The sequence below is a fragment of the Pseudomonas sp. ME-P-057 genome (genome assembly GCF_030208975.1).
In the GTDB taxonomy this organism is placed as follows: domain Bacteria; phylum Pseudomonadota; class Gammaproteobacteria; order Pseudomonadales; family Pseudomonadaceae; genus Aquipseudomonas; species Aquipseudomonas lutea.
Window position 1 is genome coordinate 56,995 of the sequence record NZ_JARVSX010000014.1, and the last position, 55,844, is coordinate 112,838.

Below are 55,844 nucleotides of genomic sequence, written 5' to 3' on the forward strand. Positions count from 1 at the left end.
AATCGAAGAAGCTCAACTGGATCCCGTCGATGCCCGCTTGTTTGAGTCGCAGGATGTCGCGCACCACGGTTTCCGGGCTGCCGACCAGCTGGATATTGCCTCCTACGTAGCGATGGTCGGCCTGGTGACCGCGCCAGGCGTGGGCGTCACTGGCTTCGCGGGCATGCCCGGCCAGGGTTCCAGGGTCGCCAGCTGCACTGATCGCGGCGTGGTGCTCCCAGGCCTCGGCATCGCTGTCTCGGCAAATCACCAGCGGGTTGATCAGTGTGCGTATCTGCCGTCCCTGGCCCAGCGCAGCCTGTTTGATACGCGCCAGATGGTCGGGCAGCTTGCTCAGCGCGTCTTCGATCTCGGCGCTGCCGGGGCTCGTGGTAAAGACGATGTCCGAGTGCCGGGCGGCGAATTCGATGCCTGCGCTGGAGCCCGTCGCGTTCACCAGAACCGGCCGGCCAAAGCGCGGCTTGACGCTGCTGTAGGCCTCTTCAAGCCGGTAATAGTCACCGGTGAAGTCGACGTTGTCATGGTTCGCCCAGAGTTGCTGAACCACGCGGATGAATTCGTCCGCCTGCTGATAACGCTGATCGTGCTCGATAGGCTCATGACCGAAGCGCCGGTGCTCGCGATGACGATGGCCGGTCACCAGATTCAGGCCCCAGCGCCCTTGGCTGATGTGATCCAGCGTGGCGCCGAATTTAGCCAGATGCAGCGGGTGCCAAGGCCCATAAAGCACATGTAGCGTTGAGATCAGCATGATGCGCTCGGTGACCGACGCCAGCGCCGCCTGCGTAATAAAGGCATCAAGGGATTCGTCGTGATAGCGAATGTCACCGCCATAACCGCCTTTGCCCAGCCATTCGGCAAGGGCGAATACCAGATCAAAGCCCAATGCTTCGGCGCGCAATGTTAGTTGCTTGTTGTATTCGAAAGTCCAGTCGGTACCTCGAGGCAAGGCCGAGGCGCTCCAGCCGCCGGATTGAACGGGAAGAAACAAGCCAAGCATGAGCGGCTGGGAAAAAGCGCGGGATAAAGGGCTGTCAGGAAAGTCGAGCGGTGACGAGAAAGAAGGCAATGGAAACACTCCGGCGTTGAATGTTGTGAACAGGCGGTTGCAAGCAATATGCCGCCGGTACAACTTTCTTATTTATCGCCTGAATATAAAGGGGGATAAGTCTATGGGGCGTGGGCCCTCTATCACGCGGGTTGCGCCTGCAGGATGCCTTATGTTCTTTGACTGTTGCTGGACAAACACTTGCGAGTTGAGTGTGTCTTTAGAGGAATAACATTAGCTTAAAACGTTATAGCGACGTCCCTGGTTATTATTGACCGTTAATCCCTACCTCCATATTGTCACTTCGTTTGTTTGTTGCGAATGGCTGCGCACCGCCGGTTCTAACTTATATCGGCGGGTCACGCGCCGTCTTTCTTTTTATCTTCGTTGGAGATTTCATGAGCGTTATCGATTATCGGTCACTGGGCCGTCACGGTATTAAAGTTTCACCCTTGACCCTGGGCACCATGATGTTCGGTGGACAGACCGACGAAGCGGTCTCTCGGCGCATTACCGACAAAGCATTCGAGCAGGGCGTTAATTTCATCGACACCGCCAACGGCTACAACGCCGGCGCCTCCGAGGATGTGGTCGGCCGTCTGATTGCCGCGCGCCGTCAGCAATGGGTGCTGGCGACCAAATTCGTCAATCCTGATCCGGGGGGTGCGGGACCGAACAGTCGCGGTGCCTCGCGCAACAACGTCATACAGTCAGTGGAGGCCAGCCTTAAACGCCTGAACACCGATTACATTGACCTGTTCTATCTGCACCGCGAAGACCCGGATACTCCTGTCGAGGAAACCGTGCGAGCGCTGGCGGACCTCATTCGTGTGGGCAAGATTCGCGCTTATGGCCTGTCCAACCATCGCGGCTGGAAGCTGGCCGAGTTCTGTCGTGCCGCCGATATGCTGGGTGTCGAACGTCCAACCGCCAGTCAGCCGCTGTACAACCTGGCCAACCGGCAGATCGAGGTCGAGCATCTGCCGGCCGCTGACTACTATGGGATTGGGGTTGTGTCTTATAGTCCGCTGGCTCGCGGCGTGCTGACCGGCAAATACCTGCCGGACCAACCCGCACCGGAGAACACCCGTGCCGGGCGCAACGATGCGCGTCTGAAGCAGACCGAATGGCGGCCGGAATCCCTCAGTCTCGCTCAGCGCATCAAGGACCACGCTCAGGCGCGCGGCATCAGCAGCGGCCAGTTCGCGCTGGCCTGGGTGCTCAACAACCGGCTGATCACCTCGGCCATCGCCGGGCCGCGCACCGAAGAGCAGTGGGATGACTACCTGCCAGCACTGGAATACCGCTTCAGCGTTGAGGACGAGGCATTCGTCGACGACCTGGTGGTCAGCGGTCACTCATCGACGCCGGGCTACAACGATCCCAGCCATCCGTTCCTTGGGCGCGTTTCTCAAGTCGGGTGACTGCTGATGCGGTACTTCCTCAGTCACTTCATTCTTGACACGTGCTGACGCTCGATTCGTCTGACGATCATGAATAACGGCTCAAAGGGCCAAGAGCAGCCGCTCCAGCTGGGTGCGCTCCCACGTGCTCAGCAGTTCGACGGGATGGGTGCCGTATCGCTGGAAGGAGTCGAAGCGATACGCCTGGCCGTCGGGGCTGACGCAACTGTGGCAGTAATCAAGCGTGTTGTCCTGGATGTAAAACGTGATCACCCAGCCATCGCTCTCGACCGTGATCGGCCCGCAATAGCGATCAGCCCGGGTCTGATCGCCCAAGCGGCGCATGGGGCGGACACCCAAGGCGATGTCTTTCAAGACTTGCGAGGTGTCGCGAGCGGTAAGTGGCGCAGACATCACATCGGCTTGACCGACACCACTTCAACGTACTTGAACTTCTTTCTCGCCAGTTTGGTGGCTTCCTGTTCTGCAAGCAGGGTGCTCAACGTGTCGGCTTCGTGCAGAAACTCCTGGGTTTCGCCTTCGAAAACATTGCCAACCCTCAGGGTGACTCGCAGCCTGGGCGTGAAGGCTTTAGCGACCTTCTTTTTAGCGACAGGCTTGGCCAGCGGCTCGATGATCACTTCCGGATCAGGTTCTTTCGTGACTGCGGGTGCAGGGGCGGGTTCGGGTGCGGCGGGAGGAGAGACCTCAGCGTCGCCGAAGAGCGCGCGTCGCATCTCTTCTTCTGTGAGTTGTGTGTTCATGGACTTTCTCTTGATCAAGGTGGCAGTGTTCCGAATTCTACCAGCATCGATGGCGGTGACTGTAACGTGGCCAGGCCAATGGAGCGGGGGGCGCGAAGACGCGCGGCAGGCGTTTACGCGCTGGAGTCATTAAGGCTTCAGGATTCAGATTCAACAAGTGGCCATTCCGCGATCATCCGGTATTGGCCTTTATGGGACTCGTAAAGAGCAAACCGATCAGCCCTAAGAAAAAACTCGGGTGGGCTGCCTGCCTCCGGAACCTGAGACAGGTAATCCCGGGACAGGGTCAGGTGAGGGCGGAATTCCTTCTGTTCCGGGTTATGCACGAAGGGCAGCATCGCCTGTTCCAGGGCGTAAGCGAACCGCATGAGCTCTGCAGGCGCATCGTCTGGCATGAGCACTAGCACCTTCGATTTGCGCCAGACCTCTAGGCGGTCAAGGGCCAGGGTAATTCGTTTTCCAGGGGTTTTGACGTTGGACGCAACGGTGCAGATGTCTGCGATTCGCGCTGTGTTCACGGCCCCCAGAAACAGCAGCGTCAGGTGAAAATTGGCCGTTGGAACGGGTCGACCAGTCCGCAGCCCGAGTGATGAGCGCCACTGGGAAATGGTCTTCCTCAGCGCAGAGGGGCAGCCAAGGGCGAAAAACAGTCGCGATTGAGGTTCATTGTTCATGGGCATATCGGCGTCTTCCTGTTCACCCGATGTGGGCTTGCGCATGGGCCGGGTAAACGCAGTCGGCCCGCGCCTGGCCTTGGTGTCCAACAGCGCTCCAGATATCCATCGAGAGGGCTCAACAGGCGACGGATGGACTTTAACCTGCCGAGCGCAACCTGGCGCTGACCCCGGGCGGTATTCAATGAGTGCTCGATTTGGACACCGTTCTCAAGCGCAGTACAGCGTGTATTCCACGAAACCGCGACGATCCGTCCTGTTTTTGCTGCTACAAGGCACGGCATCGAATACCCTTGCAGCCAGGCAATTTACCTACAGGCAGTGAATACAACGATGGGTTTTGAACAGTTAGCTGAACTACGCGACCGCTTGCGGGCCGAAAAGGCGCCCGCACAGGCCGAGAGCGCACCACGTCCCAAGCGAAAACCGCAGGCCGATCCGAAGCCTCGCGAGAAGGATCCGGCGGTGGATGCGATCTGGTCGTTGCAGAAGCACTTTCCGTTGGCCTTCCCGGTCAATCCGGCTCCCAAGGTCCCATTGAAAGAAGGCATCCTTAAGGATGCCGAGCAACATCTGTCGTTGCTCGGACTCACTCTCGAACAGCTCAAGCTGGGCATCTCGACCTGGTGTCGGGGCACACGATATTGGGCAAGCATGGTAGAAAACGCCCCACGCCTGGACCTGAACGGTCAACCGGCCGGCGTCGTCACTGCGGCTCAGGCACGGTATGCAAAGCAACAGGCCTCACTGCGACGGACCCAGGACCGCAAAAATCGCGCGAGTCAGAAACAACGTGTTGAACCAAACGTTGCGGATGACACCGTTCAGCAGCCTGACGCCTGAGCTCAGCCGGGGGTTGGGTCGGCACCGGCATTCAGCGCGCGGGCGCTGGATGGTTGAACCAAGGGCGGCCAGGCCGCCCGTTTGACTGCGAACTAAACGTGGTCAGGTGCGGCCGAGGGTGAGAGTGACAGCGCGGGCTGCTCAATGACGATGCGCTCAAAACGGCCCGCCAACACGACGTAGGCAAATATCCCCAGCAGACCGTGTGCAGCCACAAACCACAGAGCGGCGTTGAAAGACCCGGTTGATGCAACGAAATAACCAATGCTCAAGAATGTTCCGACCCAGCGCGCCAGTAAGCTTCTATAGAGAGTACGGCCTCAGTGGATGCCTGACTGATCAGTGCAAGGTGTGTACGCTGCCGCTTACTCTTTTAGCGATCAGTCGAGACACCCTATGAAACTCAACCCGGCAATGGGTGACGCATTACGCGTAGTGTTGGTGACAGGATCGACATCCGGTATCGGCGCAGCCATTGCTCGCAAATTCAGCCAAGAAGGCTACGCCGTGGTGCTTCATTCCAGAAACTCTGCGGATACGGGACGCGCCATGGTTGCGGAACTGAAGCGGGCCACTTACGTGCAAGCTGATCTTTCCATCGAGGCGGACAGGGTCAGGCTTATCAACGAGGCTATTGCGGCGTGGGGTCAGCTTGATGTTCTGGTCAATAACGCTGGTATTAGCAGGGTCATCCCGCACAGCGACCTTGCCTCTGCAAGCTCCACCGTGTGGCACGAACTTAATGAGATTAATGTCGTTGCGCCGTTTCATTTGGTCACTTTGGCCGAGTCGGCGTTGCGCGATGCCGCCCGTTCCGGTCGACCAGGTTGCGTAGTAAACATCAGCTCCCACGCCGGTGTCCGTCCCAAGGGCGCATCGATTCCCTATGCGGTAAGCAAAGCTGCGCTGAATCACATGACCCGCTTACTTGCGGTGTCGCTTGGGCCAGAAATTCGCGTAAACGCTGTGGCGCCTGGGTTGGTCGACACGCCTCTGACTGCAGAGTGGACCGAGGCTCAAGCGCTGTGGCGAACTCGCGCACCCATGCGCAGGGCCGCGAGCCCGGACGACATCGCAAAAGCGGTTGCCATGCTGGTCGAGTCAGACTATTTGACCGGAGAAATACTCCTTATTGATGGGGGATTAAATCTGACCTAGGATCAGCGCGCTCGGGTGTAGCAAGCGAAACGACAAGTCCGCTATTCCCATGCCGATCCAGCGTCGGACGGACACCATAGCGTTTAGAGTAAGCGGGAGAACTTCCCCAGACAGATCATGCTCGCTCAAGACCTGGCGGCGTCAACGAGCAAGCCCGACATTTAGCCGGGCCTATTGAGTACATTCTGTTATTTACCAGTTCATGATTGTGATCTCGCATGCCAAAGTTGATAGAGAAAGGCGAATTATTGGAATGGTTCACCGAATCATTTGGCCGCTTTGATAATCAGATCCGCGACTGTTTTCGGATAAGCAAGCATTGCAACGTGGCTTGAAGGCACTTCGACAGAAGTGGCGTGCATGCGCTTGGCCTGATCGCGTTGCTGCTGCGGCGAGATGATTAAGTCATTAGCGGCTACCACTGCAAATGAAGGCACCTTGTGCCAGGCGGCATGGGGCACTGGCTGGCTCAGTGCTTTGCTGTTCAAGGCGCCTTGAGTGGCGGCAATCAGTTTCTGTTCGGAAGGGGAAAGGTCAGGTGCGAAAAACCTGGCGACGCCTGCGTCGCTGACCTTCAGGTAGCCATCGGCATCTTTCACGAAAGACGCCAACCCTGGCATCTGCGGATAGGGTTTAGCTGAGTCGTGCACAGATTGGCCATCATCAGGTGCGTAAGCCGCGACATACACCAAGGATTTGACCTTGTCGTTGACGCCGGCGTCGCTGATGACAGCGCCTGCCCATGAGTGTCCTACAAGAACCACAGGCCCTTGCGCATCGTTGATCGCGCGGTTGGCAGCTAAGACGTCGCCGTCCAATGAGTCCAGAGAATTCTGCACCGCGACCACCTTCAGTCCAGCTTTCTCAAGTAACGGAATCACTTTGCTCCACGATGAACCGTCAGCGAACGCGCCGTGTACGAGTACGACCGTTTTGGCGGGCTCTACAGCGGCGGGTTTTTCCTGTGCAGCAACTGCAGTTGTAAGCGCTGCCAGCGTGAGAGATGAGATGAGAGCGGCAATTGTGGTTTTGGATTTCATCTTTATATTCCTTATGGCAAGTTTGATTGGGGTCAGCATTGAGTCGGCAAACTAAACGTCGTCAGTTTCTTGAGCACTGTCGCCAGCGCCAGAGGCGCCGGGAGCGAGTGTGAAGTCGATAACCAGACCGCGTTCGATGCTCGTGGGTCGATCATCAAGCGCTTGGTGCGCTGCGATGGATGCCACTCTAGGCAGGCCCCAATATCCCAACAAGGAGTGTTGTTATCCTATGAGTAGGGGTCATAGGCTCGACGGAAGCCAAGCTCATCCTGGGAGGTTCCAGAGTCACATTTCGTCGCGGTTCTACCACAAGCAATCGGGCAATGGTCATGGCACCAGCGTTATGACTGCATCAAAAGCGAGATCACTGGCCAAGCTGTTGCGCTTTTAGCTACGCCAGAGCGAGTCAGCCAGGAGATTGATTTGATGATGGGAATGATGGTCTTTCAGGTTTTCGGACGAATGATGGGTGTCAAGAAGATCGATGGAGATTGGCAGGTCTTTCGATTGGACGAAAGCCAAGGCAAGCACTCGCGGCTTTGGGAGATAGTGATTCCTGATTTTGTAGACGAGCAAGGGATCGCCACCTGGCTTGATGACATGTATCACGAATCGGCGACCGCTGAGTATCCGACCGTCGTTCGAATCAAGTGAGCACGACTTGCACTAACAACCCAGCCACGAATCGGCCTTTGTTAAGATCAAAGAAAACGACCACTGAGGATTTGTTGATTTTGGGTGAAGATCGAATCCGAGATGGCAAAAGATTTCTACCCAACGGTCGATATCTATTTGGTGTGCATATTAGCGCCGCGTATTCGATTATTTTGCAGAAGGAAGTTTAGGTGAAACGGAGTCTCTCATTCGGCATCGTCGCCCTCACAGCAGTGCTTGGCGGCTGCGCAGCTAACAAACCTGTGAACGATCCAGCCTTGGTGGGCTCGTGGAAGGGTTTGCGAGAAGCAAACGGTAAGTGTCAGTTCTTGTCGTGGAATACCAGCTTCCAGCAAGACGGGAAATTCACGGTCACATTCTACCGGGACGCTCAGCAGTCCCAGCGCATCCAAGTGGAGCACGGGACATGGACAGCAGCTAACGGGAAGAATGCGATGAAGACAGTTGGCGTGTCCTCGCCAGACGTCTACAGCTACAAGTTCCTCGATGCCGACACCGTCCATTACACCAGTGTCGAATCAGATCCTGCAGGGGACTGCCAAGAAGACTACTCCTTCACGGAACATCGGATTCGCGGCTAACAGTTGTCGTTCAGGGCCGTCGTAAGCTGAGCAGAGGCATCTCAGCTGCGCGTGAATCAGGTTTACTTGGTTTGCGCTCGACGAACCGCATGCAATCTGTAATCGATCATTTTGCCTGGTCGGTAAATCGTCGTCGAAACTCGCAGCGCCTGATAGCAATGATCCGTCTATTGGGCACTGCGAGGTGGCTGCTTCGCCCCAAAGTCAAAACCAGCGCGACGATAACGGACGTCGGACTGTAGCAATCCGCAAGCCGAGCGCGCATTAGCTACAAGGAGGAGGGGCCGCAGAGGAGGGCGGATCATACCGCAGCGCCAATCGACCGAACCTGTACCATCTTGCCAAAACTGCGATCGAAGCCATCTGCACAGCCGAACACACTCTCTTACGTCCAGCACATCGGACGTGATTTTAAGCACGTCTGTCATTTGGTTATTTCCCCAGCATCTGGAGAGCGCTCGGGCAGCGCTGCATTGCAGTGGTTTATGAGAATCTTGGTCCACTCCATCATCATGTAACCAGTGGCGCGAAAGTGGTCCGCCATGAAGACTTGGCGTTTTAAATACATCCCCCGTGAGAGCACAACCTGTCTGAAGGGTTGCCAAGGTGCATGGGTTTCACGCGTTGTCATGCCGGGAGCATGCCTGCCCGCAGGAACCATTAGAGAAAGCATTGCGCCTATCTATCGAACTCGACCGCGCGGCCTATTGTCTCTACGTCGACTAGCGACAACCTGCCTCATCCCATCCACACTTCATACACTCAATCCAGGAGGGAAAAATGTATCTAGTGGAAATTTTTCTTCCTCAGCGTGACAACGAAGGTAGGGAGTTTCGATCTGCACTATTTTCCCAGGTTCGCGAAGAGTTATTGGAACGCTTTGGCGGAATGACGGCATTCACGCGGGTGCCTGTCGAAGGGCTATGGAATACGCCACAGGCGGGCAGGAGTCACGACGCCATTATCATCTACGAAGTAATGGTGCAGCAGTTGGTTCGACCATGGTGGGAAAGTTATAAAGCCGAGCTTGAACGACGCTTTGCACAAGACGAAATGGTGATCAGGGTTTCCAGGATTGATGTGATCTAGTTGCGACCGTCGTCCCGCGCCAATGCACCATCATTTGATCGACAGGGAGACTTGGAATGGGCTGGAAGGGGACTGTGCGTAATTTGCATGCCCCAGCAAAGCGGGCAGAGCGCAATGCGCACCGCCGGCAGCGCGAGCTTGGAAGACAGCACAAAGAGTACGCCAAGATGGAGGCGTTGGAGCAGGCAGCATATGAAGTCGAGGTTTATGAAAATCACCTCGAAATCCTGATGACGATGCATAAAGAATGTGAGGAACCGGTGAACTGGAAGCGATTGCTTTCAAAACCCGAACCGATGCATCCGAAAAATACAGGGGCGCTTGAGCAGGCAGCAACTCGCGCATCGATTTCATATCGCCATGCGACAACCACCGCACCCGGCTCTCTGAAGGAAGCGCTTGCTCACTTAACGATGTTCTGCTGAGAAATTCACGTCGCTGTCCGGCCCCCGTCGGGCGGTGACATTTCGTTTAAGCCTTGGCTGCTTTCTTCTTGGCTGTGTTCTTCGGCGCAGGCTCATCCAGATCAATAGCCAACGCGTCGCCCCCCAGGCTGCGTGTCAGCTCAAGTGCGGCATTCTGGAAAAATGGATAAAAGGTCTGGGCCTGCTCAGCCGTCAATCGACTCGCCGGGCCGGACAGCACCAACGCTCCGATCAGGCTTTCACCTGCGCCGAAGATAGGCAACGCCATTGATGACGCGTGAGGATCCGTCGCACCTACCGAGTACATCGGTTTCATCATCTTCGCCGCCATCGCATAGGGTGTGCGCAAAGCCTCAGCGCCTGCTGCAGCGTCCATTGGGCGGGTGTCGCCTGGCTGCATGTGCAGTCGCAGGTGATGCGGTGAGTTGACCCGGTACAGACACATTCTGTAAGCGCCATGCCTCACGTAGAACGATGCGGTCTCTCCTGTCTCCTGCGTCAGCCTGTGCAGCAGCGGCGTGATATGCCGCTCCAGATCCAGTCCGTCTTGATAGACCGTGTTGAGCCTCATGATTTCGGTCGCCAGCTGGTAGCGACCATCGGCCATGCGTGTGATCAGTCCGTGATTTTCCAGCGAAACCATCAAGCGCATGATCGTGCTTTTGATCAATCCAGTACGCTCGGCGAGCTCGGCAAGCTCCACGGCGGTGTCTCCCGTCCTGAATGCCGTGAGCACAGTCAACACCCGATCAGCCGAGGCCACCCCAGTGACAGCAGGACGTGGGCGGATTTTGACCATTTCTTTCTCCTTGTAGTGGTGGGCATTGGAAGATGCATGACGCCCTGCAAAATACTGCCGTTGGCTGCATCCGGCAACTTTCAAGCGTTTGAGTATGAAGCAGTTTTACTGCGCTTAAGCTTTTATAAATACATTGATATCGGCAAAAAAAACCGTCGCGCGGCATGGGCCGGGCGACGGCAAAGATTCAGACTTGATCAGTGTGCGTTAGCACCCTGCTTAAGCTTTGAGTCCACGGTTACATCCCCAAGTTGCTTGCGACCCATGAGCAGCACCATCAACGCACCCGCTGCGCAGAGTGCGGCCAGTGGCAGGAGGGCGAGGGCGTAGCTACCGGTAGCGTCATGGATCATCCCGTAAACGTTCACCATCACGCCGCCGCCGATGAGGTTGGCCATGGCGCCAACCGCTGCCAGGCCCGCCGCTGCAGTGGATGAAGAGAGCCAGGTAGACACCAGCGCCCAGAACGGCCCTTTCATCGAGTAAGCGCCGATCAGTACCATCGAAAGCATAACTACGGTCGCGGTGAGAGAGGAGGTAACAAGCGCTAGCAAGAGCCCTGCAGCGATCAACAACAAGGTAGTCGCCGTGTGCCAGCGGCGTTCACCGGTTTTGTCAGAGCTGCGACCCCACAGAATCATCAACACGGAAGCAAGCCCGTAGGGAATGGCGTTGACCATACCGATTTCCAGATTGCTCAGACCGAAGGTCTTTAACAATTGGGGAGCCCATACGCTCATGGTGCTGCCAGCGGCGGAAGCCCCTGAGTAGATCAACGCCAACACCCAGATGTGTTTATGGCGTAACAGCTTCCACAGCGAAATGTGCCCGATGGCGGTCTTGCGGCTACGTTCCTCATCGAGCCGACTGGTGAGCCAAGTACGTTGCTCGGTGCTCAGCCAGTGCGCCTGCTCTGGACGATCGGTCAGAACAAACAGGCAGGCAATCCCAAGCAACACGGCAGGTATCCCTTCCAGAATGAACAGCCAGTGCCAGCCGCGCATCCCGAACCAACCGTCCATGCTGAGCAGAAGCCCTGATAATGGCGAACCTATGAAATTTGCGCCGGGTATCGCCACCATGAAAATTGCCACCATGCGACCGCGATAAGCGGCCGGCAGCCAGTAGGTTAGATAGAGCAACACACCAGGAAAAAACCCGGCTTCGGCTGCGCCCAGAAGAAACCGCATGACGTACAAAGAGTTCGCGCCTTGAACGAACGCTGTACCCGCCGAAATGAAACCCCAGGTAATCATGATCTTGGCAATCCAGATCCGCGCGCCGAAACGTTGCAAGGCCAGGTTGCTCGGCACTTCAACCAGAAAGTACGAGACAAAGAAAAGGCTGCTGGCGAGTCCGAAGATGGCGGGGGTCAAACCAAGGTCATGGTTCATCTGCAGTGACGCCATCCCGATGTTGCCGCGATCGATGATCGCCAGGAGGTAGCAGAGAATCAGGAAGGGTAATAAACGCCAAGCGACTTTTCGCATGGTCGAGCGCTCGATGGCGCTGATATCAGTGGAGCTGACAGACATGACTCTCTCCCGTTTTGTTCTTTTTGGAGAAGACTTTTTTGTATGCCCGAACCGGATTTTCAGGTTCGGGTAATTCGCTTGATCAGCTCTGAAAGAGGTGACGATTGACCACTGCGCGAGGGTCAGGCGCCGTGCCTTTCCAGTAATTAATAATTTGCTCGACGGCGAGCATGCCGACCCGGTCTCGCGCGTCAGAGGTATTGGCGCCTACGTGAGGCGTCGCAACGAGCGTTGGCAGACCCCAGAGCGGGGAGTCGGCCGGCGGTGGTTCGGGATTGAACGTGTCTAGGCCTGCGCCCGCAATCTGCCGGGTGCTGAGCGCATGAAACAGCGCGTCGGTGTCAACCAGTTCGCCCCGCGCGGTGTTGATCAGAATGCTGTTGGAACGCATGCGATCAAATTGGGCAGCCCCAAACAGGTTGCGGTTAGCTTCAGTCAGCGGGCAATGCAGGCTGATGATATCGCAGGCGTCCAGCAGCGCATCGAAGTCGCCGACCAGCTCGGCATTCGAAGCCGCAGGCAGCTCCTTTAAGTAAGGGTCGTAGACCTTCACCTGCATCTTCAGCGGAACGACCAATTCCATAAGGATCCGCCCGATCGAGCCCAATCCTACAAGGCCTAACGTCTTGCCGGACAGCTCCATACCGACAGAGGTGGCCTTGTCCCAATGCCCGTCGCGCATCCGCGCATCCAGCAGCGCGGTCTGACGCGCCACTGTGAACATCAAAGCGAACGCATGCTCCGCGACGGACTGAGCGTTCGCACCTAAAGCGATGGTCACCGGAATACCGCGTTCGCCTGCGGCCACGACATCAATGGTGTCGTAGCCGACACCATGCTTGGCGATGATTTTGAGCTTCATTGAAGCGTCGATCATTTCGCGCGTGAGCTTTCCCTGCCTCACGATGATCGCATCGGGCTGCTCAGCCGCAATGGTGGCGATGAGTTCCTCGGCGGGAGCATACGGAACGGTGGGAACGATGCGGACGCCGTGGGAGGCCGCATGGGCCATGGCTTCAGCGGTTAATTCAGGGCCAGTCAAAAGAATGGTTCGGGTCATGTGCACACCTTGGCTTTTTTATCTGAGTGCAGCTGCTGCGATCTGGCGCAGCGGCGTTGTCTAGAAAGTATCATAATGAAACGACGTTGCGATACGTAAGAGTATTATGATTTTGCCGAGGTGCTTTGTTCCGCATTTTCAAGTGGTCAATACACGCGAAAAATCAGCAGCTTGAGCACGAAAGCGCCGACTGTCGCCGCTTTTGGGTGCGCATTGAATGGCGGTTGGCTGAAAACGCCGTTGCGTACAAAAAAATCTGGTGATACTTTCGAAACGTCATTTCATTAATCGTGACGCCTCACGTTCTATACCCCTACAAATATAAGAGGAATACGAAATGTCGATTGGATTCAGAGTGCTGGCGCAAGAGCGCAAGGTGGATGCCGAGTGGGTTGAGCGATACCGCGCCGTTCCGGTGGCCAATATCAGCGATTCCATGAACCGCATGACGGCAGGTGGCGCGCAGCTGCGCGCAATGCACCGCTCCGGTGTCTTGGTCGGCCCGGCGATTACCGTCAAGGCCCGTCCTGGTGACAATTTGATGCTGCACTACGCGCTGGACATCGCCCAGCCTGGTGACGTTATCGTTGTCGACGCGGGCGGCGACCTGAGCAATGCTCTGATCGGCGAAATGATGGTGGCTTATGCAATCAAAAAAGGCGTCGCGGGCATCGTGATCAACGGCGCGATTCGTGATGCCGCCAGCATCGGTGCTGGGGATTTTCCACTGTTTGCCGCAGGCGTGACTCATCGCGGCCCTTATAAAGATGGCCCAGGCGAAATCAACGTACCCATTGCCATAGGCGGTATGGTCATTGAGCCGGGCGATCTGGTGATTGGCGATGACGATGGCTTGCTCTGCGTTCCCTTTGATCAGGTCGCCGAAGTCTATGACCGAGCGTACGCCAAACACGCAGCAGAACAGAAACAGCTCGAACAGATCGCTCAAGGCGAAAACGACAGAACCTGGGTTCTTAAATCCCTCACGCAAAAGGGCTGCGAATTTCCTTCCTGACTCCGCGCATACCCAGTACAGCATCTGAAGCCTTGGCCGACTGTGCTGGGCTTGCCGGGAGAAGGCGCAGGCGGGCCCGTTCAATAAAGGCTTCATGTGATTTCTTCTGCTAAGCGTCAATGGCCAGCACCGGTGCGCGCGTTAAGTCACCGCAACTTCCAGGTCTACTTTGTGGGACAGGGGCTCTCGACGTTAGGCAAATGGATCCAGCAGGTCGCTCTGTCCTGGCTGGCCTATCACCTGACCGGCTCTGCGGTGTTACTGGGCGCAATCGCATTTCTGACGCTGCTTCCTCAGCTGCTTATCGGCCCTCTGGCTGGGGCTTGGTCAGATAGGCATGACAAACGGCGGCTGTTGATAGGTGTACAGACTCTCCTTGCGCTGGAGTCCCTGGCGTTGGCTGTCCTTACCTGGCAGCACTGGATGGGGCAGGAGGTCATCATCGTGATGTCGCTCTTGCTAGGGTTGCTCAATGCCCTTGAAACGCCCTTGCGCCAGGCATTGATTGGCGGTTTCGTTGATGATCCCAAAGATTTGCCCAATGCCCTTGTCCTGAACGCGATGCTGATCAACGCTGCACGTTTTGTCGGGCCCCCTCTGGCGGGCTTTCTGATCAATTGGTGTGGTGAGGCAGGTTGTTTCCTTGCGACGTCGGTGGCGTTCGGGATGTTGCTGGTCGGTCTGATGAAGATTAAAAGCGCACCCCAGCCGAAAGCAAAAGGTTCTACCGGGCAAATCTTCCGTGAGGGCCTGCGCTATTTGTGGACGACGGTGCATGTGCGGCGACTGCTCATCAGCGTGATCATGGTTAACCTTCTGGCTTCCTGCTATTCAGTATTACTGCCCATACTCGCCAAGAATGTGTTCGCTGGCGACGCACAGACACTGGGCTGGTTGTGGGGAGCGGCAGGTGCGGGAGCCTTCGTCGCGACCCTTTACCTCGCCTTTGCCGGTAGCTCATCCAGCCTGCATCGCATCATTTTCTGGGGCACTGTCGTCTGCGCGCTTTCGCTGTGTGCGGTCGCTGCTAACCCGCCGCTGATTCTGACCCTGCTGGCGCTGTCCGGCCTCGGTTTTGGTATCACGATCAGTAATGTCAGCAGCAACATGACATTACAGAGCAACGCGCCGGAGGTTTTGCGGGGGAGGGTAATCGCTTTCTATATCGCAATGCGATTTGGCTTCGAAGCCGTGGGAGGTTTGTTGGCAGGGATGATCGCTGCAGCACTTGGCGTTCAAATGACGCTGCTGATCGCTGGATCCTTGCTGGCTGTGTATCTCCTCGTCAGTTGGCAATTTGCTCGCGGGTCTGTTCAGCACGAAGAGGCCTAGAGACGACGTTGCGTGATAGATCACTAGCTGCCAATTTGAGCGACGGACTGTTGGTTGATGTCGTAAGCAAGCCGGCGCTACGCCCGACGATGCAACAGCCGGAGCGTAAGTGTCAGCCGTTCGAGCATGCGGTCACAGGCTGCAAGCTGTTCGACGCTGACGAACTCGTCGGGTTTGTGGCCCTGGTCCATGCTGCCCGGTCCGCAGACCACCGTCGGAATACCGATGGCGTCGAACAGTCCGCCCTCGGTGCCGAACGCTACCGTGGTGAATTCGCTCGAACCGCAGCACTCGGCGATCAATTTCGCGGCGTCGCTGTGCTCGTCCGTGGCAAGGCCCGGATAAGACGACAAGGCTGAGAAACGAACGCCGCTGCGGGCGTTCACCGCTTGCATTTTTGGCACCACCTGTTCCTGCGCGTATTGCTGTAGCTGTTGCGCGATGCCTTGCGCATCCTGATCGGGCAGGGTGCGGATTTCGAAATCGAAACGACAATCGGCCGGCACGATGTTCAGAGCCTTGCCGCCACTGATCACGCCGGTCTGCACGGTCGAGAACGGCGGGTCAAAACGCGCGTCCTGCAGGTGCCCGGCACGCAGCCGCGTACCGATGCGCCCAAGTTCGCCGATCAGTTCAGCGGCGTATTCGATGGCGTTCACGCCTTGGGGCGCGTAGGCAGAGTGGCAGGCCGCGCCCTGCACGTCGCAGCGCATGGCGAGTTTGCCCTTGTGGCCCAGCACCGGTTTCAGCTCGGTGGGTTCGCCGATAATGCAAAGCGCCGGTTTATTCGCACGCCGTTCGAGTTCGGCCAGCAGGCTGCGCACGCCCAGGCAGCCCACTTCTTCGTCGTAGGACAAGGCAATGTGCACCGGCATGCGCAATGGCAGGGCCAGCAAACCCGGTACCGCCGCGAGCACACAGGCGATGTAGCCTTTCATGTCGGCGGTGCCACGGCCATAGAGCTTGCCGTCCTTTTCGGTCAATTCAAACGGCGGTACGGTCCACGGCTGACCATCGACCGGCACCACATCGGTATGGCCGGACAGCACCACACCCGGGCGATCATCGGTGCCGATGGTTGCGAAGAGGTTGGCCTTGCTGCGGTCGTCATTGAAGATAAGCTCGCAGGGCACTTGATGCTCGGCAAGGAAGTCGCGCACAAACTCGATCAGTTGCAGATTGGACTCGCGGCTGGTGGTGTCGAATCCGATCAGTGCCGCGAGAATCGCCTGGCTACTCATTCACTCGTCTCCCGGCACGCCATAGCTGGGTGCCTGGGTCGGGTCGAGGGCGCGCGTCAGGTAGTCCTGCATCTGCGGCCGATAGTCGGCCCACAACTGCGCGAGCGTATTGATCGGGTCCTCTTCGGCCCAGTCGACGCGCAGGTCCACGATTGGCCAGCTCACGTCGCCCACTACCTTAAGTACGGCTGAATGCACCGGGCCCGCTTCGCCACCTGCGGCCAGTGCTGCCTGCATGGCGACGATCAGGCGATCGGCCAACTGCCCGCTTGTGGTTTCGAAGGCCTCTACCAGCGCATCGATGACCCGAGTGTCGGCCAGCATGTTCCCGGCGCCTACGCATTGCTCACCGGCCAACGAGTGCACGCAGCCCAAGGTTTCGGTGCCATTGAAGATGGCGGTGTTGCCCAGGTGATCAATCACCGTGACTTGGCGAAAGCGGCTGAACGCGTCCTGCGTCGGCACCGTGGCAATCGCCTGTTCGGGTGACAGGCCAAGCGCCAGTTGATCGAGGACGTGGCTGCCCAGCGCCGGCAAGGTGATGTTCTGCGTCGAGACCGCGCCCACGCCTGGGCGCAACCAAGGGCAGCGCGCGCCGACGGCAATGCTCGATGAACTGATCGCAACGCCCAGTTGACCGGTTTCGGCGCAACGGCCAATGATTGAAAACGTCATGGTGTTCGATCCTTTCCGATTCGAATTAGGTGCCCGTCCAGCAGGCACAGTTGGGCCACAGGGGCAGCGCTCAGTGCGCCCCTTCGACATTCAGTACTCGACCCAGGCCCAGAAAACGGTTGGCCAGCGTCAACAATGTCGCGGTCACGACGATGTACATCACCGACAGCGCTGCCAAAGTCGGGTCGGCGAATTCACGCACGTAGTTGTACATGGCGACGGGCAAGGTCTGGGTCGCCTGGGTGGTGACGAACAGCGACGCAGTGAACTCGTTGAAGGACAGGATGGCCGCGAACAACCATCCGCCGAACAAGCCGGGAATCATCAGCGGCACCGTGATGGTCCACACCACCCGCAGCGGCGACGCCCCGAGACTGGCAGCGGCCAGTTCGATGCGCTGCTCCAGGTTGTGCAGCGACACATACAGGCTGCGCAGCACGAACGGCAGCACCAGTACGATGTGGCAGAAAATCACCAGCGCATAGCCGCGGGCCAGATTGAGCTGAGCGACCAGCATCAACAGCCCCAACCCGATGGTGAAATGCGGGATGAACAGCGGCGACAGCAGCACGCCTTCCAGCAGGCGCTTGAAGCGGAAGTCGTAACGGTGGATGGCGATGGCCAGGGTCGTGCCGATCACCACGGCGAGGCTCGAGGCCCAGGCCGTGACGATCAGCCCGGCGTAGAAACCCTTGCGAAAGTCGTCGTAGGCGAGGGCCCGTTCGAACCAGCGCAACGACCAGCCCTTGGGCGGAAAGAACAACACTGACGTGCTGCTGAACGATGAAATGATCACCACGATGGTGGGCAGAAGCACGAACAGCAGAATCAGTCCCACCAGTAGGCGACCGGCATGGCCGAGCCATTTGTCGCGGCTGGAACGCGTCATCTCAATGACCTCCGACGATTTGCAGGGAGCGCGTCATGCGCTTGAGTGTCGCCAACAGAAGGATTGTCAGTATCAGGCCAGCGACGCTGAGCGCCGCAGCGAAGGGGAAGTTGAGCGACGAAAAGCCCAGTTGATAGACCAGCGTGGCGATGGTGCTGACCTTGCCTCCGCCGATCAGCTGCGGCGTGGCGAATGCGCTGAAGGTCCAGGCAAACGCCGTGGTCAGGCTGGCGACGATTCCTGGCAAGGACAACGGCAAGGTGACGGTGAGAAAGGCGCGAATCGGTCCGGCACCCAGGCTGGTCGCGGCTTTTTCGTAGGCCGGATCGATGTGCGACAGCCCGGTGGCGAGCATCAGCACCATGATCGGCATCGTGACGTGAACCAGCGCCAACACCACGCCGGTCTGGGTGAACATCAATTGCAGCGGTTTATCGATCACGCCCGAGGCCAGCAGCAGGCTGTTGAGAAAGCCGCTGCTGCCCAGCACGATGATCCAGGAATAGGTGCGCACCACTTCGCCGAGGAACAGCGGGGTGATGGCAATGATCAGGATGCTCGACTTGAGCCAGCCAGTGCGCGTGCGAACCAGCGCATAGGCCAGCGGGTAGCTGAGCAGCAGACCGAACAGGGCGGTCTTGAAACTCAGGGATACAGTATTGAAGAACGCCTGGGCGTACAGACTCTTGAACAGGTCCTGAAAGTTATCGAGGGTAAAACCGCCCACGTCCAGCGAGCCGGGAATGTAGGCACGCACGCTGTATTGCAGCACCGTCAGCATCGCGATGGTCAGACCGATGGCGGTCAACGCCGCCGGCAGCACGAACCAGAGGACAAACGCAGGTCTACGAGTCATAGGTGATTTCCGAGCGAGCGGCCCTGAAGGCGGGCCGCCGGATAAATTCGAATCCTGTAGGGAGAGGCGCGCCTGCAATGGCGGTGCAACGTCAGACCGCAGCGCTTGAGGACTCAGTGCGCCATGATGTTTTCAGAGAACCACTTGCGCCATTGCGCTGATTTATCGGCGCGCAGCTCAGGGTCGATGTTCAGGGTGGCGTCCCACTGGGCGGGCGTGGTCAACATGCCAGGCAGTTTGGCGATTTCCGGGTCGACATGGGCATTGGTCACCACCGGGCTGCCGCGATTGATCTTCGCTATCTTCGCTTGCACCTGCGGGGACAGCGCAATGTTCATGAATGTGTACGCCAGGTCCGCATGTTTGCTGCCGGTGTTGATGCCCATCGCATCGACGCCCAGTACCGCGCCCTCTCTGGGGATGGCGAGCTTGATGTTCACGCCTTCTTCCATCATGTGATAGGCGTTCATGGACAGCATGACCTGTACCGGCGTCTCGCCTGTGGCAATCAGCTGCTGGCTGTTGGCATCGTTGGTGTAGAACGACTTGATGTTTGGGACCAGCGCCTTGAGTTTGTCCTGGCCGTTTTCCCAGTGCTCGGCGTCACTCCCGGAGAGCTTGGCCGATACTTCAATGATATGGCTCGGGTCCCAGTCGGGCAGGGCCAGCGTGCCTTTGAGCTCGGGTTTCCAGAGGTCTTCCCAACTGTCGAAAGTCACGCCTTTGGGCACCAGATCCGGACGGTAGCCAATGGTGTAGACGTAGCCCCATACCCCGATGTGCGACGGGCTGAGTCTGGCCTGATGGACAAGGTTGGCGGCGTTGGGAATCTTGCTCATGTCCAGGGTTTCGAACAGCTTGTCGTGGGCGTACAGCCAGCCGACGTGAGAAGTCGTGAAGGTCAGGTCGGATTCGGCGGTGCCGGCGAGCTTGGCCTTGTTCAGGCGGTCGATGGTGCCGCCGGTGATGTATTCGACCTCGACGCCGGTCTCCCTGGTGAACTGCTTGCCGATGGCTTCGTCGATGAGGTCCTTGAAACTGCCGCCCCAGGTGCTGACCACCAGCTTGTCGGCGGCGTTGGCATTTGCGGCGGCGAGCAGGCTCACACTCAACAGGGTCAAGGCGATGACGTTACGCGGCATGATCTGTTCCTTCTGGCTATACGGAAAGGAGGACCTCTGGCCAACGCTGGGTGCCTGTCATGGGCGGACACGCGGGTTGGATGCGGCCATCATGGAATGACACTTCCGAATCGGTAAAACAGGCTTTGCTGCACTTGTGCATCGGAATTTGCGATGCAGTCACCGGCGCGTCCTCCGGTTTCAGTATCCGCGCGACGGATCGACCTGATTGAGCACCGGCTCGCCCCTTGCCAGGCGCTGGATATTGTCCGCGACCTGCTTCGCCGCCGTGGCCGGGATTGCCACGGAGGCCAGGTGCGGCGTGATCAGCACGTTGTCCATCGTCCAGAGCGGATCCTGCGGCGGCAGTGGTTCGCGGTCGAACACGTCCAGCGTCGCTTCAGCGATATGCCGTCTGGCCAGCGCGGCGGTCAGCGCTTGCTGATCGACCACAGCCCCCCGGGACACGTTGATGAAGCAACTGCCCCTGGGCAGCAGTGCCAGCCGTTCGGCATTCAGCAGTCCGTGGGTCTGTGGGGTCAGTGGCAGCATCACCACAAGGATGTCGCTGCTGGCGAGGAAACCGTCCAGGCTGTCCATTCCGCTCACGCACGCGACGTTGTCCAGTCGCTTCTCCGAGCGGGACCAGCCGCGCACATCGAACCCCTGACGCGCCAGTTCCAGCGCCGCATAAGCCCCCAGCTCACCCAGCCCCAGCACACCGACGCGCACGCTGGACGGCAAGCGCGGGTGCAGATAGTGCCAGCGCCGTTCGCGCTGGGCGCGCTCGAAGGCCGGTATGTCCCGGGCGTAGCGCAGCACGGCGAACAACACGTAGCTGGCCATCATGCGGCCCATGTCCGGGTCGGAAATACGCGTGATCGGCACCGCTGGCAGATCGTCACGGCCGACCAGCGAATCAACGCCGGCGCCCAGATTCACCAGCAATTTGAGCTGACGATAAGGGGCGAAAAATCCCCGCGGCGGTTTCCACCCCAGCACCACGTGCACGCTGTCCGGGTCGTCGACATCCTGCGCCCGGCAGATGCGCACGCCTGGCAGCAGCGGTGTGAGCAAGGCGCTCCATTCTTCGAAACTGTCGTGCTCGCTATAAAACACCAGGGTCGATGTCATGGCTTGGCCTCCGGTGACAGTGCTTGCTCCATCTGTATGTCCAGCAGTTCAGCGACTGCCGTCAGCGCCAGTCGATAGCCGAGCGCGCCGAGGCCGGCAATGACCCCGGTGGCGGCTCTGGACACGTAGGAGTGGTGACGAAAGCTCTCGCGTTTCCAGATGTTGCTCATGTGCGCTTCGATGATCGGGCCGTCGAAAGCGAGCAGCGCATCGAGGATCGGCACCGAGCTGTAGGTCAGGCCGGCCGCGTTGATGATCACGGCGTCGGCGTGCAGGCGCGCTTCCTGAATCCAGTCCACCAGAACCCCTTCGTGGTTGCTCTGGCGGAACGTCAGTTGCAGCCCCAGCTCGGCCGCGTGGCGCTGACAGCGGGCCTCGATGCTGGCGAAGCTTTCGCTGCCGTATGTGCCCTTGGTGTCCAGCCCGTACAGGTTGGCGTTGGGGCCGTTAAGAAAAAACACGGTACGAGACATGATTTACTCCAGGGCGTTATTCAAAGGGGCGCGTGGCGACCATGGCGGGGTGCTGGTCGAACGCGGCAAACCAGCCGGTGGTGGCGGGGTGGTCGGCGCGCCAGTCGAGGCTGGCGAAACGGAAATCCAGGTAACCCAGGCCGCACGCGATAGCGATCAGGCCGATGTCATCGGGCACCTCGCTGAACTGCGCCGACTGCTCTTCGATGTGCGCGAGCACGGCGCGGATCTTCGTCAGTTGCCCGTCGAGCCAGCCCTCGCACTGCTTGTCGGCGGGCCGGGCGACGGTTTCGTAACGGGCGAGCAGCGCGGCGTCCAGAAGACCGTCGCCCAACGCCTGCCGCGCCAGGCTGACCCAGCGTTGCCGGCCTTCCCGAGGGAACAGCGAGCCGCCCGCATGGCTGTCGAGGTATTCGCAGATCACCCGGCTGTCATACAGCGCCAGGCCGTCGGCGGTCAGCATCGCGGGCACCTTGGCCAGCGGATTGAACGCGGCGATACGCTCGTCACGCTGGACCGGGTGGGCGGCAGATTCGAGTTTCTCGATCTGCCCGGACAATCCCAGACAGTGGGCGGTGATCATCACTTTGCGCACGTAGGGCGAGGTCGAGGCGTAATACAGTTTGAACATCGGCGCTCCGGGAGCGTTGTCGGATCGATCGGTCGGCACGGCGTGAAGCGGGCCTGGCATCAGGGCGCGTTGGCGATCAGCAGCACCTTGCCGAGATTGGCATTGCTCTCCAGCAGACGGTGCGCTTCGGCGGCGTGATCGAGGGGCAGGCGAGCGTGGATCAGCGGCCTGACCTGGCCAGAGGCGATCCAGGGCATCATCTGCTCGCGGATGCATTTCGCCAGCCGCGCCTTCTCCTCAACGCTTTTTGGCCGCAGCGTGGACGAGGTCAGACTCAGGCCCTTGCGCATCAGCATTTGCAGGTCCAGCTCGATCTTCGCCCCCTGCAGAAATGACAGACTGACGTGGCGTCCGCCGCCGGCCATTGCCTCTAGATTGCGTGCCACGTAGGGGCCGCCGACGTTGTCGAGGACGACATCGACGCCGCGCCCTTCGGTGCATTCGTCGATCACTGCGACGAAGTCTTCGCGATGGCGATCGACCGCACGCCAGACACCCAGTGCTTGCAGCATCATCACCTTCTCGGGGCCGCCCGCCGTGGCGATCACCCGCGCACCCGCCGCATGGGCGCATTGCACGGCGAAGCTGCCGACGCCGCTGGCGGCGCCATGAATCAGCACCGTGTCGCCTGCGCTCAGGCGCCCCAGCTCGAACAGGTTGTGCCACACGGTGAACGCCGCTTCCGGCACGCCCGCGGCATCTTCAAGCGACAGTTCGACCGGTACCGGCAGGCAATGAGCGGCCAGCGCGACGCAATACTGCGCGTAACCGCCGCCACCCAGCAGCGCCATGACGCGGTCGCCGGGTTTGAAAGCCTCGACGCCCCCACCTGCGGCCACTACCGTACCGGCCGCTTCCAGCCCTAGCACGTCAGGGGTGCCGGGCGGTGTCGGCATGCCGCTGCGCTGCATCAGGTCCGGGCGGTTGACACCTGCGGCCGCCACACGGATGAGCAGCTCACCGGCTTGCAGGCCTGGCAGCGGACGCTGGACGCTTTGCAGCACATCGGGGCCGCCCGGCTCGCGAGCGATGATGGCGCTGATGGTTTCAGGAAGCGCATTCATGCGTGTTGCCCTGGCGCTGGAGTGCACATGCTGAGAGGGCTGGTAATGCGATGGCGTGAGGTCATGGAATGCTCGAGGTCAGGAAAGGGACGGGGCGTCGGCGGCGAAGGCGCAAACGCCTTCTTCATGGAAGCTCAGGCCGGCCGCAGCGCCTACCGGCCAGCGGGCCAGGGCGTCGAGCCCGGACTGGCGAACGAACAGCCGGGTCTGGCCCAACGCAGGGACGTCAACATGGGTGTCCACGTGGTCGCCCTGAAAAACATGGGTGACCACGGTGGCGCTCAGCAACGTATCGGGGCCGAGGGCGCCAAGGCGAATGTTCTCCGGTCGCACATAAATGTCGACCCGCGCACCGACGTCGGCATGAACCCGCTCGGCCGGCAGGCGCAGCACGCTGTCGCCCATCGCAAGCGCCGCCAGTTCCTCACGATTGAGATAGCGGCCCGGAATGATGTTGACGTCGCCGACGAAGCTGGCCACGAACGGGTCTTGGGGATGGCGATAGATCGCATCCGGCGTGCCGATCTGGCGGACGTGACCGGCGGACATGACCACAACGCGGTCACTCATGCTCAGGGCTTCGCTCTGGTCATGAGTGACGAACACCGTAGTGACGCCGAGCTTGCGCTGGATGTCCTTGAGCTCGATCTGCATCGACAGGCGCAGGTTTTTGTCCAGCGCCGAGAACGGTTCGTCGAGCAGCAAGACTTTTGGCCGGATGACCAGTGCGCGCGCCAGTGCCACCCGCTGTTGTTGCCCACCTGACAACTCGCGGGGCTTGCGCTCGCCATAGCCCTGCAGCTTGACCAGTGCTAGGGCCTGCTCGACTCGCTCGGAGATCTCGGCCTTGGGCACGCCGCGCATTCGCAGGCCGTAGCCTATGTTTTTGGCCACGCTCATGTGCGGAAACAGGGCGTAGTTTTGGAAGACGATGCCGATCTCTCGCTGGTATGGCGGGGTCTCGGTCACCAGTTGGCCGTCGATGAATATCTCGCCATGGTCTGCTTCGGCAAACCCGGCCATCAGGTTGAGCAGCGTGGTCTTGCCGCAGCCTGAAGGGCCGAGGAGGGTGACGAACTCGCCCTCCCTGATTTTCAGCGAAACCTCGTGCAGCGCGATCGAGTCGCCAAAACGCTTGAGCACGTTATCCAGCTGCACCGCAACGTTGATCTTCGGTGCAGCCGCAAGGCTCGCGGCCGCTGTGGCGGGTTCAGGGGGCTTGCGCTGTGCAATGGCCATGGCGACTCCGTCAGTATGGGGCAGGGGTTCAGGCAGCAGTCCAGTCGTCCGGGATGACGGCGATGACGTCGATTTCCATCAGCCATTCAGGCTGGCCGAGCCCGGAAATCACCAGGCCGGTGGAGATCGGGAAGACACCCTTGAGCCATTTGCCGACTTCTTTGTAAACCGGCTCGCGATAGCGAGGGTCGATGATGTAGGTGGTGGTCTTGACGATATGGGAGAGGTCGGAGCCTGCTTCTTCCAGCAGTTGCTTGACGTTTTTCATGGCTTGTTCGGCTTGGGCCTGAGGGTTGCCAAGACCGATGAGGTTGCCTTCGAAATCGGTGCCTATCTGGCCCCGGACGTAAACTGTGTTGCCCGCGCGCACGGCTTGGCACAGGTCGTTGTCGAGCGACTGATTGGGGTAGGTTTCTTTGGTGTTGAACATGCGGATGCGGGTGTGGGTAGGCATGTTGGCATCTCTTGGGTGAGGATTGGGTGCGCTTCACATCGGGGTGATTTGATGAAACCGGCATTTACGGGGGCTCTGCGTGCGATCCGCACAACACCTCGATCAGGAGCGCTCGTACGCCATGTAGTCATTCTGCAAAACGATGTGGTCAGCGATGTACTTCGCGTCGTGCCAAACCCCGTAGATAAACGAGGAAGCACGGTTCACCAGGTTCGGCAGTCCGAGGAAATAGATCCCGCTCTCAGCGCAAATGCCGCGTTTGTGGAACGGGTCGCCTTTCTCGTCGAACGCATTGACTTGAAGCCAGTTGAAATCAAACTTGAAGCCGGTGGCCCACAGAATCGTCGTGATACCGGCTTCTTCCAGATCCAGGCTCAGCAACGGGTGGGTCAGGCAGTCCGGATCAGGCAGCAGCTCCCACGCTTCGGGCTCCAGCGGAAACGGCAGACCGTTCTGCTCGATATAGGCATCGGCGTCACGCAGGACATCGAAATACGCCCGATCACCCTCAGCCACGTTCACCGCAAGCCCCGGTTCGAATGTCATGACGCCGTTGTTGCAGGCCTTGGTCAGCCCGACGAGCGTGACGCCCTGATGCGCGAGGCGGCGGAAATCCACGGTCTTGCCGCCCTCATAGCCGCTGACTGCGAAGGCCACATGCTTCTTCTTCGGGGTGATGCGCACCTCGTCCCACAGACCCAGCGCACCGAGCCACCAGCAGTAGTCGCGGCCACGATACGAACGAGGAGGGCGGTAATGCTCACCCACCGAGAGGAAGACTTTCTTCCCGGCTTTTTGTAATTCTTCGGCAATTTGCGAACCCGACGCGCCAGCGCCGACGACCAGCACGGCACCTTCTGCCAGCTGCCCCGGGTTCTTGTAATCCGAAGAGTGCAGTTGCTGGACCTGGACCTGCCCGGACACGATGTTCGGGACCGCCGGACGCTGGAAGGGCCCTGTGGCCGCGACCACGTTGGAGGCTTCGATCACGCCCTGCGACGTGGTGACTTTGAATCCTGGTCGTCCCGTATGTCGCTCCACTTTCAGCACTTCGACGCCGGTGCGCACCGGGGCTTTCAACATGGCGACGTAGTCTTCGAAGTAGTCAGCCATGCGCTCTTTGGGCGGGAAGGCTTCCGGCGAGATGTTCTCGAATTTCATGCGAGGGAAACGGTCGTGCCAGGCCGGGCCGTTGGCGACCAGCGAATCCCAGCGTTCCGAACGCCAGCGCTCCGCGATGCGGCTGCGCTCCAGGACAAGGTGCTCTACGCCCATGAGTGCAAGATGCTCGCTCATCGCGACACCTGCCTGGCCGGCGCCCACCACCAAGGTGTTGATTTTTTCCACTGACATTTGAACTTCCTAAAGAGAGTCGACCTTGATCGGTTTCGCCGATGCCTGAGCAACGACAGCACGTCTGGAAGGCACAGCGGCCTTGCAGGGTTCGTCCAGCCAGGGGGCCAGTGTGATCAAGGGAGGGTCTTAGGGAAATTCCGCTTTTTGAAGGTATAGGTTAGGAAAAACCGAACCCCCACTGATGCGTGGGCAAATGGATGTGGCACCTCGTCGCACACAGCTCGATCGCAGCAGCTCCGGCATGAACCGTGCACCGCGTAGTTGCAAACTGGTTCAGAGGGGCGCGCGGTTGCTCGCCCGCTCGTTATAGACGTGGAGGGCGTGATGCTCAGTCGTATTACTCAACGCCAGCTGGAATATTTCGTCGCGTCCGGCGAGGCTGGCAGCATCAGCGCAGCGTCGGAGCGCATTCATGTGTCGTCACCGTCCATCTCGGCGGCGATCACCCACGTGGAGGCCGAGCTGGGCATTCAGCTGTTCATTCGTCATCACGCCCAAGGCATCTCGCTCACGGCGGTTGGACGGCAGGTCATGCAAGAGGCCAAGCTGATTCTTGAACAGATGAGCAACCTTTATACGATTGCTTCGGAGTCGCTGAACACCGTGCGAGGCCCGTTGCGGGTGGGCTGCCTGCATTCGCTGGCGCCGATGATCACCCCGGAATTGGTGTTTGGCTTTGGCCGTGCTTTCCCTGGCGTGCGGATCACTCAGGTCGAGGGCGATCATGAGCAATTGCTGGAAAAGCTGCGCAGCGCCGAGATTGACATCGCGCTGACCTACGACCTGGCGGCCAGCGCCGACATCGACTTCCAGCCGTTGGCCAAACTGCCGCCTTATGTGATGGTCGGGGATTATCACCCGCTGGCGCATTTGCCGACCGTCAGCCTGCAGGACCTCGAATCCTTCCCGATGGTGCTGCTGGATATCCCCTGGAGCCGGGAATACTTTCTCAGTCTGTTCATTCAGGCGGGCACCACGCCGAACATCGTGATGCGCTCCAGCAACCTCGAAACCGTGCGCGCCATGGTCGGCAACGGTATCGGCTACACCATTGCCAACGCCCGTCCTAAAGGCAACATGTCCCAGGACGGCAAGCGCTTGATACGAATCCGTCTGGCGGGCGGACTGCACCCCCTGCAGCTGGGCTACGCCACGGCGACCAACGCTCAGCTATCGCGCGTTGTGTCTGCATTCACCGAGCGCTGCCGGATGTTCGTTTCCGATCAATACATTCCCGGGATGGCCGCGCCGAGCTTCTTCGATCCCCATGCCGTACGCCCGGCTCCTGCTGCCGTGTGATCTGGCGCACCACCGTCGATCATCCTGCGCAGGCGTGCCTGCTTCGGATTTTCTCGCCCCAGCTGTGAATCAGAAACGAATTTAAGCAACGCTTCCGCCCCCGCACACTCTTGGGACTGGATTAGCGAGGGACGAACAGCCGGGCGATGAATAGCGGGGCGCCGCACCGCTGTGTGGCGCCTGCCCGGGACTGGAAAGAGTTGTGCGCCATTTTGGCGCCATTGGCTCGCCTCGTCATTGCGCGTCGGGGCGGCAGATCACAACGGGGCGCTGCATCGGTTCTGCCTACGCACTGCTCCCGTTAATCCTAATTGACCGCGAGTGCCTCGCTCCACGAATCTCGTTTGATCGGTGTACACCGACAGACGCCTTCGAACGCGGCGCCCGGTTGCACATTCAGTTTTTTTGTAGAGCACAGCGACGATGACATTCGACTGGAATTACATGTTTGGTTTGCTGTTCGATGTCGAGTTCTGGAAGGCGACGTGGACCGTTATCAAGCTGAGCTTCGCCACTTGGGTCGTCAGTATCGGCCTGGGATTCTTCGTGGCTCTGGCCAAACAATCGAAGCGTCCGTTGTTGAGCGCACCGGCACGTGCCTACATCTGGCTGTTTCGCAGCGTGCCGCTGCTGGTGCTGCTGATTTTCGTCTACAACGTTCCTCAGGCCTTCCCGGCCGCATCGGCGGTGTTGGGTGATCCGTTCTGGGCCGGTCTGCTGGCGATGGTGCTTTGCGAAACCGCCTATGTGGCCGAGATTCATCGTGGCGGGCTGTTGTCCATTCACAAGGGCCAGGCCGAGGCCGCGCGAGCGTTGGGCCTCAGATTTTTCGGTACCCAGTGGCGGGTAGTCATCCCTCAGGCATTGCGGGTGGCGTTACCTTCGCTGGCCAACGAATACATCTCCATCGTCAAGCTCAGCTCACTGGTGTCGGTGATCTCGCTGACCGAAATCCTCATGGTGGGTCAGCGTCTGTACTCGCAGAACTTCCTGGTGATGGAAACGATGGCGGCGGTCGCGTTTTATTACGTTTTTATCGTCACCGTGTTTGACTTCCTGCTCAAGCGGCTCGAAAAGTTCCTGGACGTCAACCATCGCAATGTCTCCCGTGTGCCGGACGCCGAAGTGCTGGCGCTGGCGACCCAGCAGCGTGCAGTCGTGCAGCGTGCCACGCCCGTCGAACCGCAAGTTCCCGCTCTGCAGGCGACGCGTCTGCACAAGGCTTACAACGACGTGGAGGTGCTGGGCGCCGTCAGCTTGAATGTCCAGCCCGGTGAAGTGGTGTCGGTGATCGGGCCGTCCGGCTCGGGCAAGACCACGCTGATCCGTTTGCTCAATGGTCTTGAGCAGATCGACAACGGCGACATCAAGATCAATGGCCAGCCTTTCATTCATTTGAACCGGCAGGGCGCCCGGAAGCCGCAGTACGTGGAGCACGCCGATCACCGCCTGAACATCGGCATGGTGTTCCAGAGCTTCAACCTGTTCCCGCACCTGACCGTGCTCGACAACCTGCTGATGGCGCCGCGTTACCACCGCCTCGGCAGTCTGCCGGAACTGAAGCAACAGGCTTACGCCCTGCTGCACAAAGTCGGGATGCTCGATCACACCTGGAAGTACCCGCATCAGTTGTCCGGCGGTCAACAGCAACGTGTAGCCATCGCCCGGGCCTTGATGATGCGCCCGCAGATCATGTTGTTCGATGAGCCGACGTCAGCGCTGGACCCGGAGAAAGTCACTGAAGTGCTGCAGGTCATCGAAGCCCTCGCGCAGGAAGGCATCACCATGGTGATCGTGACCCATGAAATGAATTTCGCGTTCAAGGTCTCTGACCGGATCGTCTTCATGGAGAAGGGGCGCGTGGTCTGCGACGACAAGCCCCAGGTGCTGCGCAGCGGCAATAACCCACGCGTTGAAGCGTTTCTCAAAGACGTATCACTGGCGTGACCCTTTTATCGTGCGAGTTACAGGAAGGTAAAAACATGATCGAGCAGTCGCAGGTTGAGCAGTTCCAGCGGAACGGCTTTCTGGTAGTGGAAGGGGTGCTGGCGGCAGACGAAGTAGCGGCCTTGCAGCACGACTTCGATCAATGGGTGGAAGACAGTCGCGCTCACCAACAGGGCTGGGGCGAAACCATCGATGGCCGTTTGCGCTTTGACCTCGAAGGCGACCACCGCGCCGATCATCCTTCGTTGCGTCGGGTGAGTTCGCCGACCGAGATTTCACCGGCTTATCGGCGCGTCGCACTGCAATCGCGGATGGCGCAAATCTCTGCGCAGCTGATCGGTGGCGGCGGCACGCGTTTTCACCACAGCAAGATCAATTCCAAACTGCCGCACACCGCCACTCAGGTGAAGTGGCACCAGGATTTCCTGTTCACGCCGCACAGTAACGATGACATCGTCACTGCCTTGTTGATGATCAGCGAGGTCACGCCACAAAACGGCCCGCTGAACGTTATCCCCGGTAGCCATAAAGGCCCTCTGTGGTCGCACTGGCACGATCAGCGCTTCACCGGCGCAGTGGATGATCAGGTGGTCGAGGAGCATTGCCGGGAGCCGGTCGCCTGTTTCGGCCCTGCCGGTTCCGTGTGCTTCATGCACACCCGTTTACTGCACGCTTCAAGCGCTAACGAGACCGAACTGCCGCGCACGCTGTTCATCGGCGTGTATGCCGCTGAAGACGCGCTGCCATTCGGCGACAACCCCCTGCCCAGCGAGCATTCCGGCCTGATGGTGGCCGGTCAGGAAAGCGGCCTCGTGCGCTCCACGGCTAACCAGATGCGCTTGCCGCAGAAGCCACGTGGCGCCTCTTTCTTTGTGCAGCAAGCCGGACAAGACCTAGCCACTGCCTGACTTCTTAAACCTTGCGGGGATACACCATGACAGCGTTGCACAAGATTGTTCGTCCTATCGCCCTGAGCCTGATGGGCGCAGCGGTTGCAGTGACCTCGTTGGCGGCTTCGGCCTTTCAACAGGACGGCAAGATCATTGCCGGTTCCGACGTCACGTTTTTCCCCTACGAATACATGGACAACAACCGCCCGGCCGGCTTCGACATCGAATTTCTCGACGGTCTGGGCAAGGTCATGGGGCGCAAGGTCGAAACCCTCGACACGCGCTTTCCGAACCTGATCACGGGTTTGCAGGGCGGCCGCTTCGACCTCACCAACTCCTCGATGTACGTCACCGCCGAACGGCTGAAAGTCATCGACATGATCCCGTACCTCAAAAGCGGCGAATCGATCCTGGCGCTCAAGGGTGCCGAGTTCCAGCCCAAGCGTCCTGAAGATTTCTGCGGCCACAAGATCGGCTCGATGGCCGCGACCGCCTGGTTGCAGCAGATGCACAAACTGTCCGATGAGTACTGCGTGAAGAACGGTTTGCAGCCCATTGCAATAAGTGAATACGCCACTGACCCGCAAACCACTCAGGCGATGCTCGCGCACGCTGTCGACGCGCAGATCACTGACGCGGCCGTGGCCCGTGGTGTGGTCGAGAAACTCGGTAATCGTGTGGTGATTTCCTCCGACACGCTGATCTACCCGGTGCTCAACGGCTGGGGCGTGAAGAAGGGCAACGACGCAGTCAAGAACGGGCTGGTCGAGGCGCTAAATAAATACCGCGTCACCCCTGAGTACGCCGCCCTGATGAAGAAATACAACTTCCAGGCACCGACCGACGAAGACATCGCGACCCTGATGCCCAAGCCCTGATACCAGCCTATAGCGTGTGACCGCCTCTGAATGCGGTCACGCCCTGCGGAGAAAGACTGATGGCGTTAACACTTGAAGAACAGGCAGTCGAGAAGCAGGCGCGCATCGATCTGGCGGCGACCTTTCGTATCATTGCCCACCTGGGCATGCACGAAGCGGTGGCCAACCATTTCAGTGCCGCGGTCTCGGCTGATGGCAAAAAGTTTCTGATCAACCCGAAGTGGAAACACTTCTCGCGCATCCGCGCCAGTGACCTGCTGATCCTGGACGCAGACGACCCGGCCAGTGCCGATCACCCGGAAGTGGACTCGACGGCCTGGTCGATTCACGGACAGATCCACCAGCGCCTTCCGCAGGCGCGCGCGGTCCTGCATCTGCACCCGGTCTACACCACAGCCGTGGCGTGCCTGGCCAACCCTCATATACCGCCCATCGACCAGAACACCGCGCGCTATTTCAATCGCGTGGCCGTGGACGGCATGTACGGTGGCATGGCTGACACTGAGGCGGAAGGGGAGCGCCTGGCCGGATTGCTGGATGGCAAAAGCCGATTGCTGATGGGTAACCATGGGGTCATGGTGATCGCGCCGAACATCGGCGAAGCGTTCGATGACATCTGGACCCTGGAGCGTGCCTGTCAGATTCTGGTGACGGCATGGTCCACTGGCCAGCCGTTGCGGGTGCTGTCTGACGACGTCGCTGAAAGGACCGCAAAGGGCTGGGAGGGGATCACCGATTTCTCCCGTCGGCATTTTGAGGAAATGAAGCAGTTGATGATCGACGCCGATCGCTCACTGCTCGATTGAGGCCCGCAAAGACTTGGCGCCACACCCATCGGGTGCTGGCGCCAGACTCAGGCCGCCCGTCCAGGGCTCAGCCGTTGAGCAGAATGGTGTGGTCCACGTCGCGGATGTCAGTCCTGCCGCAGAACGCCATGGACAGGTCCAGCTCGTTTCGGATGAGTTCCAGCGCCGTGCTCACGCCTTGTTCCCCCAGAGCGCCCAGCCCGTACAGCATGGCGCGCCCGACGTAGGTTCCGCGGGCGCCAAGGGCAATGGCCTTGAGCACATCCTGCCCCGAACGAATGCCGCCATCCAGATGCACTTCGGCGTAATCGCCTATCGCGTCAACGATCGCCGGCAGCGCGGCAATCGACGAGCCCGCGCCATCGAGTTGCCGTCCGCCGTGGTTGGACACGATGACCGCGTCAGCGCCGTGTTCGACCGCCAGGCGCGCATCTTCAGGGTCCTGAATGCCCTTGACAATCAGCTTGCCGCCCCAACGCTGCTTGATCCACGTCACATCCTGCCAGGACAGCCCCGGGTCGAACTGATCCCGGGTCCAGTCCGCCAGTGAACTGATGTTGTCCACGCCCTTGGCGTGTCCAACGATGTTGCCGAACTGGCGGTTGCGGGTGCGCAGCATGTTCAGGCACCACCGCGGTTTGCTGAGCATGTTGGCAATGTTGCCCAGGGTCGGTTTGGGCGGTATGGAGAGCCCGTTTTTCTTGTCCTTGTGTCGCTGACCGAACACCTGAAGGTCCATGGTCACCACCAGCGCCGAACAGTTGGCGTTGCGTGCGCGGTCGATCAGATCTTCGACGAAGGACCGATCTCGGGTCACGTACAGTTGGAACCAGAAGGGGTGACGCTCGGTCGCCTGGGCCACTGCTTCAATCGAGCAAATGCTCATGGTCGAGAGGGTGAACGGGACGCCGAATGTCTTCGCGGCACGGGCCGCGAGAATCTCGCCGTCAGCGTGCTGCATGCCGGTGAGCCCCGTCGGTGCGATGGCCACCGGCATGCTGACCGCAGTCCCGACCATCGCGCTAGCGGTGCTGCGCCGGGTAATGTCGAATGCGACGCGCTGCCGAAACTCCAGGCGCTGAAAATCCGCTTCATTGGCGCGGTAGGTGTATTCAGTCCACGAGCCGCCGTCGACGTAGTCGTAAAACATGCGCGGCACGCGTTTGCGCGCAAGCGTGCGCAGGTCTTCGATGCAGGTGATTTCAGCCATGGATTCCCTATCGACACAGGCGTGTCCGGGTGAATGAAGCCTCAAGCTTCACACCGGACGACGATCGACAAAACCAGTATTGAGGCGGGGTAGTGGTTAGGCAAAAGCGATGCCTGGTAATGGCTTTAGCCGGGAATGCTTCAACCTCCAGTCGATGCACCATCTCGATGTTAACCCCAAGCCTTGTGGAGCTGAGCAAAGGAGTCGGGTCGTAGTGGCGTGTCAGCCTGTTGTCTGAGATTGCATCGATAAAACCAACCCAGACCGTGACCTCTACGATCAGCTGCACCGGTTAAGCGCTGGCCAGATTCGCTGGATATGTTGAGGAGATGGGGGTAACGGTTGTACCAGAGGTGTCTGCTCTTACGTCCTTCAAGTGCCCCGATGAGATGGCCGGGTTACAGAGACAGTGTGAGGAGGAGGTGTATGTGACTGGCGTCCAGCCGGTACGATCATCAGAGGCAAATCTGATTTTAGGTATCGGTTACCGCGCTACCAACCAAAGCCCGACACATAATTTAACATAATATACATTATGCGTAACAGGATGTTTCGTTATCAGGGTGGTTGGGTGCGCGCATTTCACCAGGGCTCTCGAGTCCGTCTCGCCCAGCACCCTCATCCTGGCTATCTCAATGTGCTCGACCCAAGCGGCTTCGATCTCGGCCATGCATGTTCCTGCCATTCGTTACCGCTACATCGGCGCTGATCAACCAGCGCCGTTCCGTCTGCATGACACAGATCCGGTCAGTTGCTGAACACCGCAACCACGTTGAGCGACTGGTCGATTGCTGCGTGGCTTTCTAATAACGCTGATCAATCATTAACGGCCACTCATCAGGGCCGAGTCTTCAGCGCATCGCCAATCATCATGCACAGGGACAGTCCCGTCTGAAGCTCGGGCATAGTCAACCAAAGTCATTCTTTACAACGACAATCATGTGAGTACCCGACATCAGCTAAGCGCACGGCAACCGCAGGCCCGGGCTGGCAAATGCATCCGTCTCAGCCCGCAGCAAGCCGGCCTCCCGAGACCGCCACCTAACATCTAGGCCGGGAGCCATCCACATAAGTCGGCCAAGCTAGAGCTCCTCGCTGACCCACCGCAGTTGCCCAGCCTTGCAACCCAAAACCCACCCAACCCAGCAAATACGGGGTTGCGCGCAGCCAACATAGCTGCGGATAGTTGTACTTTCTTAGCAGAAACCCATCGAAACAGGCACTTAGCGTGAATCAGCTCACCTAAAACAGCCGGCTCACAAAACGTTAAACGCTGGACAGTCTTCAGCTAGCCGGAACAATCGCTTATCGGGCCCAGGGTTTAACGCCCGGCACTAGCACACCCCCCGCCACAAATGCAATATCCGATAACTGTCAGACCCGGATATTGCATATAGGCCCAAGCTGCACGATCATGCGGCGACCTCCCGCGTTGTCAGCAAGCGAATTCTCATGCCCGCGCCATCATCACCTCATCCGCTGTTCGAAACCTACGCGAAGTTCGGCGAGCTCAATTTCAGCTCCTTAAAGGAAGAGCTCCCCGCTATCCGGGAATATCTGGAGCAATTCCCTGCCGAGATCCAAGCCATCGAAGGCTATCGCGCCGTGCGCAGCTTTCTCAAGTCCTACGCCGGCAATGAGTCCACGTTCAACTCGTACCGTACTCATGTCGAACGCCTGCTGCTGTGGACGCTGGTGAAATCCCGCACGCCCCTGCTCGCCATGCGCCGCACCCAGGCCGAGAGCTTCATGGAGTTCTGCCTGGCGCCCGACCCTGCCTGGGTCGGTCCGGTGGTGAAATCCCGTTTCAACCGCATCGGCGCGCGCAAAAAAACCGCGACCGATACCTTTGTGCTCAACCCCGACTGGCGCCCGTTCAGCCAGACCGTCGCCAAAGAAGAACGCAAGCGCGCTCAAGAGCAAAACCGTCCCGCCCAGCAGGACGCTTACCGACTGGCGCAAGGCTCTATCGCGCAGATTTTCGCGGTGTGCGGCAGCTTCTTCCAGCATGCCATCGACGAGGGTTTTTGCGAGCAGAACCCGTTCCGCGCGGTGAAGCAAAAGAGCAAATACAAAGAACGCAACACCGACAATCAGGACACCCGCATCCTGACCTCGCTGCAGTGGGATTTCGTGCTGGAGACCGCAGAGCTGCTGGCCACCGAGGACCCGAGGTACGAGCGCACCCTGTTTATCGTGGCGACGATCTTTGCCATGTACCTGCGCGTTTCCGACCTGGTCGGCCGAGACAACTGGAAGCCGACCATGGGGGATCTGCGCAAGGACGGCGCCGGCAATTGGTGGTATCACGTGGTCGGCAAAGGAAACAAGGCCGGCAAAATCAGCGTGCGCGACGACTATGTCGAGAACTACCTCAAACGCTGGCGGCTGCATCAGGGCCTGTCTCCCCTGCCCGGCTTTCGTGAAAGCACGCCCCTGATTGCCACTCAGCGGGGTCGCGCCGGCTTGTCAGACCGGCATATCCGCGTGCTGTTGCAGCAAGTGTTTGATCGCGCGCTGCAGCGCATGCAGGCCGAACACTGGCCGGACGAAGACGTGGGCCGCCTGCGCGCCGCGTCGTTGCACTGGCTGCGCCACACCTCGGCGACCTTCGACGCGCCGCACCGGGACATGAAAGACCTGCAGGTGGATTTGCGTCACAACAGCCTCAGCACCACGCAGAACGTCTACTACAACTCCGAGGACGAGAAACGCGCGTACTCGGTCAAGCGCCTGCCGATGAAAGAGCGTACCTGACGAATCCCGCTTCACAGGCCGGATAGTAGACCCGCCAAGCGTCTGCTTGCGTAACGGCTACAGGGATTGCGCTTCCCCGCTATACGGAGTTGGCTGCGCTGTCGCCCGCGTGGTAGACGCAACCTGGCACGGCAACCTGCACGATTAAGTAGAGTTGGCGTCAAATAAACAACGGCCCGCGTGACCGAATTTTCACTGGATCCAAAAAAGCGTCATATTCCCGACGAAATGCACGACCACCACATTGCCTTCTGCCAGCACCAGCCCTCAAACTTGGCACCACAAGAGCTGTCCTCGCCGTGATTTGCCTGAAAGGAATGTGAGCAATGAAGAGCATATTTATGGTCGTAATGAGCATGTGTTCCGGCGCGGAAGGTTGCCTGGATGAGAACCAGCCCACCGCCTATTCGACGCGCGCCGAATGCATTGAAAGCATTGCCATGATGCCCGCCAGGAAGGGCATCAGATACCGCTGTTCGTCAGTGCCGCAGGTGCTCGTGACCCAACAGCGACGCAGTACCAAAAACCATCTTGTGACCAACTCCGCCGAAGCGTCTGTCAGCCCGTAAGTGACAACGCCGGCCCAGGTCTAACCCCGGCCCGGCGCAGTGTTCAATTCAGCATGAACGCCTGATTCAGCCTGCGGCTACCACGGTAATTTCCACCAGCAAATCCGGTGCAGCCAGTCGTGATTCAACGGTCGCCCGCGCCGGAGCATGCCCTTCCGGCGCCCAGGCATCCCACACTTCATTCATGCCCGCGAAATCCGCCGCGATGTCCGAAAGCCAGACCTGGGCGGTGAGAATCCGCGTCTTGTCCAAGCCGGCTTTTGCCAGGTAGTTATCGATTTTCTCCAGCACTTGCGCTGTTTGCCCCTTGATGTCCAGCGTGCGATCCGTCGCGGTCTGCCCGCCAAGGAAGGTGAAGCCGTTGCACTGCACGACGCGGCTCATGCGTTGATTGGTTTCGATACGGTTGATGTCCAGCATGGGTAACTCCTAGTGGGATGACAGGGAAATATCGGTTGGGTGAGTGAGGTGGGCACTCCTTATATCAGTCAGCTCGGGCATGGCAGCGAAACGGCCGACATCAAAGGCGTCCAGCGAAATATCGGAGTGCTCGCCGAGGATCTGCTGGGCCAGACGCTTGCCGGTGCCAGGCCCCATCTGAAAGCCGCTGCCGCAGAAGCCGAAGGAATAACTCAGGTTACTGGCCTTGCGGCTGGCCCCGATGACGGGTAAATCGTCCGCCGTGAACGCCTCGACGCCCGCCCAGATGCGGTTGACGCCCAAGTGTTTGAGATGGGGAAACAGGTCAGTGACCGTACGGGCGCTGATACTCAGCCGGGTGAGATCGACTTCACCGTGACGCCCCGGAAAATCCACCGTGCCGATCAGTTTGCCGCCGATCACCACCGTGCCGTTGGCAAATTGTTTAAACGACAGTGAGCGACCGGTCGCGCCCAGTACCGGGGCACAAAACGGCGCAACCCGATGAGTGACCATCAGCATCAGCCCTTCAGGGTGAGCCGGCACCGATTCGCCGACCTGCTCGGCCAGTTCGCGCGCCCAGGCACCGGCGGTGATGACCAAATGTTCGGCGCTGAATACCCATGCGGGCGTACTGACCTGCCAGCGGCTGCCGCGTTGTTCAATGCGCTGCGCCGGCGTGGTTTCCAGCACCTTCACGCCGAGCCGCTGCGCCGCGCGGCGGAAGCTGGTCACGGTTTTGTAAGGCACGGCATAGCCATCGTCCTTGACCCAGATCCCGCCCACCACATGCCGGGCAACGGTCGGGATGATGTCGAAAACCTCTTGCTCGTCTACCAGCACTTCATGGGTGTAACCGAGGCGTTGCAGGTGGGCGACACGCTGCCGGCACTCTTCCAGTTCGGCGGGCGTTTCGGCCAGCTTCAACTGGCCGCTGGGCACAAAACCGCCATCTTCGCCCAGCGTTTGCGCCAGCTCGTGCCACAGCGCACGGGATGACAGGGCCAGGGGGATTTCGGCGTCGTGGCGACCAAGCGTGCGCACGCCACCTGCATTGACGCCCGACGCGTGGCGACCGCAGTAGTCCGCTTCCAGCACCGTGACCGCCACGCCGCTTTGGGCCAGATGAAAGGCCGTGCTCAAGCCGTGGATGCCACCGCCGATGACCAGCACGTCGCTGTGTTGACCGCCTTTTTCAGTCACCGGCCAGTTCTTCCAGGGTGATGGGCTTGATCGGTGGACGGATGCGGTAGTACCCCACCTCCTCGGCCGTGACGCCGCGAGCCTTGGCGATGACTTCGGTGACCGTCAGGCCGCACATCCGGCCCTGACAGGGCCCCATGCCGCAGCGGCCGAACGACTTGGCCTGATTGGGACCGGCACAGCCCAGCGCGACAAATTTGCGCAGGTCCCCCGCCGTGACCTCCTCGCAGCGGCACACCATGACGTTATCAGCGGGGATGCGATTCTCTTCCCGCGGCTGGTACAGCGCATCGAGAAACGGGCGGATGCGCAGATTCAACGCCAGCCGCTCGCGCAGTGTCGCGGCGCGCGGGTCGCGCTGGCCCGGTTCAATCGCCCCCAGGCGCCGGGCAATCCCTAGCCCCGCCAGCTCGCCCTGCAGCGCAGCGGCTTGCGCACCGCCAATGCCGGCGCCGTCACCGGCGGCGAAAATACCGGGCACGTCCAGCTCGCCCCATGCGTCGACCACCGGGCTGAAGCACAGTTGATCCGCGTCCCAGTAATGCCGTGCGCGCAATGACTGACTGAACTGGATGTTCGGCACGACGCCCTGATGCAGCAGCACGCAGCGGCTGTCGATACGCTGCGCCTTGCCCGCGATGGTGAACGTCAGCGCGGTGGCAGCCTCGTCGCCTTCCACGGCCAGCTGTTCGGCAGCTGTGTAGTGAGGGATGTGCGCGCTGCGCAGGCTGCGCATCAACTCCAGACCTTTGCGCAGATACGGCCAGGCGCGCAGCGCGGCGAACAGGTGACGTCGTGCGCGCCAGTAATCCTCAGGTCGGGTGGTGTCGACCAGCGCCTTGATCGGCACACCGGCGCGCAGGTATTGCCAGCCCAGCAAATACAGCAGCGGGCCGCAGCCAGCCAGCACCACCGGTTCGCTCGGCGCAAGGCCGGCGCTTTTCAACAGAATCTGCGCGGCGCCCGCGCTCATGACACCGGGCAAGGTCCAGCCCGGAATCGGGAATGGTCGCTCCATGGCCCCGGTAGCCAGCAGCACTGCTTTGGCCTGCAGGGTGTGCAGGCGCCCATCGCGCAAGTAACTGACCTGATGGTCCCGCGTGACCTGCCACACCGCGGCGCCTTTTTCATAACGCACCGAGGACAACGCCAATGCCTGCGCCAGCACGTTGCCGTGGGCGTAGTCCGGGCCCAGCAGGTCGCGCCGCGACAACGGCGCCAGGGTGATGCCGCGGTAAATCTGCCCGCCCGGACTGCCCTGCTCGTCCAGCAACACCACCTGCAGGCCCAGCCCGGCCAGTGCAACGGCCCCCGCCATGCCGGCGGCACCTGCGCCAACGACCACCACATCCACTGCAGAATGGCTCATGACTGCACCTCGACAGCTTGCACGCTGACAGGCTGGAAGATCAGGTCCCGGGCGCCTTCCTGTGAGCGGATACGCATACCGTCCGCCACCTCGATGAGGCAGCTCTGCCGATTGGGCGCGCCGTCGATTTCGACCAGGCATTCAAAACACACCCCCATCATGCAATACGGCGCGCGCGGGGATTCGCTGACCGGCGTGGCGCGAAAGCGATGGATGCCCGACATCAGCAGCGCTGCCGCCACACTGATGCCCGCCGGCACTTCGAGGGTTTCATCGTTGAAGCTCAGGCTGACGGTCCGCGTCGAGCGGACCTCACTCATGACCGGTTGAAACAGCGGATCAGTGCGCATGGGAAAACACCTTGTCAGTCAAAAACCGCTCGCCGGCAAACACCCCGAGCTCGTCTGGCATCGCGCCGCCCATGACCCATGGCGCAATGCGCAGGGCGTGTGCGGCGGCCAGGGTCACACCGCTGTGGCAGGTCACGACGAAAGCGCCCGGGTGAGTGGCCGATTGCTGATAAATCGGAAAACCATCCGGGCTCATGACCCGGAGCGCGGCCCAGGCACGAATCAGGCGCACATCACGCAGCAGCGGAAACGTCGCCACGCCGCGTCGGGCGATGGCCTCCAGCACATGGGTCGAAGTGTTGTCATCGAAACCCACCTCCTCCATCGAATCGCCCAGCTGCACCGTGCCTTCGTCGGTCTGCCGTACGTTGATGGTCGGGTGATCGAGAAACGGCCGCACCCGCTCGCTGACCAGCACCTGGCCGCGATTCGGCGCCACCGGCGCATGCAAGCCCACTTGCCGGGCAAGCCCTGGGTTGCCCAAGCCAGCGGCGAGGACCACACGCGGCGCAACGAAGCGCTGACTGCCCGCAGTGACGCAAAACTCGCCCGCCGAGCCGTCGAGACGATCGACCTGCACGCCGTTGTAAAAGCGCGCGCCTTTGTTTTGCGCCGAGGTGTGCAGCGCCCGCAGCAGCTTCAACGGATTGACGTGACCGTCTTGAGGCGTATAGCTGGCGCCGACGACGGTGGGCCCGATCAACGGCAGGCGCGCCTTGAGGTCAGCAGCGTCGAGCATCTGGAACGGGTAGTCGCCCAGCGCGTCCTGCAGCGTTTGCAGGCGCGACTGGCGTTCGAGCATCTCTTCGTCGCTGAAGCACATATGAAAGCCACCCGGCTGCCTGAGCTGCACGTCCACCCCGCTGTCGGCCATCAGCGCCTCGGCAAAGCCTGGCCAGCGCGTGGCGGAAGAGCGTGTCCAGCGCGAGTAATCCGGCAGATCGTGGCCTTTGCCCTGCACCCACACCAGCCCGAAATTACCCCGCGAAGCGCGAAACGCGTCGTCGCCCTGATCGAGCACCACCGTGTCGGCGCCTTCTCGCGCCAGGCCGTAGGCCACCGCGGTGCCCACCAACCCGCCACCGATCACGATCACGTCGGACTCAATGACGCCCTGTTCGCGCTGTTGAAGGGCGTGTTGTGTGCTCTGGCTCATTTGCCTTCTCCAATCAACACCCGGTCCAATCCGACCATGCGGTCCAATATCAACATCAGCAGCAGCGTGCCGACGATCAGCACCGTTGACACTGCGGTGATCAACGGATCGATGGTCTGGGAAATCTGGTTGTACATGGCCACCGGCAACGTCGTGGTGCCGGGTGTGGCGACGAACACGGTCATCGTCAATTCATCAAAACTTTGAATGAACGCCAGCATCCAGCCGCCAACCACGCCAGTGCGAATCCTCGGCAGCACCACGCGGTAAAACGCCGTCCAGCGGCTGGCGCCCAGGGACAGCGCAGCCTGTTCGATGTCACGCTCCAGGCCGATGGTCGAGGCCAGGGTCAGACGCAATGCGTAGGGCAGCACGACGATGACGTGGGTCAGGGTCAGCGCCCAGAACGATCCGCCGATCTGCGCCAGGGAGAAGAAGCGCAGAAAGGCAATGCCGAGTACCACCGACGGAATCATCAACGGCGACAGCAGAAAGCCGGTTACCGCGCCCCGCCCGGGAAAGTCATAACGACTGATCGCCAGTGCAGCGGGAATCGCCAGCAGCGCGGCAATGGTCGCCGAGGCCAGGCCCAGCTTGATCGACAGCGCGAAGGCATCGAGCATCTCCTGGTTCTCGGCCAGCGCCCTGAACCAGCGCAGCGACAAGCCCTCGGTGGGCAGCGACAGGTAACCCTTGCTGGTGAACGCCATCGCCATCACCACCACCAGTGGTGCCACGATGAAGGTCACGAACAGGGCATGGAACAGCAGCGAGAAAAATCCGTTCTTGTGCATGGTCGGCTACTCGAAAACTTGCTTGAAGCGGCGCTCGGCCAGCTTGCTGCAACCCAGAATGATGATCAGGTTGGCCAGCAGCAACAGCATCGCGATGGCCGCGCCGAGGGGCCAGTTGAGGGTGCCGAGGAACTCGTCGTAGGCGGCCGTGGCGACCACTTTGAGGCGTCGCCCACCGATGATCGCCGGGGTGGCAAAGGCAGAAGCTGCCAAGGCGAAGACGATGATCGAGCCGGACAGCACGCCGGGCATGATCTGCGGCAGGATGATGCGACGGAACACCGTCAGCCGAGACGCGCCGAGGGAGAGCCCCGCCCATTCCACCTGCAAGTCCAGGCGCTGCAACGTCGCCCATACCGCAATGACCATGAACGGCACCAGCACGTGGGTCAGGGCGATGATCACCCCGACCTGGGTAAACAGCATTTTCACCGGCTGCTCGGTGATCCCCAGGGCTTGCAGCGCATCGTTGATCAGGCCGTTATTGCCCAGCAGGATGGCCCAGCCGAGGGTGCGCACCACCACTGAAATCAGCAGCGGGCCCAACACCACCAGCAAAAACAGCGAGCGCCAGCGCGGCGCCATGCGCGCAATGATGATGGTTTCCGGAATGCCCAGCAGTACGCACAGCACCGTGACCGCCAGAGCCATGCCGCCTGTGCGCAGGAAGATCTCGTGGAAATAATCGTCCTTGAACACCTCAACGTAGTTGCCGGGGCTGTAGGCAGGCATGACGCCTTCAGTGTCGCTGAACAGGTTCAGCGAGAGCACCGCGGTCAGCAACAGCGGCGCCAACAGCAGCGCGACAAACACCAGCAGCGCCGGCCCGCTGAGCAGCCACGGCGCCACGCCCACCCGTTCGGCGTCATACGTGGCCATGGGCGACCTCCCGATCCAGCAGACGCAAATCATCGTCCGACCAGTCCAGCCCGACCTCGCTGCCCTCCTCCGGCGGCGGCGTGCCCAGGTTCGGCTGGGTCATGTGTACCAGCCCCAGACGGCTCCCCACCGCCATCAGCCAGAGATTGCCGAGGAACACCCGCAGCCTGACACGCCCCGCCAGACGCCCGCTGCCCACGGCCACCAGGCGGATTTTTTCCGGGCGGATGTAGACATTGACGTCATTGCCCAGCGCGCGGTCTTCGTGGGGCACGTGCATCAGGGTGTCCTGCACCTGCACATGGCAGCAGCGATCGTTGCGCAGCTGGACGGCGCCGGCGAACGCGTTGGTCTTGCCCAGAAACGCCGAAGCGAATGGCGAATGCGGGCGCTCGTAGGCTTCGTACGGGGTGTCGATCTGCACGATACGGCCCTTCTGCATCACCGCGATGCGGTCGCTCATGGTCATCGCTTCGACCTGATCGTGGGTCACCAGAATGGTGGTAATGCCCAGCTCGCGTTGAATGGCCCGAAGTTCGATGTGCATCTCTTCGCGCAGCTTGGCGTCGAGGTTGGACATCGGCTCGTCGAGCAGCAGCAGGTTGGGACGAATCGCCAATGCCCTGGCAATCGCCACGCGCTGACGCTGCCCACCCGACAGGGCTTTGGGGTAACGCTCGCCCAGCCCGGCCAGGCGCACCAGTGCCAGCGCTTCGTCGACCCGCTTGCTGCGCTCGGCCTTGGGCACGCCGCGCATCTCCAGGCCGAAGCTGATGTTCTGCGCCACGGTCATGTGCGGGAACAGTGCGTAACTCTGGAAGACGATGCCAAGGCCGCGCTGTTCCGGGCGCACGTGGGTGATGTCGCGGCCGTTGAGGACAATGCGGCCTTCGGTGGGCTGAACGAAGCCGGCAATCGATTGCAATGTGGTGGTCTTGCCGCACCCGGACGGGCCGAGCAAGGCGATGAACTCGCCGTGGCGGACTTCCAGGTTCAAACCGTCAATGGCCCTGAACGAGCCGTAGGTCTTGACGATGCCTTCAAGGGTGAGAAATGCCATGGGCGTGCCACGCAGGCGAACCTGCGTCTCCGGAAGGATGCTTGGAAAGATCGAATGAATGACCGCGACGATGGAACGACCGTTAGCGCTCGACGGTGCGGTTCCAGCGTGTGGTCCACTCGCCGCGCTGTTGGTTGATGGTGTCCCAATCCACCTTGATCAGCGCGTTGACCTTGTCCGGCCCGTACGGCATGCGGGCGGCAACATCGTCTGGCAGCTCGACGGTCTGATTCACCGGCGCGAAGCCATTCTCGCGGGCCTGGATCTCCTGCACTTCAGGCGACAGCACATATTGAATGAACGCCTGGGCGAGTTCGGACTGCGCATTGGGGGTGACGCTGCAGGCAGCGACTTGCAGAGCGATGCCGCCTTCTTTCGGGTAGATGAATTTCAAGGGAAACCCGGTGCCCTGCAACGCCACGGCCCGACCGCTGCCGTACACCGCCATGACGATGTCGCCGTTCTGCATCATGCCGTCCATCTCGCCCGGCGCCGACACCCACGCCAGCACGTTCGGGCCGATTTCGTCTTTGAGCGCCTTGAAGCCAGGGTCGATGTTCTTCTCCCCGCCGCCTCGCAGTCGGGCCATCTCCACCAGCGTGTGCAGGCCGTAGGTGTTGGTCACCGGCGGCATACCGAGCAGTTGCTTGAAGCGGGGGTCGGTGAGGTTTTCCCAGGAATCCGGCGCTGCCCAGCCGCGCTTTTTGAACGCCTCTTCGTTGTAGCCGATGCCGGTCGCCACTACGCCAATGCCGGTGGCTTCCGGGCTCAACCGTGCCAGCGGATAGAGATCCTTGTAGATGGGCGCGTCGGTGAGTTTTTCGCAGAGGCCCATCTGCAACGCCTGATACATCGGGCCGTCGTCCATCATCGCCACGTTGATTTGCTGCCGACCCTTCTGCGCCTGCAACTTGGCCAGGGTTTCCGTCGAGTTGCCGGCGACGTACACCACCTTGACGTTGTGCTGTTTTTCAAACGCGGGGATGACACGGTTTTTGTACATCTGCTCGGTAGAGCCGCCAACACCGGCCACATACAGCGTGGTCTCGGCGAAGGCCGGCGTGCTGCTCAGGCCGGCCAGCGTCAGGGCAATGGCCACTGCGCTGCGGTGGAAGGGACGAAACGGTCGTGCTGCGAGGGAATGATCAAGGCTTTTCACAGACTATCTCCGAAGTGCATGGGGCAGATCGAACAATGCGTCAGTCGCTTCGGCGTGACCCGAAGCCATGCATGCGCTGGGCATGCTCCCGGCGAAATCCGTCGCGGGGTGGCGCATCTTCATGTGCGCTATGGGTGGCTGGTTCGAGTATTGCGACAGCTCATCCATGTGGTCAAATACGGATATCCGCCTTAGTTATTCATATTTGATATGGAGCGCAGCATGAACCTGAGACAGATCGAAGCCTTTCGCAGCGTCATGCGCCTGGGTTCCATGACCGCTGCCGCCGAGGTGATGTTTACCTCGCAGCCGAACATCAGCCGATTGATTGCCCAGCTTGAGCTCAGCACCGGGTTGACCCTGTTCAAGCGCGCCGGGGTCAGGCTGATTCCGACTCAGGAGGGTCAGGCGTTCTTTCAGGAGGTGGAGCGGGCCTACGTCGGGCTGGACAGCCTCAAGCTGTCAGCAAAGAACATCCGCAATCTAGGCACGGGTCGTTTGCGGGTGGCGGCGGTGCCCTCGACGGGTCTGAGCATGATCCCGCAGGTGCTGAAGACGTTTACCGAATCGCGGCCGGAGCTGACCGTGTCGCTGCATGTGAATTCCTCGCCCACCGTGGAGCAGTGGGTGAAGTCGCAGTTTTGCGACGTCGGTATCGTGGTGCATCCGGGCGATGTCGACAGTGAGCAGATCGAGTTGCTTAGCGAGGTGGCGGCCGTTTGCGTGCTGCCTGCCGCGCATCCTTTGGCCCGCCGCGAGCAGATCACGTTCACCGACCTGGAGGGTGAAACCTTTGTGTCGCTGTGCCACGGCGACGGTACCCGAGCGTTGGTGGATGGATTGTTCGAACAGGCGGGTGTCGAACGGGTGATGACGGTGGAGGCGCAGTACAGCGCGATCAACTGCGAGATGGTGGCCCTGGGCATGGGCATCACCCTCGCCCACCCGTTGGTGGCGCGTGACTATCGGCACCGGGATATCGTCATCCGCCCGTTTGTGCCGCAGATTCTATTCCCCACCTACGTCATGTGGGCCTCGGCGCAGGCACGCACGAAACTCTCCGAAGAATTCGTTGATACGCTGAAAGCGTTCTACCGGAACATCGTTTTTTAGGGCTGAATGCGGCTGCATTGCGGCAGCGCCGCTGCTCGGTGATGCGACATATGCAGCATGGTAGGACCGGCTTTAGCCGGGAAGAGGCCAGTGTGAGCGGCGCATATTCAGCGGTGTGACATCCGGAGCCTTCCCGGCTAAAGCCAGTCCTGCAGGGTGGCCGCATATCCATAGTGGGACCCGGCTTCAGCCGGGAAAAGGCCGGTGTGAGCACCCTCGAATGTGCGGGATGCCATTACAAAAAAGGCCGTGACGCATCACTGCGTCACGGCCCGGGTTCAGCGCCTATCAGGTCAATCCAGACGGAACGCGATCACGCTGTCGCCCAAGGTGGTGCCGAGCGAGCCGTGTCCGCCCGCGGAGATGACGACGTATTGCTTGCCGTCACTGCCCATGTAGGTCGACGGCGTAGCCTGGCCGCCGGCCGGCAGCTCTTTCTCCCAGACGACGGCACCGGTGTTGATGTCGTACGCGCGGATGAAGTTGTCTGCCGTGGCGCCGTGGAACACGATTCCGCCGGCGGTGACCAGCGGGCCACCGTGGGCGACCATGCCCATCGGGAAGCCGATCGGGAAGCGGCCCGGCAGGAACGTCGTCTTCAGGTTTTTGGTGGTGCCGGTGCGACGCATCCATTCGGTTTTGCCGGTGGTCAGGTCAACCCCGACCATACGGCCCCACGGCGGCGCGATGCAGGGTACGCCCAGCTCCGAGGCAAACTGCTTGATACGAATCGCGTAGTCACCTTTGAAGTTCTCGTTCCAGTACGGCGTGCCGTCCTGGGTGAACAGCCGCTTGTCGGCGGTCTCCGGGGTGCGCTTGATCAGGTTGTAGGTATAGGCCAGACGCACCGGTGCGGCGATCAGTATCTGGCGATCCGGATCAACCGCCACCGAGCCCCAGTTGAACGCCCCGATGTTGCCCGGAAAAATCAACGAGCCCTGCTCGGTGCTCGGCGTCCACGGATTGCCGTCGTAGCGCAGCTTGTTGTAGGTGGTGCGGCAGGACATCTGATCGAACGGCGTCAGGCCCCACATCGATTTTTCGCTCAATGCTTCGGGGATGAAGTTGATCTTGGAAACCGGCTGCGTCGGCGCGAAGTGCTCACCTGCCACGCCGCCCTCGGTCGACACCTTGACCTGATCAACCGGGATGATCGGAGCGCCGGTCAGCCGGTTCAGTACAAAGATGTTGCCCACTTTGGTTGGCAGAATCAGCGCGGGCTGCTTGTAGCCGTCCTTGCCAACGTCCATCAAGGTCGGTTGCGAAGGATTATCGCGGTCCCACAGGTCGTTGTTCGAGGACTGGAACTTCCACTTGAACGCACCGGTGTTGAGGTCCAGCGCCACCAGCGTGTCGCGGAATTTCTCAGTGTTGCTGTTCGGGTCGCGGTTGATGCCCAGTTCGTCCGGCGAGGCGTTGCCGAAGGGCACAAACACCAGGCCATTCTTCAGGTCGGCGCTCAATGTGCCCCACGCCACTGGCGTGTCTTGAGGGTAGGTCTGATCCGCCGCAATCGGCTGGGTCGCTTCCGGGTGCGCCGGGTCGAAATTCCACACCAGCTTGCCAGTCACCGCGTTGTAGGCGCGGATGACGCCTGACGGGTTGCCGTCGTTGAAGCCGTTGTCCATCACCGAGCCGCCGACGATGACCAGGTCACCGGCAACGAGCGGCGCGGCGGTCTGCATCAGCGCGTGGGGACGAACCTCGCCCATGTTGGCGCTCAGATCGACAACGCCATTGCTGCCGAAATCGCCGCACAGCTTACCGGTGTCAGCGTCCAGCGCCACCAGCCTGGCGTCCGTCGTGGCAGTGAGGATGCGCTTGGCACACAACCCCGGCGCTGCATCGGCGGTGCTCGCCGCAGCGGGCGCGTAGTAGCTGACGCCGCGGCACGTCTGGTGCTGCTGCAGATACGAGCGGTTCTTCTCCGGCACCCACGTCCAGTCCGGCTTGCCGGTTTCCGGGTTGAGCGCGTGCACCTCGTTGTGCGCCGTGCAGACGTACACTCGGTTGTTGACCTTCAGCGGCGTGGCTTCAAAGGTGTACTCGCCCGCATCCTTGGCCGCATCGCGCAGGTCGCCGGTGTGGTATTCCCAGACCACCGAGAGCTTTTTAACGTTGCCCGTGTTGATCTGATCGAGGCTGGAAAACCGCTGTCCGTTGCTGGTACCGCCGTAAGCCACCCAGTCATTGCCGGCTTCATCGCTGCTGCGCGCCGCCACAGGGTTTTCGATTTTGCCGGCGACCGGGTACGGGTCGTAGAACATCACCGCCAGGACGATCAGGATCATCACGCCCACGGTGCCGCCCAGAAACGGATGAAAGCGGCGGCTGTCACCCGGCTGCTGCGCTTGATAAAGCGGGCGTACCACCGACGGCAACGCCAGCCACAGACCCAGCAGTGCGAACAAGTCGCCGCGCGGAATCCACTGCCATTTGTCGAAGCCGACTTCGTACAGAATCCAGATCAGAATCCCCCACATCAACAGGGCATAAACGGTCAGCGCGGATTTCTTCTTCAGAAACAGCAGCACCCCTGAGGCCAGTATCGCCAGCGCAATAATCGAATACGCCGCCGATCCCCCAACGGCCACCAGTTGCGCGCCCATGTACAACAGGGCAATGGCAAATATCGCCATCACCACGCCAGTCACTCTCAAAATCATTGTTGTTGTTCCGTATTGTCGCCCGTGTCAGAGCCCGAGTTGGAAGTGCGCGATGCCGGCGATGTACGCCGGCCCGTTACGCCACGTGATCTCGGCCATATTAACGCCGACAGCGGTCAACCCGGAACACTTTGTTACAGGCGCGCAAGCGTCTAGCGCGCCGTTTGTGGGGCACCGTTAGCGTTCAGCAACTGCATCTGCTCACGGTAGTCATCAGTGACCTGCCGTGCCTGGCTGCTGCTGTTGATCACCCGCGGCGTGATCAGCACCAGCAACTCGGTGCGATCCTTGGACTTGCTGCGATTACCGAACAACCAGCCCAGCCCCGGCACACGGCCCAGATACGGCACGGCGCTGACGCTCTCGCTGTTGTCTTGTTTGATCAGCCCGCCGAGCAACACGGTCTGCCCGCTTTGCGCGGCGACCTGAGTTGACACCGAGCGCGTGGAGATACGCGGGTTGCCGTTGACGGTCACCGTGTCGTCGGCATCGCTGACCTGCTGCTGAATGTCCATGTACACCAGACCGCCCGGGTTGATGCGCGGTACCACATTGAGGATTACCCCAGTCTGCAGGTATTCGACGCTGCTCAGGGTGGTGTTGGAAACGCCGGTGTTGACCGTTGTCTGGCTGATGGGAATGTTGTCGCCAACCTGAATCTGCGCGTTCTCGTTGTTCATCACCACCAGCGACGGCGCCGACAAGACCTGGGTGCGGCCATTGGTTTCCAGCGCGTGAATCGCCACTTGCAGGTTGGTGCTGACGAAAGAATAGAACAGCGAATCAGTGGCACCAAGCCCGGCCCCACCTCCGCCCAGTGCGCCTTGACTGCCGGGGGTATTGGCCACCGTGGTGCTGGTGGATTTGCCAGCCAGACGGCCGAGGTACCACTGCACCCCTTGGTCGAGCTCGCCGGTCAGCTTGACCTCCAGGATTCGCGTCTCAATCTGCACCTGCAGTGGCGCGTTATCCAGGCGTTTGATAGCGGCTTCGATCTCTTTCCATTGCGCCGGGCGGGTACGCACCAACAGTTGATTACTGCTTTTTTGCGCAGAGATGCGCGTCGTGGCATCCAGGCCCTTTTGTGCGGTGCCCGTGGAGTCAATGGCTGAGCCCGAGCTGTCGTCGGAGCCGGCATCGCTGCTCGCGTCAGCATCTTGCTCTGGCTCATCGTCCGCACTCGTCGTGCCCTGAGCCATGCTGTTTTGAGACATCCCGTTCTGGGCCATGCCACCCTGGGCGCCGCCGCTCAGCCCGGTGCCCGAACTCATCCCCGTTCCCGCACCGACTCCGCCTGACGTGCCCCCCGTCAAAGACGACATCGACCGGGTGCGCAGGCCCGGCGCCACTTTGGCAGCCGCTTCCTCCTTGACGGCCCCAGTGCCATAAATCTGCTTGAGGTACCTGGCCAGGTCAGTGGCCTTCATGTTGCGCACGTCGTACACGTAGAGCTGCGGTTCGTTGCCGCCACCCTCATCGATGGTACGAATCCACGTCCCGACCTCGTTCAGGTATTCCGGCTGGGACGAGAATGCCACCACCGAATTGGTCCGCTCGATCGGCAGAAACCGCACCATCCCCGCCAGCGGCATGCCGCTGTCCGGTCCGAACAGCTTCTGCAGCTGGGGCATCAACTCGCTCACCGACGCGCGTTGCAGGCCAAACACGCCAACCGACATGCCCTTGAGCCAGTCAACGTCGAAGGTGTCGATGGTCTGCTGATAGTTGGCCAGTTCCTCGGCGGTGCCGGCCAGGCTCAATACGTTGCGCGCCGGGTCGACCAGCAGGAATGCATTTTCCCGTGCAAATGGCTTGAGCAGCTTTTGCATTTCAGTGGCAGAGATATAGCGCAGCGGGAACAGCCGCGCCGACAACCCGGCCGAGGGCTGAGCCACGGCCATTTCCGGGACCAGCTTGCCGGCGATGGCCTGGCTGGCGGGCAGAATCACGTAGCGGTTGCCCTGGCGAATCATTGCGTTGTCCGTCCAGGACAGCAACGTTTCCAGGATCGACAGCGCCTGCTGCGGGTTTACCGGCCGCGAGGTGGAAAAGCTCACCTCGCCTTTCACCCCTTGGGCAATGGTGTAGCTCTCGTGAAGCATGTCGCCGAGGATGCTGTTGACCACCGCTTCGATGGGCTGGTTGGCGAAGTTGAACACGATGTCGCCCGCGGCGGCTTGGGGCACTGCAGCCGCGGACGCGGGTGTTTTCACAAAACGTTGCGTGCCCCTGATGATCTGGCGAGTGCCGGAGCTGGCAGTTAATGCACCGGTTTGACCTGCCTGCGGCTGCGCGGCTATTGGCTCGCTGCCCGCTTCGCTACGCGGATCGATCGGCGCACGCTGGGTGCCGGTGCCGTCCAGGGCCTCGCGCAGCATGCCGTTGTCCGCTTCCAGCGTCGCAGGATTTGTCGCGCAGCCCGCCAGCGCGACCGCCGCCGCCAGGCACAACATGGGAGAACGCAATGTGGCGCCAGGGTTGGAATGCCGGAGGCGACGCAGGGAGGGATTACGGGGCAGAGTCATGGAAGTCTTCACGGGAAAGGGAAAGCGGAGGTCGGGATGAAGGCGCAGGCAATCTCAGGCGCTGGACCATCAATGTTTCGTGGCGCTCGCCGAGGCTGAACGTCGCGCTGGTCGGGGTGATGGCGTCGAGCGTCCAGCCACCTTCCAACTGCCCGTTGAGGCGCACTTTCAGTGCCGGGCCATTGGCGGGTTTGATAAACGCCAGCTGCACATCGGCGTTGTACAACACGCCGGTCAGGGTCAGGCCGTTGAGGCTGGACGCCGCCGGGTTGGATACCCCGGCGTTGTCGGGGTGACGGTCAGGGCTGAACAGCGGCGCCTGCCAGGCATTGGCCAGGCTGGACAGCACCGGGCGCGGCAACACCGTCGCCGTTGCCACGATCAATGGACGCGGAGCCGTTTGCGCAGGCAACCAGTCGACGGCGCGCCACGTGCCGTCCAGCACCAGACCAATCAATGTCAGCAACACTAGCGCAATGCCCAGGAGCAGGCCGTCGACACGTTTCAGAGTGTTTTTCATGGCGTGACCTGCGCAGCTGCGGGCTCAAGCGCAACGGGCTGCAGATAGCCACGGATCAGCAGTTGCACCGTCAGTCGCCCTGCCCCGCCTTTGCCAGGCGCAGCGGTAGCGCGGCGTATGCCCATGTGATCGATGAACAGCAGCGGGCGCTGGTATTCCAGCGCGTGCAAGACACTCATCAGTGGCTCAATCGCGCACTCCAGCGTGACGCTGACCTTGATCTGCCGAAACGGCTCGCTGGCGTCCTGTTCCGGTGTGATCGGCATGCGCTGGGTCAACTGACAGCCGGCGCCGCTCGTCTTCTGGGCAGCAATCACGTCCGCGACGTGCTGCATCAGGTCGGCCGCAACGGCGCTCGGGTCGGCGCCCGGGAGCAGGCTTGCGCCATTGGACGGATCTTCCTCGGCGGTCTGCAAGGCGGCGTGCAAAGGTTCACGCTGCAACAGCAGAGCGGCGTAGCGCTGCTGTTGGGACCTCAGCTGGCGGGTTTCTTCGGCGATGTCCCGCAGCGGGCCGGTGAACCAGCTGTCGATGAGCAGCCAGTAACCGGCGCCGATTACCAGCGCAAGGATGATCAGGGCCGCGCCGCGGCGTTCACGGGGTGTCAGCGTGCGGCGCATCGGCGGCCTCCTGGTGCAAACGGGCGTGGAGCGCAAACCGGTCTTTGCCGGTATCGGGGTCAGGCTGAATGACGCCTTGAAACTGAGGGTTTTCCAGGCTGCGGCAAGCCTTCGCACGGCCGATCAGGGCACTGGCCCGGGCGCTCTGGCCAGACAGCGACACGTCGGCGGCATCGACTTCGAGTTGATCGAGCCAGGTGTCATCGGGCAGGCAGGCGGTCAGCTCGCTCAAAAGCGCGGCCAGGGTTGTCTGCGCGCGCTTGCGGCGACTCAGGTAGTCAGCAGCGCCCTGCGTGTTAGCCAGCTGCTGGCGCAGTTGCTGAACCTCGGCCACCTGAGCTTTTTGCGCATGCACCGTGTCACGCATGGCAGCCAGCCGTTGCTGACGGTCGTTGACCCACGCCGCCATCAGCGTGATCAGCAACACACCACAGGCGGCAACCAGTACGCGGCGCCGACCGGTGCCGGGGTGTGGGTTCAACGGACGTGCCGATGCCGGGAGCAGATCGACGCCCAAGGGCGTGCCGTCTTGCGCGCAGACGTCCACACACTCCGGCGTCAGACCCCGGACGGCGCAGTCCGCCAGAATGCCCTGCAGCCGCTCCCGGGCAATCGCAACCAGGGTGATCTGCAACCATCCACCGCTGCGACCGTCCTGGCGTACGACGTAATGCAGATGGTCGCGCGGGTATGGCGTGTACTTGTCCAGCTCGTAGCCGACCACCGCTGTCAGGTCACGCCCTGCCGCGGCGGGCAGTTGCAGACGATGGGTCATCACGAGCGTGGCCGGCAGCAACAGCACCTGTCGGGCGCCAGGCTGAGCCTCAAGCGTTGCCGCGTCGAAAGGCCAGCGGTGGCGCTGCACCTGTGGCGGCGCGCCGAGCCGATGGCGCAGGCCTGACGGCAGGCACTGGCGCAACTCGTCCAGCCACAGCTGCCACGCGCGTTGTGCCCTGCTGCCGCGCCAGCGGCGTTCAACCGTTGCCAGGCAATCCCGGACCCGTGCCGAGGGTGAAAGTAATGAGTTCATTCTTGCCAACGCAACACCCGATAAGGCTGAGCGTTACCCTCCGATGGGGACAGTAGAACGGTGGTTTGAAGACGGGCGACGACACCGCCCGGCAGTTGCGCACGGCTGTCGATGCTCAGCACACTGCCTGCATCGGCGTCATGGCCGCCCGGGTTTGTTTGCAATGGCAGGCCCAGCGCACCGCGCAGCAAGGGCGAAGCAAACGCGGCGTCCGGGCGCGACAGGCCGCTCCACAGCGTGACGTGGGGGGCGATGCACCCGTACAGGGTCTGAGTCATGCCCGGCACCTTTCGCAATTCCTCGATGACCCGCAGCGGGGTAGCGCCATTTGCCAGCCGCGCCTGCAACGCCCGGCTCAGGCGCAGCGCCTGACCACGCTCGGCCCCACAGGCCTGCGCCACGCGGCTGACGTCCTCGGCGCTGGCAGCGTTCAGGTCCAGCTTGCCGCGTTCGCTGCTCACACTGACCTCCAGCTGCGCATCGTCGAATGCCAACGGGACTGCGCGGCCATCGGCCATCCAGCGCGGGCGGTGACGGGTATCCAGCACTGCTTGCAACGCGAGACTCACGCCGGCCTGGGCCGCCAGCAGCGCCTGGGTATGCTGGCGCTGCCAGGCGGCCTGACGATTCTCCAGTTGCACCCAGCCGGCCAGCCCGCCGAGCAGCAGGCTCAGCGTGGCCAAGGTCCAGAGCACCAGCAGCAGGGCGACCCCGCGCTGCGCCCTCATCTGCCCTCACCCGTGACTGAACCCGAGCCGCCGCCCGACAGATCAAGACGCAAGGCGATGACTTCTTCAGGCCAGCCCGCCGCGCCGTCCAGTTGCACCTTGACGCGCACAGTGCCCGGCAAGCGGTTGGGCCAGGGCCACGCATCGAGCCAGCCGGTGGGTTTCCCTTCCGGCGTTGCGCCGCGATAGCTCAGTGCCAGGCCTCGAACGCCATGCAGCAACACCTGTGGCTCGCCCCACGCGCGCAACACGTTGTCCTGCACCTGAGCGAATGCAATTTGCATCCATTGCTGCGCCGGCGGCCCTGCCAGCTCAATCGTGTGCAACTGAATGCCGCCGCCCAGATTGCCCGGCAGGGTCGCGACGAACTGCAAGCGCTGCGATGAACCGACGAACAACCCGGCACCGGAAGCGCCGTTGTCGGCGAGGCCCAGCGGCAGCGCCTGGCTGATAGCCTGACGCAAGAGGCCCTGGGCTGCCCGCCGCTCGTCCAGCCGCGTGGCGTAACGATCGGCCTTCATCACTGCGCGGTTGGCCCCCACCAGCGCCCCGCCCACCAGTGTCAGCAAGACCGCCAGCAGGCTGAGGACGATCAGGATTTCCAATAAAGTGAAGCCGCCCTGTCGCCTGTTCATCGCGCGCCCGCTCGCGCCGGGTTGACCAGGCGCAGCGTGCTGAAGCGCGCCTGATGCGGCCCCTCCCTGACGGCCAGTTCAATGCGCAACAGCTGCGGCTGTCCTGGAGCAGCGGCTAACGGCGCCACGTCCATGGCCCACTCAATGCGCCCGTCGACGACGCCGTCGCTGCGACCCGGCTGCAATACCCCGACAGCCTGCTCGTCGAGCACCGAGCGCGCGACCTGGCTGAGCCGGTCGGCGCGGTCAACCTGTTGCAGCGCACGCGCGCTCTGCCCGAACGCCAACAGCAAGACGCCGCTGCACAGCGCCATGATCACCAGTGCGGCAAGCATCTCCAGCAGCGTGAAGCCGGTCTGACGCGTGCGCGGGGTCATGGCAGCGATCGGCTCTTGACGCTACCGGTGAGCCAGCCGATGTCGATGCGCGAACGCCGCTCACCCTGAAAAACCACCAGGTTGCCGCCGCTTGAACTGCCGTCCGGGTAGAAGGCGAACGCTGCGTCCAGATCCGCTGCGGTGTTGAGCTGCACGCCCATGTTCGCCGGCCACTGCCGGGGCGGTTGGCCTGGCGCCTGGAAGGTGCGGCGGGCCAGGTCGAAACGGGTTTCGCGAGGCTGCCCGCTGATGATCGCTGCACTGCGCGTCGCCCGCAGGGCCTGGACCATCTGCCCGAGCAACTGACGTT

57 protein-coding genes (2 of these 57 only partly in view) are annotated in these 55,844 nt (G+C 60.9%); 17 read left to right on the forward strand and 40 right to left on the reverse strand.

The genetic code is table 11. The annotated features are described in order from the left end of the window. Positions 1-1,078, reverse strand: the 5' portion of a protein-coding gene (locus QRN48_RS07190) for an LLM class flavin-dependent oxidoreductase (protein WP_285349704.1). Its footprint begins 71 nt before the window's first position; only the first 1,078 of its 1,149 coding nucleotides appear in the window; it begins with the start codon at positions 1,076-1,078; the stop codon falls past the left edge of the window. 368 nt (positions 1,079-1,446) lie between these two features. Between QRN48_RS07190 and QRN48_RS07195 the strand changes: the two genes are divergently transcribed. Further along, positions 1,447-2,472, forward strand: coding sequence for an aldo/keto reductase (locus QRN48_RS07195; RefSeq protein WP_285349706.1), 1,026 nt, complete (start codon positions 1,447-1,449; stop codon positions 2,470-2,472). An 81-nt stretch (positions 2,473-2,553) separates the two neighbouring features. Here the strand turns inward: QRN48_RS07195 and QRN48_RS07200 are convergent, their stop codons facing one another. The 3 genes from QRN48_RS07200 to thpR form a co-directional block, all read right to left on the reverse strand. After that, on the reverse strand, positions 2,554-2,865 hold the full coding sequence (locus tag QRN48_RS07200) for a DUF7693 family protein (protein ID WP_285349708.1): 312 nt from the start codon (positions 2,863-2,865) through the stop codon (positions 2,554-2,556). Then, the gene (locus QRN48_RS07205) at positions 2,865-3,215 is read right to left on the reverse strand and encodes a hypothetical protein (RefSeq protein ID WP_285349709.1); all 351 of its coding nucleotides are present in this window, start codon (positions 3,213-3,215) and stop codon (positions 2,865-2,867) included. Before QRN48_RS07205 ends, QRN48_RS07200 begins: the two co-directional genes overlap by 1 nt. 137 nt (positions 3,216-3,352) lie before the next feature. Further along, positions 3,353-3,895, reverse strand: a complete 543-nt coding sequence (thpR, locus tag QRN48_RS07210; RefSeq protein WP_420850590.1) for an RNA 2',3'-cyclic phosphodiesterase — start codon at positions 3,893-3,895, stop codon at positions 3,353-3,355. Between the two features lie 327 nt (positions 3,896-4,222). Here thpR and QRN48_RS07215 point away from each other — a divergent pair, with 327 nt between their 5' ends. Beyond that, the gene (locus tag QRN48_RS07215) at positions 4,223-4,732 is read left to right on the forward strand and encodes a ProQ/FinO family protein (RefSeq protein ID WP_037010135.1); all 510 of its coding nucleotides are present in this window, start codon (positions 4,223-4,225) and stop codon (positions 4,730-4,732) included. A 92-nt stretch (positions 4,733-4,824) separates the two neighbouring features. Here the strand turns inward: QRN48_RS07215 and QRN48_RS07220 are convergent, their stop codons facing one another. After that, positions 4,825-5,004 carry a hypothetical protein gene (locus tag QRN48_RS07220; protein ID WP_285349711.1) on the reverse strand — a complete coding sequence of 60 codons (180 nt, stop codon included), beginning with the start codon at positions 5,002-5,004 and terminating at the stop codon, positions 4,825-4,827. A 124-nt stretch (positions 5,005-5,128) separates the two neighbouring features. Between QRN48_RS07220 and QRN48_RS07225 the strand changes: the two genes are divergently transcribed. Next, positions 5,129-5,890 carry an SDR family NAD(P)-dependent oxidoreductase gene (locus tag QRN48_RS07225; protein WP_285349713.1) on the forward strand — a complete coding sequence of 254 codons (762 nt, stop codon included), beginning with the start codon at positions 5,129-5,131 and terminating at the stop codon, positions 5,888-5,890. A 266-nt stretch (positions 5,891-6,156) separates the two neighbouring features. Here the strand turns inward: QRN48_RS07225 and QRN48_RS07230 are convergent, their stop codons facing one another. Next, the gene (locus tag QRN48_RS07230) at positions 6,157-6,930 is read right to left on the reverse strand and encodes an alpha/beta fold hydrolase (RefSeq protein ID WP_285349714.1); all 774 of its coding nucleotides are present in this window, start codon (positions 6,928-6,930) and stop codon (positions 6,157-6,159) included. Between the two features lie 426 nt (positions 6,931-7,356). Here QRN48_RS07230 and QRN48_RS07235 point away from each other — a divergent pair, with 426 nt between their 5' ends. From QRN48_RS07235 to QRN48_RS07250, 4 genes are all read left to right on the forward strand, one after another. Continuing rightward, positions 7,357-7,584 carry a DUF7661 family protein gene (locus QRN48_RS07235; RefSeq protein ID WP_208855884.1) on the forward strand — a complete coding sequence of 76 codons (228 nt, stop codon included), beginning with the start codon at positions 7,357-7,359 and terminating at the stop codon, positions 7,582-7,584. Positions 7,585-7,775: 191 nt separating this feature from the next. Next, positions 7,776-8,186, forward strand: a complete 411-nt coding sequence (locus QRN48_RS07240) for a hypothetical protein (RefSeq protein ID WP_285349716.1) — start codon at positions 7,776-7,778, stop codon at positions 8,184-8,186. Between the two features lie 780 nt (positions 8,187-8,966). After that, complete coding sequence (locus QRN48_RS07245) at positions 8,967-9,275, forward strand: hypothetical protein (RefSeq protein WP_285349718.1); 309 nt, start codon at positions 8,967-8,969, stop codon at positions 9,273-9,275. 74 nt (positions 9,276-9,349) lie between these two features. Beyond that, on the forward strand, positions 9,350-9,700 hold the full coding sequence (locus QRN48_RS07250; protein ID WP_285349720.1) for a hypothetical protein: 351 nt from the start codon (positions 9,350-9,352) through the stop codon (positions 9,698-9,700). Between the two features lie 46 nt (positions 9,701-9,746). Here QRN48_RS07250 and QRN48_RS07255 read toward each other — a convergent pair whose 3' ends face one another. From QRN48_RS07255 to QRN48_RS07265, 3 genes are all read right to left on the reverse strand, one after another. Beyond that, positions 9,747-10,499, reverse strand: a complete 753-nt coding sequence (locus QRN48_RS07255) for an IclR family transcriptional regulator (RefSeq protein WP_285349841.1) — start codon at positions 10,497-10,499, stop codon at positions 9,747-9,749. A 197-nt stretch (positions 10,500-10,696) separates the two neighbouring features. Further along, positions 10,697-12,034, reverse strand: a complete 1,338-nt coding sequence (locus tag QRN48_RS07260) for an MFS transporter (protein ID WP_285349721.1) — start codon at positions 12,032-12,034, stop codon at positions 10,697-10,699. An 82-nt stretch (positions 12,035-12,116) separates the two neighbouring features. Beyond that, positions 12,117-13,094: a hydroxyacid dehydrogenase gene (locus tag QRN48_RS07265; RefSeq protein ID WP_285349722.1), complete on the reverse strand. Its 978-nt coding sequence runs from the start codon at positions 13,092-13,094 to the stop codon at positions 12,117-12,119. A 337-nt stretch (positions 13,095-13,431) separates the two neighbouring features. Between QRN48_RS07265 and QRN48_RS07270 the strand changes: the two genes are divergently transcribed. Further along, complete coding sequence (locus QRN48_RS07270; protein ID WP_285349724.1) at positions 13,432-14,109, forward strand: RraA family protein; 678 nt, start codon at positions 13,432-13,434, stop codon at positions 14,107-14,109. A 96-nt stretch (positions 14,110-14,205) separates the two neighbouring features. Next, complete coding sequence (locus QRN48_RS07275; protein ID WP_285349726.1) at positions 14,206-15,441, forward strand: MFS transporter; 1,236 nt, start codon at positions 14,206-14,208, stop codon at positions 15,439-15,441. A 77-nt stretch (positions 15,442-15,518) separates the two neighbouring features. Here QRN48_RS07275 and argE read toward each other — a convergent pair whose 3' ends face one another. From argE to QRN48_RS07335, 12 genes are all read right to left on the reverse strand, one after another. After that, a complete protein-coding gene (gene argE / locus QRN48_RS07280; RefSeq protein WP_285349727.1) occupies positions 15,519-16,682 on the reverse strand; it encodes an acetylornithine deacetylase in 1,164 nt (387 codons plus the stop codon). Continuing rightward, complete coding sequence (locus QRN48_RS07285; RefSeq protein WP_285349728.1) at positions 16,683-17,357, reverse strand: DUF1028 domain-containing protein; 675 nt, start codon at positions 17,355-17,357, stop codon at positions 16,683-16,685. Positions 17,358-17,427: 70 nt separating this feature from the next. Continuing rightward, positions 17,428-18,246: an ABC transporter permease gene (locus QRN48_RS07290; protein WP_285349730.1), complete on the reverse strand. Its 819-nt coding sequence runs from the start codon at positions 18,244-18,246 to the stop codon at positions 17,428-17,430. A gap of 1 nt (position 18,247) precedes the next feature. Continuing rightward, positions 18,248-19,102: an ABC transporter permease gene (locus QRN48_RS07295; protein WP_285349732.1), complete on the reverse strand. Its 855-nt coding sequence runs from the start codon at positions 19,100-19,102 to the stop codon at positions 18,248-18,250. 113 nt (positions 19,103-19,215) lie between these two features. Continuing rightward, positions 19,216-20,244: a polyamine ABC transporter substrate-binding protein gene (locus tag QRN48_RS07300; protein WP_285349734.1), complete on the reverse strand. Its 1,029-nt coding sequence runs from the start codon at positions 20,242-20,244 to the stop codon at positions 19,216-19,218. 180 nt (positions 20,245-20,424) lie between these two features. Beyond that, complete coding sequence (locus QRN48_RS07305; RefSeq protein WP_285349736.1) at positions 20,425-21,357, reverse strand: 2-hydroxyacid dehydrogenase; 933 nt, start codon at positions 21,355-21,357, stop codon at positions 20,425-20,427. Beyond that, a complete protein-coding gene (locus tag QRN48_RS07310) occupies positions 21,354-21,830 on the reverse strand; it encodes a type II 3-dehydroquinate dehydratase (RefSeq protein WP_285349738.1) in 477 nt (158 codons plus the stop codon). Before QRN48_RS07310 ends, QRN48_RS07305 begins: the two co-directional genes overlap by 4 nt. A gap of 16 nt (positions 21,831-21,846) precedes the next feature. Then, entirely contained in the window at positions 21,847-22,461 is a 615-nt protein-coding gene (locus QRN48_RS07315) for a glutathione S-transferase (RefSeq protein WP_285349739.1), read from the reverse strand. 59 nt (positions 22,462-22,520) lie between these two features. Beyond that, positions 22,521-23,525 (reverse strand): NAD(P)H-quinone oxidoreductase, encoded by a 1,005-nt coding sequence (locus tag QRN48_RS07320; protein ID WP_285349740.1) that lies wholly within the window; start codon positions 23,523-23,525, stop codon positions 22,521-22,523. 78 nt (positions 23,526-23,603) lie between these two features. Beyond that, entirely contained in the window at positions 23,604-24,764 is a 1,161-nt protein-coding gene (locus QRN48_RS07325) for an ABC transporter ATP-binding protein (RefSeq protein ID WP_285349742.1), read from the reverse strand. 28 nt (positions 24,765-24,792) lie between these two features. Continuing rightward, positions 24,793-25,218: a RidA family protein gene (locus QRN48_RS07330; protein WP_285349743.1), complete on the reverse strand. Its 426-nt coding sequence runs from the start codon at positions 25,216-25,218 to the stop codon at positions 24,793-24,795. Between the two features lie 102 nt (positions 25,219-25,320). Continuing rightward, on the reverse strand, positions 25,321-26,571 hold the full coding sequence (locus tag QRN48_RS07335; RefSeq protein ID WP_285349744.1) for a flavin-containing monooxygenase: 1,251 nt from the start codon (positions 26,569-26,571) through the stop codon (positions 25,321-25,323). A 327-nt stretch (positions 26,572-26,898) separates the two neighbouring features. On the opposite strand from QRN48_RS07335, the gene QRN48_RS07340 reads away from it, so the two are divergent. The 5 genes from QRN48_RS07340 to QRN48_RS07360 all read left to right on the forward strand — a co-directional run bounded on the left by QRN48_RS07340 (position 26,899) and on the right by QRN48_RS07360 (position 32,394). Next, positions 26,899-27,873 (forward strand): LysR family transcriptional regulator, encoded by a 975-nt coding sequence (locus QRN48_RS07340; RefSeq protein ID WP_285349745.1) that lies wholly within the window; start codon positions 26,899-26,901, stop codon positions 27,871-27,873. 423 nt (positions 27,874-28,296) lie between these two features. Continuing rightward, entirely contained in the window at positions 28,297-29,820 is a 1,524-nt protein-coding gene (locus QRN48_RS07345) for an amino acid ABC transporter permease/ATP-binding protein (protein WP_285349746.1), read from the forward strand. A 35-nt stretch (positions 29,821-29,855) separates the two neighbouring features. Next, positions 29,856-30,728, forward strand: coding sequence for a phytanoyl-CoA dioxygenase family protein (locus QRN48_RS07350; protein ID WP_285349747.1), 873 nt, complete (start codon positions 29,856-29,858; stop codon positions 30,726-30,728). Positions 30,729-30,754: 26 nt separating this feature from the next. Continuing rightward, positions 30,755-31,588 (forward strand): transporter substrate-binding domain-containing protein, encoded by an 834-nt coding sequence (locus QRN48_RS07355; protein ID WP_285349748.1) that lies wholly within the window; start codon positions 30,755-30,757, stop codon positions 31,586-31,588. Positions 31,589-31,647: 59 nt separating this feature from the next. Further along, entirely contained in the window at positions 31,648-32,394 is a 747-nt protein-coding gene (locus QRN48_RS07360) for a class II aldolase and adducin N-terminal domain-containing protein (RefSeq protein WP_285349749.1), read from the forward strand. 67 nt (positions 32,395-32,461) lie between these two features. Here QRN48_RS07360 and QRN48_RS07365 read toward each other — a convergent pair whose 3' ends face one another. Continuing rightward, positions 32,462-33,604, reverse strand: coding sequence for an alpha-hydroxy acid oxidase (locus QRN48_RS07365; protein WP_285349751.1), 1,143 nt, complete (start codon positions 33,602-33,604; stop codon positions 32,462-32,464). Between the two features lie 1,452 nt (positions 33,605-35,056). Here QRN48_RS07365 and QRN48_RS07370 point away from each other — a divergent pair. Continuing rightward, on the forward strand, positions 35,057-36,361 hold the full coding sequence (locus QRN48_RS07370; RefSeq protein WP_285349752.1) for a tyrosine-type recombinase/integrase: 1,305 nt from the start codon (positions 35,057-35,059) through the stop codon (positions 36,359-36,361). A gap of 326 nt (positions 36,362-36,687) precedes the next feature. Further along, positions 36,688-36,930, forward strand: a complete 243-nt coding sequence (locus tag QRN48_RS07375) for a hypothetical protein (RefSeq protein ID WP_191943229.1) — start codon at positions 36,688-36,690, stop codon at positions 36,928-36,930. A 66-nt stretch (positions 36,931-36,996) separates the two neighbouring features. On the opposite strand, the gene QRN48_RS07380 is transcribed toward QRN48_RS07375, so the two are convergent. From QRN48_RS07380 to QRN48_RS07420, 9 genes are all read right to left on the reverse strand, one after another. Further along, the gene (locus QRN48_RS07380; protein ID WP_285349755.1) at positions 36,997-37,350 is read right to left on the reverse strand and encodes a RidA family protein; all 354 of its coding nucleotides are present in this window, start codon (positions 37,348-37,350) and stop codon (positions 36,997-36,999) included. A 9-nt stretch (positions 37,351-37,359) separates the two neighbouring features. Continuing rightward, the gene (locus tag QRN48_RS07385) at positions 37,360-38,553 is read right to left on the reverse strand and encodes an NAD(P)/FAD-dependent oxidoreductase (RefSeq protein WP_285349757.1); all 1,194 of its coding nucleotides are present in this window, start codon (positions 38,551-38,553) and stop codon (positions 37,360-37,362) included. Further along, complete coding sequence (locus QRN48_RS07390; protein ID WP_285349759.1) at positions 38,546-39,922, reverse strand: FAD-dependent oxidoreductase; 1,377 nt, start codon at positions 39,920-39,922, stop codon at positions 38,546-38,548. Before QRN48_RS07390 ends, QRN48_RS07385 begins: the two co-directional genes overlap by 8 nt. Next, positions 39,919-40,272 carry a (2Fe-2S)-binding protein gene (locus QRN48_RS07395; RefSeq protein ID WP_191943233.1) on the reverse strand — a complete coding sequence of 118 codons (354 nt, stop codon included), beginning with the start codon at positions 40,270-40,272 and terminating at the stop codon, positions 39,919-39,921. Before QRN48_RS07395 ends, QRN48_RS07390 begins: the two co-directional genes overlap by 4 nt. After that, entirely contained in the window at positions 40,262-41,428 is a 1,167-nt protein-coding gene (locus QRN48_RS07400; protein WP_285349760.1) for an NAD(P)/FAD-dependent oxidoreductase, read from the reverse strand. The genes QRN48_RS07395 and QRN48_RS07400 overlap by 11 nt, the downstream gene beginning before the upstream one ends. Beyond that, positions 41,425-42,222 (reverse strand): ABC transporter permease, encoded by a 798-nt coding sequence (locus QRN48_RS07405; protein ID WP_191943235.1) that lies wholly within the window; start codon positions 42,220-42,222, stop codon positions 41,425-41,427. Before QRN48_RS07405 ends, QRN48_RS07400 begins: the two co-directional genes overlap by 4 nt. A gap of 6 nt (positions 42,223-42,228) precedes the next feature. After that, on the reverse strand, positions 42,229-43,101 hold the full coding sequence (locus tag QRN48_RS07410) for an ABC transporter permease (RefSeq protein ID WP_285349763.1): 873 nt from the start codon (positions 43,099-43,101) through the stop codon (positions 42,229-42,231). Next, positions 43,088-44,161, reverse strand: coding sequence for an ABC transporter ATP-binding protein (locus tag QRN48_RS07415; RefSeq protein ID WP_285349765.1), 1,074 nt, complete (start codon positions 44,159-44,161; stop codon positions 43,088-43,090). The genes QRN48_RS07410 and QRN48_RS07415 overlap by 14 nt, the downstream gene beginning before the upstream one ends. A gap of 82 nt (positions 44,162-44,243) precedes the next feature. Next, the gene (locus QRN48_RS07420; RefSeq protein WP_285349767.1) at positions 44,244-45,320 is read right to left on the reverse strand and encodes an ABC transporter substrate-binding protein; all 1,077 of its coding nucleotides are present in this window, start codon (positions 45,318-45,320) and stop codon (positions 44,244-44,246) included. A 222-nt stretch (positions 45,321-45,542) separates the two neighbouring features. On the opposite strand from QRN48_RS07420, the gene QRN48_RS07425 reads away from it, so the two are divergent. After that, entirely contained in the window at positions 45,543-46,433 is an 891-nt protein-coding gene (locus tag QRN48_RS07425) for a LysR substrate-binding domain-containing protein (RefSeq protein WP_285349769.1), read from the forward strand. Between the two features lie 293 nt (positions 46,434-46,726). Here QRN48_RS07425 and QRN48_RS07430 read toward each other — a convergent pair whose 3' ends face one another. From QRN48_RS07430 to QRN48_RS07470, 9 genes are all read right to left on the reverse strand, one after another. Continuing rightward, complete coding sequence (locus tag QRN48_RS07430; protein WP_285349771.1) at positions 46,727-49,099, reverse strand: membrane-bound PQQ-dependent dehydrogenase, glucose/quinate/shikimate family; 2,373 nt, start codon at positions 49,097-49,099, stop codon at positions 46,727-46,729. Between the two features lie 152 nt (positions 49,100-49,251). Then, positions 49,252-51,624: a type II secretion system secretin GspD gene (gene gspD, locus QRN48_RS07435; RefSeq protein WP_285349772.1), complete on the reverse strand. Its 2,373-nt coding sequence runs from the start codon at positions 51,622-51,624 to the stop codon at positions 49,252-49,254. Continuing rightward, a complete protein-coding gene (locus QRN48_RS07440; protein ID WP_285349774.1) occupies positions 51,608-52,144 on the reverse strand; it encodes a general secretion pathway protein GspN in 537 nt (178 codons plus the stop codon). The genes gspD and QRN48_RS07440 overlap by 17 nt, the downstream gene beginning before the upstream one ends. Further along, the gene (gene gspM, locus QRN48_RS07445; protein WP_285349776.1) at positions 52,141-52,764 is read right to left on the reverse strand and encodes a type II secretion system protein GspM; all 624 of its coding nucleotides are present in this window, start codon (positions 52,762-52,764) and stop codon (positions 52,141-52,143) included. Before gspM ends, QRN48_RS07440 begins: the two co-directional genes overlap by 4 nt. Further along, positions 52,739-53,794 carry a type II secretion system protein GspL gene (locus tag QRN48_RS07450; protein ID WP_285349778.1) on the reverse strand — a complete coding sequence of 352 codons (1,056 nt, stop codon included), beginning with the start codon at positions 53,792-53,794 and terminating at the stop codon, positions 52,739-52,741. The genes gspM and QRN48_RS07450 overlap by 26 nt, the downstream gene beginning before the upstream one ends. After that, the gene (locus QRN48_RS07455; RefSeq protein ID WP_285349780.1) at positions 53,791-54,522 is read right to left on the reverse strand and encodes a type II secretion system protein GspK; all 732 of its coding nucleotides are present in this window, start codon (positions 54,520-54,522) and stop codon (positions 53,791-53,793) included. Before QRN48_RS07455 ends, QRN48_RS07450 begins: the two co-directional genes overlap by 4 nt. Next, positions 54,519-55,157 (reverse strand): type II secretion system protein GspJ, encoded by a 639-nt coding sequence (locus QRN48_RS07460; protein WP_285349781.1) that lies wholly within the window; start codon positions 55,155-55,157, stop codon positions 54,519-54,521. The genes QRN48_RS07455 and QRN48_RS07460 overlap by 4 nt, the downstream gene beginning before the upstream one ends. Beyond that, positions 55,154-55,534 carry a type II secretion system protein gene (locus tag QRN48_RS07465; RefSeq protein WP_285349782.1) on the reverse strand — a complete coding sequence of 127 codons (381 nt, stop codon included), beginning with the start codon at positions 55,532-55,534 and terminating at the stop codon, positions 55,154-55,156. The genes QRN48_RS07460 and QRN48_RS07465 overlap by 4 nt, the downstream gene beginning before the upstream one ends. Next, positions 55,531-55,844, reverse strand: the 3' portion of a protein-coding gene (locus QRN48_RS07470) for a prepilin-type N-terminal cleavage/methylation domain-containing protein (RefSeq protein WP_285349784.1). Its footprint extends 124 nt past the window's final position; 314 of the gene's 438 nt are visible here — the last part of the coding sequence; the start codon falls outside the window, past its right edge; its stop codon occupies positions 55,531-55,533. The genes QRN48_RS07465 and QRN48_RS07470 overlap by 4 nt, the downstream gene beginning before the upstream one ends.

Bases quoted from the DNA above. Each gene is read 5' to 3' on its own strand.
- QRN48_RS07245 (WP_285349718.1), top strand. From the start codon at position 8,967: ATGTATCTAGTGGAAATTTTTCTTCCTCAGCGTGACAACGAAGGTAGG.
- QRN48_RS07230 (WP_285349714.1), bottom strand. From the start codon at position 6,930: ATGAAATCCAAAACCACAATTGCCGCTCTCATCTCATCTCTCACGCTG.
- QRN48_RS07255 (WP_285349841.1), bottom strand. From the start codon at position 10,499: ATGGTCAAAATCCGCCCACGTCCTGCTGTCACTGGGGTGGCCTCGGCT.
- QRN48_RS07260 (WP_285349721.1), bottom strand. From the start codon at position 12,034: ATGTCTGTCAGCTCCACTGATATCAGCGCCATCGAGCGCTCGACCATG.
- QRN48_RS07450 (WP_285349778.1), bottom strand. From the start codon at position 53,794: ATGAACTCATTACTTTCACCCTCGGCACGGGTCCGGGATTGCCTGGCA.
- QRN48_RS07270 (WP_285349724.1), top strand. From the start codon at position 13,432: ATGTCGATTGGATTCAGAGTGCTGGCGCAAGAGCGCAAGGTGGATGCC.
- QRN48_RS07370 (WP_285349752.1), top strand. From the start codon at position 35,057: ATGCCCGCGCCATCATCACCTCATCCGCTGTTCGAAACCTACGCGAAG.
- QRN48_RS07300 (WP_285349734.1), bottom strand. From the start codon at position 20,244: ATGCCGCGTAACGTCATCGCCTTGACCCTGTTGAGTGTGAGCCTGCTC.
- QRN48_RS07195 (WP_285349706.1), top strand. From the start codon at position 1,447: ATGAGCGTTATCGATTATCGGTCACTGGGCCGTCACGGTATTAAAGTT.
- QRN48_RS07310 (WP_285349738.1), bottom strand. From the start codon at position 21,830: ATGTCTCGTACCGTGTTTTTTCTTAACGGCCCCAACGCCAACCTGTAC.
- QRN48_RS07390 (WP_285349759.1), bottom strand. From the start codon at position 39,922: ATGAGCCATTCTGCAGTGGATGTGGTGGTCGTTGGCGCAGGTGCCGCC.
- QRN48_RS07285 (WP_285349728.1), bottom strand. From the start codon at position 17,357: ATGACGTTTTCAATCATTGGCCGTTGCGCCGAAACCGGTCAACTGGGC.
- QRN48_RS07290 (WP_285349730.1), bottom strand. From the start codon at position 18,246: ATGACGCGTTCCAGCCGCGACAAATGGCTCGGCCATGCCGGTCGCCTA.
- QRN48_RS07325 (WP_285349742.1), bottom strand. From the start codon at position 24,764: ATGGCCATTGCACAGCGCAAGCCCCCTGAACCCGCCACAGCGGCCGCG.
- QRN48_RS07330 (WP_285349743.1), bottom strand. From the start codon at position 25,218: ATGCCTACCCACACCCGCATCCGCATGTTCAACACCAAAGAAACCTAC.
- QRN48_RS07215 (WP_037010135.1), top strand. From the start codon at position 4,223: ATGGGTTTTGAACAGTTAGCTGAACTACGCGACCGCTTGCGGGCCGAA.
- QRN48_RS07400 (WP_285349760.1), bottom strand. From the start codon at position 41,428: ATGAGCCAGAGCACACAACACGCCCTTCAACAGCGCGAACAGGGCGTC.
- QRN48_RS07295 (WP_285349732.1), bottom strand. From the start codon at position 19,102: ATGACTCGTAGACCTGCGTTTGTCCTCTGGTTCGTGCTGCCGGCGGCG.
- QRN48_RS07335 (WP_285349744.1), bottom strand. From the start codon at position 26,571: ATGTCAGTGGAAAAAATCAACACCTTGGTGGTGGGCGCCGGCCAGGCA.
- QRN48_RS07455 (WP_285349780.1), bottom strand. From the start codon at position 54,522: ATGAGGGCGCAGCGCGGGGTCGCCCTGCTGCTGGTGCTCTGGACCTTG.
- QRN48_RS07235 (WP_208855884.1), top strand. From the start codon at position 7,357: ATGATGGGAATGATGGTCTTTCAGGTTTTCGGACGAATGATGGGTGTC.
- QRN48_RS07440 (WP_285349774.1), bottom strand. From the start codon at position 52,144: ATGAAAAACACTCTGAAACGTGTCGACGGCCTGCTCCTGGGCATTGCG.
- QRN48_RS07355 (WP_285349748.1), top strand. From the start codon at position 30,755: ATGACAGCGTTGCACAAGATTGTTCGTCCTATCGCCCTGAGCCTGATG.
- QRN48_RS07345 (WP_285349746.1), top strand. From the start codon at position 28,297: ATGACATTCGACTGGAATTACATGTTTGGTTTGCTGTTCGATGTCGAG.
- QRN48_RS07430 (WP_285349771.1), bottom strand. From the start codon at position 49,099: ATGATTTTGAGAGTGACTGGCGTGGTGATGGCGATATTTGCCATTGCC.
- QRN48_RS07340 (WP_285349745.1), top strand. From the start codon at position 26,899: ATGCTCAGTCGTATTACTCAACGCCAGCTGGAATATTTCGTCGCGTCC.
- argE (WP_285349727.1), bottom strand. From the start codon at position 16,682: ATGAGTAGCCAGGCGATTCTCGCGGCACTGATCGGATTCGACACCACC.
- QRN48_RS07200 (WP_285349708.1), bottom strand. From the start codon at position 2,865: ATGTCTGCGCCACTTACCGCTCGCGACACCTCGCAAGTCTTGAAAGAC.
- QRN48_RS07380 (WP_285349755.1), bottom strand. From the start codon at position 37,350: ATGCTGGACATCAACCGTATCGAAACCAATCAACGCATGAGCCGCGTC.
- QRN48_RS07360 (WP_285349749.1), top strand. From the start codon at position 31,648: ATGGCGTTAACACTTGAAGAACAGGCAGTCGAGAAGCAGGCGCGCATC.
- QRN48_RS07265 (WP_285349722.1), bottom strand. From the start codon at position 13,094: ATGACCCGAACCATTCTTTTGACTGGCCCTGAATTAACCGCTGAAGCC.
- QRN48_RS07305 (WP_285349736.1), bottom strand. From the start codon at position 21,357: ATGACATCGACCCTGGTGTTTTATAGCGAGCACGACAGTTTCGAAGAA.
- QRN48_RS07320 (WP_285349740.1), bottom strand. From the start codon at position 23,525: ATGAATGCGCTTCCTGAAACCATCAGCGCCATCATCGCTCGCGAGCCG.
- QRN48_RS07205 (WP_285349709.1), bottom strand. From the start codon at position 3,215: ATGAACACACAACTCACAGAAGAAGAGATGCGACGCGCGCTCTTCGGC.
- QRN48_RS07375 (WP_191943229.1), top strand. From the start codon at position 36,688: ATGAAGAGCATATTTATGGTCGTAATGAGCATGTGTTCCGGCGCGGAA.
- gspD (WP_285349772.1), bottom strand. From the start codon at position 51,624: ATGACTCTGCCCCGTAATCCCTCCCTGCGTCGCCTCCGGCATTCCAAC.
- QRN48_RS07315 (WP_285349739.1), bottom strand. From the start codon at position 22,461: ATGTTCAAACTGTATTACGCCTCGACCTCGCCCTACGTGCGCAAAGTG.
- QRN48_RS07425 (WP_285349769.1), top strand. From the start codon at position 45,543: ATGAACCTGAGACAGATCGAAGCCTTTCGCAGCGTCATGCGCCTGGGT.
- QRN48_RS07415 (WP_285349765.1), bottom strand. From the start codon at position 44,161: ATGGCATTTCTCACCCTTGAAGGCATCGTCAAGACCTACGGCTCGTTC.
- QRN48_RS07350 (WP_285349747.1), top strand. From the start codon at position 29,856: ATGATCGAGCAGTCGCAGGTTGAGCAGTTCCAGCGGAACGGCTTTCTG.
- QRN48_RS07365 (WP_285349751.1), bottom strand. From the start codon at position 33,604: ATGGCTGAAATCACCTGCATCGAAGACCTGCGCACGCTTGCGCGCAAA.
- QRN48_RS07395 (WP_191943233.1), bottom strand. From the start codon at position 40,272: ATGCGCACTGATCCGCTGTTTCAACCGGTCATGAGTGAGGTCCGCTCG.
- gspM (WP_285349776.1), bottom strand. From the start codon at position 52,764: ATGCGCCGCACGCTGACACCCCGTGAACGCCGCGGCGCGGCCCTGATC.
- QRN48_RS07410 (WP_285349763.1), bottom strand. From the start codon at position 43,101: ATGGCCACGTATGACGCCGAACGGGTGGGCGTGGCGCCGTGGCTGCTC.
- QRN48_RS07460 (WP_285349781.1), bottom strand. From the start codon at position 55,157: ATGAACAGGCGACAGGGCGGCTTCACTTTATTGGAAATCCTGATCGTC.
- QRN48_RS07465 (WP_285349782.1), bottom strand. From the start codon at position 55,534: ATGACCCCGCGCACGCGTCAGACCGGCTTCACGCTGCTGGAGATGCTT.
- QRN48_RS07225 (WP_285349713.1), top strand. From the start codon at position 5,129: ATGAAACTCAACCCGGCAATGGGTGACGCATTACGCGTAGTGTTGGTG.
- thpR (WP_420850590.1), bottom strand. From the start codon at position 3,895: ATGCCCATGAACAATGAACCTCAATCGCGACTGTTTTTCGCCCTTGGC.
- QRN48_RS07405 (WP_191943235.1), bottom strand. From the start codon at position 42,222: ATGCACAAGAACGGATTTTTCTCGCTGCTGTTCCATGCCCTGTTCGTG.